Annotated in this window: 55 protein-coding genes and 1 tRNA gene (2 of these 56 cut by a window edge); 29 read left to right on the forward strand and 27 right to left on the reverse strand. The window is 55.1% G+C overall.

Translation table 11 applies throughout. The features are described from left to right. The 6 genes from ACOSDR_RS16055 to ACOSDR_RS16080 all read right to left on the reverse strand — a co-directional run. On the reverse strand, window positions 1–831 hold the 5' portion of the coding sequence (locus ACOSDR_RS16055) for a hypothetical protein (protein ID WP_420731894.1). Its footprint begins 117 nt before the window's first position; 831 of the gene's 948 nt are visible here — the first part of the coding sequence; its start codon is at window positions 829–831; its stop codon lies off the left edge, out of view. A gap of 66 nt (window positions 832–897) precedes the next feature. Next, the gene (gene fabF / locus ACOSDR_RS16060; RefSeq protein WP_420731895.1) at window positions 898–2,160 is read right to left on the reverse strand and encodes a beta-ketoacyl-ACP synthase II; all 1,263 of its coding nucleotides are present in this window, start codon (window positions 2,158–2,160) and stop codon (window positions 898–900) included. 251 nt (window positions 2,161–2,411) lie between these two features. Further along, a complete protein-coding gene (locus ACOSDR_RS16065; RefSeq protein WP_420723661.1) occupies window positions 2,412–2,645 on the reverse strand; it encodes an acyl carrier protein in 234 nt (77 codons plus the stop codon). A gap of 212 nt (window positions 2,646–2,857) precedes the next feature. After that, a complete protein-coding gene (gene fabG / locus ACOSDR_RS16070) occupies window positions 2,858–3,595 on the reverse strand; it encodes a 3-oxoacyl-[acyl-carrier-protein] reductase (protein ID WP_420731896.1) in 738 nt (245 codons plus the stop codon). Window positions 3,596–3,648: 53 nt separating this feature from the next. Next, entirely contained in the window at window positions 3,649–4,590 is a 942-nt protein-coding gene (fabD, locus tag ACOSDR_RS16075) for an ACP S-malonyltransferase (protein ID WP_420723659.1), read from the reverse strand. Between the two features lie 238 nt (window positions 4,591–4,828). Further along, window positions 4,829–5,263, reverse strand: a complete 435-nt coding sequence (locus ACOSDR_RS16080; RefSeq protein ID WP_420731897.1) for a hypothetical protein — start codon at window positions 5,261–5,263, stop codon at window positions 4,829–4,831. Window positions 5,264–5,556: 293 nt separating this feature from the next. Here ACOSDR_RS16080 and ACOSDR_RS16085 point away from each other — a divergent pair, with 293 nt between their 5' ends. Both ACOSDR_RS16085 and ACOSDR_RS16090 read left to right on the forward strand, forming a co-directional pair. Continuing rightward, window positions 5,557–6,528: a tyrosine-type recombinase/integrase gene (locus ACOSDR_RS16085; protein ID WP_420723657.1), complete on the forward strand. Its 972-nt coding sequence runs from the start codon at window positions 5,557–5,559 to the stop codon at window positions 6,526–6,528. Between the two features lie 12 nt (window positions 6,529–6,540). Further along, window positions 6,541–7,629 (forward strand): hypothetical protein, encoded by a 1,089-nt coding sequence (locus tag ACOSDR_RS16090; protein WP_420731898.1) that lies wholly within the window; start codon window positions 6,541–6,543, stop codon window positions 7,627–7,629. Here ACOSDR_RS16090 and ACOSDR_RS16095 read toward each other — a convergent pair. After that, window positions 7,622–10,108 carry an AAA family ATPase gene (locus tag ACOSDR_RS16095; protein WP_420731899.1) on the reverse strand — a complete coding sequence of 829 codons (2,487 nt, stop codon included), beginning with the start codon at window positions 10,106–10,108 and terminating at the stop codon, window positions 7,622–7,624. The two genes, ACOSDR_RS16090 and ACOSDR_RS16095, sit on opposite strands and share 8 nt — an antisense overlap. A 358-nt stretch (window positions 10,109–10,466) precedes the next feature. Between ACOSDR_RS16095 and rpsF the strand changes: the two genes are divergently transcribed. From rpsF to rplI, 3 genes are read left to right on the forward strand one after another with little or no spacing between them, the layout of a single operon-like run. Beyond that, entirely contained in the window at window positions 10,467–10,973 is a 507-nt protein-coding gene (gene rpsF / locus ACOSDR_RS16100; RefSeq protein WP_420731900.1) for a 30S ribosomal protein S6, read from the forward strand. Next, entirely contained in the window at window positions 10,973–11,218 is a 246-nt protein-coding gene (rpsR, locus tag ACOSDR_RS16105) for a 30S ribosomal protein S18 (protein WP_420723653.1), read from the forward strand. Before rpsF ends, rpsR begins: the two co-directional genes overlap by 1 nt. A 12-nt stretch (window positions 11,219–11,230) precedes the next feature. Beyond that, window positions 11,231–11,887 (forward strand): 50S ribosomal protein L9, encoded by a 657-nt coding sequence (rplI, locus tag ACOSDR_RS16110; protein ID WP_420723652.1) that lies wholly within the window; start codon window positions 11,231–11,233, stop codon window positions 11,885–11,887. A 97-nt stretch (window positions 11,888–11,984) separates the two neighbouring features. Here the strand turns inward: rplI and ACOSDR_RS16115 are convergent, their stop codons facing one another. After that, a complete protein-coding gene (locus ACOSDR_RS16115) occupies window positions 11,985–12,830 on the reverse strand; it encodes a DUF3108 domain-containing protein (RefSeq protein WP_420731901.1) in 846 nt (281 codons plus the stop codon). Between the two features lie 178 nt (window positions 12,831–13,008). Between ACOSDR_RS16115 and ACOSDR_RS16120 the strand changes: the two genes are divergently transcribed. Beyond that, window positions 13,009–13,083 (forward strand) — tRNA-Val (locus ACOSDR_RS16120). A gap of 92 nt (window positions 13,084–13,175) precedes the next feature. Here the strand turns inward: ACOSDR_RS16120 and ACOSDR_RS16125 are convergent. Further along, complete coding sequence (locus tag ACOSDR_RS16125) at window positions 13,176–14,873, reverse strand: ATP-binding protein (RefSeq protein WP_420731902.1); 1,698 nt, start codon at window positions 14,871–14,873, stop codon at window positions 13,176–13,178. A 331-nt stretch (window positions 14,874–15,204) separates the two neighbouring features. Beyond that, window positions 15,205–15,966: an IclR family transcriptional regulator domain-containing protein gene (locus ACOSDR_RS16130; protein ID WP_420731903.1), complete on the reverse strand. Its 762-nt coding sequence runs from the start codon at window positions 15,964–15,966 to the stop codon at window positions 15,205–15,207. Between the two features lie 144 nt (window positions 15,967–16,110). Here ACOSDR_RS16130 and ACOSDR_RS16135 point away from each other — a divergent pair, with 144 nt between their 5' ends. From ACOSDR_RS16135 to pcaF, 3 genes are read left to right on the forward strand one after another with little or no spacing between them, the layout of a single operon-like run. Continuing rightward, window positions 16,111–16,971, forward strand: coding sequence for a CoA transferase subunit A (locus ACOSDR_RS16135; protein ID WP_420731904.1), 861 nt, complete (start codon window positions 16,111–16,113; stop codon window positions 16,969–16,971). After that, on the forward strand, window positions 16,968–17,750 hold the full coding sequence (locus ACOSDR_RS16140) for a CoA-transferase subunit beta (protein ID WP_420731905.1): 783 nt from the start codon (window positions 16,968–16,970) through the stop codon (window positions 17,748–17,750). The genes ACOSDR_RS16135 and ACOSDR_RS16140 overlap by 4 nt, the downstream gene beginning before the upstream one ends. A gap of 1 nt (window position 17,751) precedes the next feature. Further along, window positions 17,752–18,954, forward strand: a complete 1,203-nt coding sequence (gene pcaF / locus ACOSDR_RS16145) for a 3-oxoadipyl-CoA thiolase (protein ID WP_420723646.1) — start codon at window positions 17,752–17,754, stop codon at window positions 18,952–18,954. Between the two features lie 569 nt (window positions 18,955–19,523). Here the strand turns inward: pcaF and ACOSDR_RS16150 are convergent. From ACOSDR_RS16150 to ACOSDR_RS16170, 5 genes are read right to left on the reverse strand one after another with little or no spacing between them, the layout of a single operon-like run. Further along, window positions 19,524–20,420: a hypothetical protein gene (locus tag ACOSDR_RS16150; protein WP_420731906.1), complete on the reverse strand. Its 897-nt coding sequence runs from the start codon at window positions 20,418–20,420 to the stop codon at window positions 19,524–19,526. 10 nt (window positions 20,421–20,430) lie between these two features. Beyond that, on the reverse strand, window positions 20,431–21,237 hold the full coding sequence (locus ACOSDR_RS16155; RefSeq protein WP_420731907.1) for an SDR family NAD(P)-dependent oxidoreductase: 807 nt from the start codon (window positions 21,235–21,237) through the stop codon (window positions 20,431–20,433). A 51-nt stretch (window positions 21,238–21,288) separates the two neighbouring features. Then, window positions 21,289–21,936: an MBL fold metallo-hydrolase gene (locus ACOSDR_RS16160; protein ID WP_420726200.1), complete on the reverse strand. Its 648-nt coding sequence runs from the start codon at window positions 21,934–21,936 to the stop codon at window positions 21,289–21,291. Between the two features lie 5 nt (window positions 21,937–21,941). Continuing rightward, window positions 21,942–22,964 carry a polyphosphate kinase 2 gene (gene ppk2 / locus ACOSDR_RS16165; protein WP_420726201.1) on the reverse strand — a complete coding sequence of 341 codons (1,023 nt, stop codon included), beginning with the start codon at window positions 22,962–22,964 and terminating at the stop codon, window positions 21,942–21,944. 10 nt (window positions 22,965–22,974) lie between these two features. Then, window positions 22,975–24,477, reverse strand: a complete 1,503-nt coding sequence (locus tag ACOSDR_RS16170) for an AMP-binding protein (RefSeq protein WP_420726202.1) — start codon at window positions 24,475–24,477, stop codon at window positions 22,975–22,977. A 114-nt stretch (window positions 24,478–24,591) separates the two neighbouring features. On the opposite strand from ACOSDR_RS16170, the gene ACOSDR_RS16175 reads away from it, so the two are divergent. From ACOSDR_RS16175 to ACOSDR_RS16190, 4 genes are all read left to right on the forward strand, one after another. Further along, window positions 24,592–25,074 (forward strand): GNAT family N-acetyltransferase, encoded by a 483-nt coding sequence (locus ACOSDR_RS16175; protein ID WP_420731908.1) that lies wholly within the window; start codon window positions 24,592–24,594, stop codon window positions 25,072–25,074. Between the two features lie 4 nt (window positions 25,075–25,078). Continuing rightward, complete coding sequence (locus ACOSDR_RS16180; RefSeq protein WP_420726204.1) at window positions 25,079–25,768, forward strand: rhomboid family intramembrane serine protease; 690 nt, start codon at window positions 25,079–25,081, stop codon at window positions 25,766–25,768. Continuing rightward, window positions 25,761–26,582: a nitroreductase family protein gene (locus ACOSDR_RS16185; RefSeq protein ID WP_420726205.1), complete on the forward strand. Its 822-nt coding sequence runs from the start codon at window positions 25,761–25,763 to the stop codon at window positions 26,580–26,582. Before ACOSDR_RS16180 ends, ACOSDR_RS16185 begins: the two co-directional genes overlap by 8 nt. Window positions 26,583–26,648: 66 nt before the next feature. After that, the gene (locus ACOSDR_RS16190; protein ID WP_420726206.1) at window positions 26,649–27,236 is read left to right on the forward strand and encodes a nitroreductase family protein; all 588 of its coding nucleotides are present in this window, start codon (window positions 26,649–26,651) and stop codon (window positions 27,234–27,236) included. A 12-nt stretch (window positions 27,237–27,248) separates the two neighbouring features. On the opposite strand, the gene ACOSDR_RS16195 is transcribed toward ACOSDR_RS16190, so the two are convergent. The 3 genes from ACOSDR_RS16195 to ACOSDR_RS16205 all read right to left on the reverse strand — a co-directional run bounded on the left by ACOSDR_RS16195 (window position 27,249) and on the right by ACOSDR_RS16205 (window position 29,235). Beyond that, on the reverse strand, window positions 27,249–28,070 hold the full coding sequence (locus tag ACOSDR_RS16195) for a CheR family methyltransferase (protein ID WP_420726207.1): 822 nt from the start codon (window positions 28,068–28,070) through the stop codon (window positions 27,249–27,251). Between the two features lie 45 nt (window positions 28,071–28,115). Further along, window positions 28,116–28,481: a response regulator gene (locus tag ACOSDR_RS16200; RefSeq protein WP_420726208.1), complete on the reverse strand. Its 366-nt coding sequence runs from the start codon at window positions 28,479–28,481 to the stop codon at window positions 28,116–28,118. Window positions 28,482–28,581: 100 nt separating this feature from the next. Further along, window positions 28,582–29,235 (reverse strand): histidine phosphotransferase family protein, encoded by a 654-nt coding sequence (locus ACOSDR_RS16205; RefSeq protein WP_420726209.1) that lies wholly within the window; start codon window positions 29,233–29,235, stop codon window positions 28,582–28,584. Window positions 29,236–29,316: 81 nt separating this feature from the next. Here ACOSDR_RS16205 and ACOSDR_RS16210 point away from each other — a divergent pair, with 81 nt between their 5' ends. From ACOSDR_RS16210 to ACOSDR_RS16220, 3 genes are all read left to right on the forward strand, one after another. Continuing rightward, the gene (locus tag ACOSDR_RS16210) at window positions 29,317–29,535 is read left to right on the forward strand and encodes a DUF3553 domain-containing protein (protein ID WP_420726210.1); all 219 of its coding nucleotides are present in this window, start codon (window positions 29,317–29,319) and stop codon (window positions 29,533–29,535) included. A 107-nt stretch (window positions 29,536–29,642) separates the two neighbouring features. Then, window positions 29,643–31,349 (forward strand): NADH-ubiquinone oxidoreductase-F iron-sulfur binding region domain-containing protein, encoded by a 1,707-nt coding sequence (locus ACOSDR_RS16215; RefSeq protein WP_420726211.1) that lies wholly within the window; start codon window positions 29,643–29,645, stop codon window positions 31,347–31,349. Between the two features lie 208 nt (window positions 31,350–31,557). Further along, window positions 31,558–32,637: an AbrB family transcriptional regulator gene (locus ACOSDR_RS16220; RefSeq protein WP_420726212.1), complete on the forward strand. Its 1,080-nt coding sequence runs from the start codon at window positions 31,558–31,560 to the stop codon at window positions 32,635–32,637. Here the strand turns inward: ACOSDR_RS16220 and ACOSDR_RS16225 are convergent. Then, entirely contained in the window at window positions 32,623–33,528 is a 906-nt protein-coding gene (locus ACOSDR_RS16225; protein WP_420731909.1) for a helix-turn-helix transcriptional regulator, read from the reverse strand. The genes ACOSDR_RS16220 and ACOSDR_RS16225 overlap by 15 nt on opposite strands. Window positions 33,529–33,681: 153 nt before the next feature. On the opposite strand from ACOSDR_RS16225, the gene ACOSDR_RS16230 reads away from it, so the two are divergent. Genes ACOSDR_RS16230 through ACOSDR_RS16260 form a run of 7 tightly spaced genes read left to right on the forward strand, consistent with a single transcriptional unit; the run spans window position 33,682 to window position 40,544 of the window. Then, complete coding sequence (locus tag ACOSDR_RS16230) at window positions 33,682–34,146, forward strand: flavodoxin domain-containing protein (RefSeq protein ID WP_420726214.1); 465 nt, start codon at window positions 33,682–33,684, stop codon at window positions 34,144–34,146. 31 nt (window positions 34,147–34,177) lie between these two features. Continuing rightward, on the forward strand, window positions 34,178–34,654 hold the full coding sequence (locus ACOSDR_RS16235; RefSeq protein ID WP_420731910.1) for a DUF4863 family protein: 477 nt from the start codon (window positions 34,178–34,180) through the stop codon (window positions 34,652–34,654). A 41-nt stretch (window positions 34,655–34,695) separates the two neighbouring features. Next, window positions 34,696–36,252 carry a benzoate-CoA ligase family protein gene (locus tag ACOSDR_RS16240; protein WP_420731911.1) on the forward strand — a complete coding sequence of 519 codons (1,557 nt, stop codon included), beginning with the start codon at window positions 34,696–34,698 and terminating at the stop codon, window positions 36,250–36,252. After that, on the forward strand, window positions 36,252–37,034 hold the full coding sequence (locus ACOSDR_RS16245; protein ID WP_420731912.1) for an alpha/beta fold hydrolase: 783 nt from the start codon (window positions 36,252–36,254) through the stop codon (window positions 37,032–37,034). Before ACOSDR_RS16240 ends, ACOSDR_RS16245 begins: the two co-directional genes overlap by 1 nt. Window positions 37,035–37,043: 9 nt before the next feature. After that, complete coding sequence (locus tag ACOSDR_RS16250) at window positions 37,044–38,099, forward strand: MBL fold metallo-hydrolase (protein ID WP_420731913.1); 1,056 nt, start codon at window positions 37,044–37,046, stop codon at window positions 38,097–38,099. 5 nt (window positions 38,100–38,104) lie between these two features. Next, window positions 38,105–38,557 carry a MaoC family dehydratase gene (locus ACOSDR_RS16255; protein ID WP_420731914.1) on the forward strand — a complete coding sequence of 151 codons (453 nt, stop codon included), beginning with the start codon at window positions 38,105–38,107 and terminating at the stop codon, window positions 38,555–38,557. Then, a complete protein-coding gene (locus ACOSDR_RS16260; RefSeq protein WP_420731915.1) occupies window positions 38,550–40,544 on the forward strand; it encodes an FAD-dependent oxidoreductase in 1,995 nt (664 codons plus the stop codon). The genes ACOSDR_RS16255 and ACOSDR_RS16260 overlap by 8 nt, the downstream gene beginning before the upstream one ends. A gap of 702 nt (window positions 40,545–41,246) precedes the next feature. Here the strand turns inward: ACOSDR_RS16260 and boxB are convergent. From boxB to ACOSDR_RS16290, 6 genes are all read right to left on the reverse strand, one after another. Beyond that, a complete protein-coding gene (gene boxB, locus ACOSDR_RS16265) occupies window positions 41,247–42,674 on the reverse strand; it encodes a benzoyl-CoA 2,3-epoxidase subunit BoxB (protein ID WP_420726221.1) in 1,428 nt (475 codons plus the stop codon). A gap of 74 nt (window positions 42,675–42,748) precedes the next feature. Continuing rightward, complete coding sequence (boxC, locus tag ACOSDR_RS16270) at window positions 42,749–44,407, reverse strand: 2,3-epoxybenzoyl-CoA dihydrolase (protein ID WP_420731916.1); 1,659 nt, start codon at window positions 44,405–44,407, stop codon at window positions 42,749–42,751. Window positions 44,408–44,581: 174 nt separating this feature from the next. Further along, complete coding sequence (locus ACOSDR_RS16275) at window positions 44,582–45,670, reverse strand: sn-glycerol-3-phosphate import ATP-binding protein UgpC (protein ID WP_420726223.1); 1,089 nt, start codon at window positions 45,668–45,670, stop codon at window positions 44,582–44,584. A 1-nt stretch (window position 45,671) separates the two neighbouring features. Beyond that, on the reverse strand, window positions 45,672–46,511 hold the full coding sequence (ugpE, locus tag ACOSDR_RS16280) for a sn-glycerol-3-phosphate ABC transporter permease UgpE (RefSeq protein ID WP_420726224.1): 840 nt from the start codon (window positions 46,509–46,511) through the stop codon (window positions 45,672–45,674). Further along, window positions 46,511–47,389 (reverse strand): ABC transporter permease subunit, encoded by an 879-nt coding sequence (locus ACOSDR_RS16285; protein WP_420726225.1) that lies wholly within the window; start codon window positions 47,387–47,389, stop codon window positions 46,511–46,513. The genes ugpE and ACOSDR_RS16285 overlap by 1 nt, the downstream gene beginning before the upstream one ends. 96 nt (window positions 47,390–47,485) lie before the next feature. Then, on the reverse strand, window positions 47,486–48,790 hold the full coding sequence (locus tag ACOSDR_RS16290; protein ID WP_420731917.1) for an extracellular solute-binding protein: 1,305 nt from the start codon (window positions 48,788–48,790) through the stop codon (window positions 47,486–47,488). A gap of 347 nt (window positions 48,791–49,137) precedes the next feature. On the opposite strand from ACOSDR_RS16290, the gene ACOSDR_RS16295 reads away from it, so the two are divergent. From ACOSDR_RS16295 to ACOSDR_RS16305, 3 genes are all read left to right on the forward strand, one after another. Then, window positions 49,138–50,031 carry a phytanoyl-CoA dioxygenase family protein gene (locus ACOSDR_RS16295; protein ID WP_420731918.1) on the forward strand — a complete coding sequence of 298 codons (894 nt, stop codon included), beginning with the start codon at window positions 49,138–49,140 and terminating at the stop codon, window positions 50,029–50,031. A gap of 26 nt (window positions 50,032–50,057) precedes the next feature. Then, on the forward strand, window positions 50,058–50,735 hold the full coding sequence (locus ACOSDR_RS16300; protein WP_420731919.1) for a ribonuclease T2 family protein: 678 nt from the start codon (window positions 50,058–50,060) through the stop codon (window positions 50,733–50,735). Window positions 50,736–50,881: 146 nt separating this feature from the next. After that, window positions 50,882–51,988 carry a TauD/TfdA family dioxygenase gene (locus tag ACOSDR_RS16305; RefSeq protein WP_420731920.1) on the forward strand — a complete coding sequence of 369 codons (1,107 nt, stop codon included), beginning with the start codon at window positions 50,882–50,884 and terminating at the stop codon, window positions 51,986–51,988. Window positions 51,989–51,997: 9 nt separating this feature from the next. Here ACOSDR_RS16305 and ACOSDR_RS16310 read toward each other — a convergent pair whose 3' ends face one another. Then, window positions 51,998–53,623, reverse strand: a complete 1,626-nt coding sequence (locus ACOSDR_RS16310) for a N,N-dimethylformamidase beta subunit family domain-containing protein (RefSeq protein ID WP_420731921.1) — start codon at window positions 53,621–53,623, stop codon at window positions 51,998–52,000. An 11-nt stretch (window positions 53,624–53,634) separates the two neighbouring features. After that, window positions 53,635–54,321 carry an ArsR/SmtB family transcription factor gene (locus ACOSDR_RS16315; RefSeq protein WP_420731922.1) on the reverse strand — a complete coding sequence of 229 codons (687 nt, stop codon included), beginning with the start codon at window positions 54,319–54,321 and terminating at the stop codon, window positions 53,635–53,637. 72 nt (window positions 54,322–54,393) lie between these two features. On the opposite strand from ACOSDR_RS16315, the gene ACOSDR_RS16320 reads away from it, so the two are divergent. The 3 genes from ACOSDR_RS16320 to ACOSDR_RS16330 form a co-directional block, all read left to right on the forward strand. Continuing rightward, complete coding sequence (locus ACOSDR_RS16320) at window positions 54,394–54,732, forward strand: NIPSNAP family protein (protein ID WP_420731923.1); 339 nt, start codon at window positions 54,394–54,396, stop codon at window positions 54,730–54,732. Between the two features lie 120 nt (window positions 54,733–54,852). After that, a protein-coding gene (prfB, locus tag ACOSDR_RS16325) for a peptide chain release factor 2 (protein ID WP_420726233.1) occupies window positions 54,853–55,981 on the forward strand; the annotation gives its coding sequence in 2 pieces (ribosomal slippage) (window positions 54,853–54,921 and window positions 54,923–55,981; 1,128 coding nt in all). A 2-nt stretch (window positions 55,982–55,983) separates the two neighbouring features. Beyond that, window positions 55,984–56,793: the beginning of a glutamine--tRNA ligase/YqeY domain fusion protein gene (locus ACOSDR_RS16330; RefSeq protein ID WP_420731924.1), read on the forward strand. 885 nt of this gene lie beyond the right edge of the window; only the first 810 of its 1,695 coding nucleotides appear in the window; it begins with the start codon at window positions 55,984–55,986; its stop codon lies off the right edge, out of view.

Consider the following 56,793-nt stretch of genomic DNA (forward strand, 5'->3'; position numbering starts at 1 on the left):
TTCCAGAACCTGCAAGCCAAAGACAATCAGGGGCGCAATCGCCGCGACGGAGCTGATCGTCAGGGATGTTGTCAGGGAAACTGCCTTCTGGACCGCATAGATGGGGAAAGCCAGCACCACCATGCCGATGGCAACCGCATATAGAAGGTCTGTGAACGGAACAGCTGCCTTGGCATCAATACCGGAGGCATAGCCTATAGCAGTCAGAACCAGATAAATTGGAAACCGGAACCCGAATTGCGGCACCGGTTCCAATCCGCGAAGATCCAAACGCTTGCTGTATAACAGCATCATGGCGATCAGGATGCCTGCAATCGCGGAAAAAACCAGTCCCAGAAGGCCCGTTCCAATGCCGCCCCGCACAAATCCAGACCAGCCCAACAGAGTGAATGCCGCCAGTAAGAGCATCCCCAGGGTCAAGACACCGTTGCCAAGAGCCTCTACGCCATTGCGCGATGATTGCGCCTCTGCAAAGCCCATCCGCTTCGCAACAATCGTTGTCAGGGGAATTACGCCAGAAAAGATCGTGAAGGCGACGGCTGGTTCAATGACCTGAATGGCGATGAAATACGCCATCCAGCCGCCCGCCGCAGAAAGATTAACCCCTAGAACAGACGGCCTGTTGTCAAAGACGACCTGAAGCTGCTGCGGGCGCCTGAACACTGTCCACAGAATGCATCCGATTGACGACAATCCAAACACCAGACCGCCCATCAGAAATCCATCCAGGCGCTGCAGAATTCCGCCAAAATACACAGCCTGGGCGGCGTCCAACACAACAAATATCAGACACCAGATCAGCCCTTGCTGCCCCAGCGATAGCCGTCCCATCGCCCCCCCTATACCCTGTATCCCACAGAACGGTTGCTGCGACAGGGATCTGACTGAATTTTTCCGTTAAGGGGCCGGACCAAAGATGATGCTGGCATTGGTGCCCCCGAAGCCGAAACTGTTGGAAAGTGCATAGTCGACCTTCCGTTCCTGCGCTGTATGGGCGACCAGATTGATGTCACAGCTGTCCGACGGATTGTCCAGATTAAGTGTTGGCGGAACGATTCCGGTCTGAATCGACTTGACCGAGAAAATTGCTTCCACCGCCCCGGCGGCGCCCAACAAATGCCCGATTGCGGATTTTGTAGAAGACATGGCGATCTGATACGCGTGATCGCCAAAAAGCCGCTTCACAGCGCCCAATTCAATCTCATCCCCCAACGGGGTAGAGGTTCCATGGGCATTCACATAATCGATCTTATCAACACCGATACCGGCATTGCGGAAGGCGCCTTGCATCGCACGGAAGCCGCCTGATCCATCTTCTGATGGCGCCGTGATATGGTAGGCATCGCCCGACAGACCATATCCCAGGACCTCGGCATAAATTTTCGCACCCCGTGCCTTGGCATGTTCCAGTTCTTCCAGAACGACAACGCCCGCCCCTTCGCCCATGACGAAGCCATCGCGATCCTTATCCCAGGGGCGAGATGCACGTTCCGGGGTATCATTGAAATTGGTCGATAAGGCCCGGGAAGCAGCGAAGCCCGCCATGCCAATGCGGCACACTGCGGCTTCCGTGCCGCCTGCCAACATAACATCGGCATCGCCAAACATGATCAGGCGCGCGGCGTCCCCAATCGCATGGGTTCCCGTCGCGCATGCCGTCACAACCGCATGGTTAGGTCCACGGAATCCATAGACAATGGACACATAGCCACTGGCCAGATTGATCAGACTGGCTGGAATGAAAAACGGGCTCATCCGGCGCGGACCGCGGGTTTCCAGAATGACAGAGCCTTCGGAAATCCCGGCAAGACCGCCAATACCAGACCCGATCATCACACCGGTGCGATCCAGATCTTCTTCTGCGTCAGGACGCCAACCGGAATCCTCAACCGCCTGCGCAGCCGCTGCCAGCGCGAAGGCGATAAAGGTGTCCATTTTCTTGAGTTCTTTTTTCTCGACCCATTCTTCCGGGTCGAAGGCACCATCGTCTTTTGTACCGCGAGGAACCATGCCAGCGATCTTGGCAGGCAAATCTGATACATCGAATGTGGAAACCGGCGTAATGCCCGATTTTCCATCAATCAAACGATCCCAAACATTCTGAACACCCACCCCAAGCGGGGTTACGGCACCGAGGCCTGTGACGACAACACGCTTCATTATTGCCCCATCCTAACCTTGTCCGACCAATGCATCGTAAAATAAGACACTCCGCGAGACATGAAGGATACCAAAAAGTATCAGTCTATCGCCCCGAGGAGAGGATTCAAACGCACTGTTTTCCAGGAGAGGCCATACTGCCTCAACCGGCCAAAGACGCATTGTTATCGAAGTGAACAGTCAATCGGTATAAACCAGTCAAAGTCAGTGTCGGGCGGCCGAAGAATCGACCACCCGATCCCGCAAATGACTTACTTGTGTGCTTCGATAAACGTAATCGCATCCTGGACGGTGGCGATTTTTTCGGCCTCGTCGTCAGGGATTTCGCAATTAAATTCTTCTTCGAAGGCCATCACGAGTTCAACAGTGTCCAAGCTGTCAGCGCCCAGATCATCAATGAAACTGGCCGACTCTACAACCTTGTCGGCATCCACGCCCAGATGCTCAACAACAATGCTTTTTACACGTTCCGCAACGTCGCTCATATCATTCTTTCCCTTGTTTGTCGCGGCCCAGGAGAACCGGCCGACCTTAGTGCCTAACTTACTGATTAACCCTTTGCCAGCGCCGCTTTCTCAGCGCGACGGCGCCTGCCTATCACACTTAAACTGGAAGGACCAGCCCATCGTGTCAACTGAATGACAGAATGCAAGATACCCCGAGTCGCGCCCGGAAACCCCTTCTGTCACGAACACCCTCAGATCATTGCCATACCGCCATTTACATGCAGGGTCTGACCGGTCACATAGGAAGCCTCGACTGAAGCAAGATACAATGTCGCTGCCGCAATTTCCTGCGCAGATCCCATACGCCCTGCGGGAATCGCGCCCATCAGCTTTTCCTTCTGTGCATCGGATAATTCATCTGTCATAGCCGTTTCAATGAAACCCGGCGCCACACAATTGACCGTGATCCCCCGGCTGGCGACTTCCTGTGCCAGGGATTTTGACATGCCGATCAGCCCGGCCTTGGACGCCGCATAATTCGCCTGACCAGGATTGCCTGTAACGCCAACGATGGATGTTATGCCAATGATTCGGCCAAAGCGGCGCTTCATCATGCCCCGCAAACAGGCCCGTGACAGGCGAAAGGCCGCCGTCAGATTGACCGCGATCACCTGATCCCATTCTTCGTCCTTCATGCGCATCGCCAGATTATCGCGGGTCAGCCCTGCATTATTGACTACGATATCGATACTGCCCATGGCAGCCTCTGCCGCCTTTGCCAGGTCTTCCGGCCCTTGCGGGTCGGACAGATTGGCGGGCAGGACAAAACAGCGATCGCCCAGCGTATCGGCCAGGGTCTGCAAACGCTCTGCCCGCGTGCCACTTAGCCCGACCGTCGCACCAGCCGCGTGCAGAGCGACCGCAATTTCGCCACCAATGCCGCCTGTCGCGCCTGTCACCAAGGCTGTTTTGCCTGTTAAATCAAACATTCCAACTCCCTTTCCAAATGGATTCCTTAAAGACGTTACCGATCAGTCCAGGATTACAGGCTCTTTAAGAAAGCCTCAACATCCGCAGGACCATTAACCGCAACGCCGGTCAAATCCTTATCGATGCGCCGCGCCAGTCCCGATAGTACTTTACCCGCACCCACTTCGACCAGCGTATCGACGCCCAGATCCTTCATCGTCAAAACACATTCGCGCCAGCGCACGCGCCCGCAAACCTGTTCCACCAATTGGGTACGCAGGGCTTCCGGATCAATACAACGTGCTGCCGTGACATTGGCGATAATCGGCACCGCTGGTGGCTGAATAACAGTTTCCGCCAGCGCACGCGCCATCGCATCCGCTGCCGGGGCCATCAGGTCGCAGTGGAAGGGGGCGGAAACCGGCAACAGCATGGCGCGTTTTGCGCCCTTTTCCTTGGCAATTTCAATCGCCCGCTCTACGGCAGCCCTGGTCCCGGAAATCACAACCTGTCCCGGCGCATTATCATTGGCAGCCGCACAAATATCGCCCTGGGCCGCCTGTGCGGCAACCGCTTCCGCCTGCTCCAGATCCAACCCCAGAATGGCAGCCATCGCCCCCTCGCCTACGGGAACAGCAGCCTGCATCGCCTTGCCGCGCAGCTTCAGCAGCCGCGCCGTATCGGCCAGTTCCAAGGCACGTGCCGCCGCCAAGGCCGAATATTCCCCCAAACTGTGCCCGGCGACGCATTCAACCATATCAGAAAGGGATCGCCCGCCCTCTGATTCCAGCACCCGGACAACCGCCAGACTGACCGCCATCAAGGCCGGTTGCGCATTTTCTGTCAGCGTAAGATCGCTGTCCGGGCCATCCTGCATCAGCTTGAACAGCTTCTGGTTCAGCGCGTCATCGACCTCTTCGAATACACTGCGCGCGACAGGAAAAGCATCGGCAAGATCCTTACCCATTCCAATGGCTTGACTGCCCTGACCTGGAAATACAAATGCCCGCGTCATTCTTGCCCCCTCCTGCCCGCTCTATCGGGCATTGTTCGTGCCAAACGCGCCAAAACCGCGCGGTAAACCGGGCTCAGTCATAGACGGAGACGGTTTTCTGTCAAGCCATCAACACACAACCCCACAAAGCCGCACATAAAAGCAAAGCGCCCCGGACGCAATCATCCGGGACGCTTTACCCCTGCCAGGGTGAAACTCTCATGTAAATCAGAGGTCAAACTCCAGATTTACTTAATTCTTACTCAGCGGCGGCGGCGAATTGGTCGGAAAACTCCGAATCATCATTCACACCGCCCTGCAGAACGGCCGAACGGACCCAGCGGTCTTCCGAGACATATTGCGGGAATTCATCCCAAAACCCGTCAAAGTCACCAACCTGACCATGTACGAATCGGCCATCGCGAATCTGGATCAGTATTTTCTTGGCGCTGAAAGCATCGCCCTCCCGCCGGCACAAATACCAAAGCGCCACCCCCTCAAAGGCAAAGTCGATATCCAACTGGATGGACTCCCCCAACTCCTCACGATCCAACAATGAGAAATCCAAGGGTTCATCGGGCATTTCAGGGTCATACAATGTGTAAACCACGATATCTGACAGTGTCGCCAGGCGCTTTAACTCACGCGCGATCAAATCTGCCATCACGGTTTTCATCTCTTGCGGATCTTGCATCTTGTCTCTCCTTGTTAACAAAGAGAATCGGCCGATTCGGATAAGCATTCAAATAAAAAATGACCTGAATACCTATTTTTATGAAGTTTACATATCAAGATTATATTTAATACATAAAAATATTGGAAATATCGCTCCGTTACCTAATCCACAAAGTAAAAATAACCAAAGTAGAATCATCAATATCGCGTGCGTTTCCGAATCATATTCATCGCTTGATGCGTAGCCACAGAAGGTCTTTTCAGTCAAATTCCACACCTGAAGGAATGTTCTGAAATGCCAAAGGAATCCCAATGAAATTAGAAACAAACCCCTTGCGCCTGGCACAAGGCTGCGAGGTATTTTTAAACCATTGCCGCGTGGGAAAGAGCCTGTCCCCCCACAGCCTGCGAGCCTATGCCATTGATTTAGCGGAGTTTCAGAGATATTTGGGCGTGGATATGGAAGCGCAAAATGTCGATAGAGAGACACTGCGTGGATATCTCTCCTATCTTATGGGGCCGCGAAGATTGAGCCCGGCATCGGTAAAACGCCGTATCGCCTGTCTGAAAGCGTTCTTTCGATGGCTGGAGTTAGAGGACAGAGTCCCCGTCACCCCTTTTCACCGCATGGATCTGCGCATACGACTGCCACAGCGCCTTCCAAGAGGCTTAAGCCGGGAAGAAATTGCAGCCTTGTTAAGTGCCGCTCGCCGTCCCTTTTTGCATCACAGCGGTTCCCTATCTTTTGACGGGTGCCAACACAGGCCAGATCGCTTCAATGCCCTTACCAGTCTTCTGGCGCTTGAATTACTCTATGCCTCGGCAGTGCGCGTTTCAGAACTTTGTGCACTCACAGCAGGCGATGTCCTGGCCAATGATGCCAATGGCTTGCGTGTTCACGGCAAGGGCAATCGTGAACGCTGGGTACCGATAACCGATGATCTTTTGAAGGATCAGTTACGCCACTATCTGACAGTCCGGGACGCGTGGCAGCCAACAGGCTATCCCCCTATCAAACGGTTGCTTATAAACAGCAAGGGCATGCCGCTCACCCCCACCATCATCCGCAAACGCCTCGCCGCCCTAACCCGCAGCGCGCCACTTAGCCGCCACGTCACCCCGCATATGATCCGCCATACAACCGCCACCCACCTGTTGCAAAACGGCCTAGACCTCCGCCACACCCAACGCCTTCTCGGCCACAGCTCAATCTCCACCACCGAAATCTACACCGCCGTCAGCGACCGCAGCCTAGAGGAGGCCATGAAACGCATCCAGGGATGATAACTAGGAATTATGGTGCATCCTATTCCACGCATTGTTGCCCAGTTGATTGAACTGGCTAAAGACAAAGGTGCAGAGACCCGTTTCTCTCTGGTGGCGCATGTATCCGGCTCTGAACGTGCCGAATACTGGCAGGAGCATCCCATTGTTACGGAGTTCTTTTCAGACGGTGAGGTCAGCGATTTACTGTGGGCTTTGCGAAGTGTCGTTGCTTATTGCGAACTGTTTCAAAGCGAGGCTGATTTCTTCAATTTTATCAGCGAAACAGTTAATATTGATTTGAAACAGACAAATCATATCGCCTATAGCACCGTATCGCCCATTCAGGCGCGGGCCGCTTCCGCTATTGTTCCACTTTTTTGTGCAGCGCATGACATAGCAACCTGCACAATGGATCCTTATGGACTGGCTTTGACGGAAAACAAATTTCATGTTGTCACTCTATTGCGCCAGTTTGGGCTTCCGGTTCCCGAAAGTTGGCTCTTTTCCCCCAATCTTGGTTGGACCAGTAATCTCAAACCACCTATCGGCCAAAAAGTTATTGCAAAACCGGTTTATGAATCCGCGTCGATTGGTATCGACGAGCATTCAGTGTTTTGTTGGAGCGAAGAGAAAGAATCTTTCCTGAAAAATCGCTCAAATGAATTGGATCAGCCTTTAATGGTTCAAGTCTTTATTCCTGGGCAAGAAGTGGAAGTGCCTGTCATCGGCGGCTTGGATGCGGTCAGCCTGCCCCCTTGCAGTGTAATCCTGGATGGGAACTTCAACCTTGGAGATCAGTACCTTACTTTTGAAACGGTTTTCAACGATGCTTATGAATACTGGGATTTCAGCCAATTCGAACCAGTGCTCGCAAAGAAGGTATGCAGTGCCGCCTCAACCGCCCATAGTTTGCTTACTTTAGATGGGATCAGCCGGGTTGATTTCAGGATCGCTGATACTGGTCTCTATTATATCACGGATCTTAATGCCATTCCCCATTTAACACGCAATGGCGCCGTTGCTCATTCCTTCCAGTTCATGGATTTAACTTATGAAGCCATGGCAGCTTGCCTGATAGGTATCGGCCTTACGCGTGTAAACAAATTTGTACCTACATAAGCGACCAGATTTCGATGGACGTAAATAAAGGCAAGCGGCCAAAAAACGACCAGCTAGGGCCGACCTTTCCTTGTTGCTCAGCCATATCCGTCAGAAGGCTGTTTTGTTCCAACAATGTTAATTTGGGGTTAGATTCCCAGATTGCACGTACGTAGAGGTGCCGCTGAATCAGATAACTTGTACAATCTGGAAGAAGATCACCTTCCCTCTCACGTGCTTCATCAAGTAAAGCCATCGCACGCTCCGTTGCCCCTGCTAAATACTCCGACAAGGCAAGGTTTTGCGTTGTGAAATAGAAGAAGTAACCATCGCAATGCGGTGTATTCTTCATGGATAGATAATCCTCTGTCAACAACGCGTTGGCTTGCTCCAGTCGTCCGGCTGCAATCAGGATTCCAGCCTGATTGTTCCGAAACAGTATGCTATCCTCATCTTCAGGCCTTAACTCAAATGTGTGTTCGTATATCGACACGAGGTTCTCTACTTGAGATGGATGTGCAAGGGCATGAGCAACTAGGAGATTGCTCAACGCGGGCGCAAAGGACTGGAACCTTCTAGAGGGGGCGTTGCCTCGCAGGGTTAATGCGCGTTCTGCATAGTCGACCGATTTTTGATAGTTACCAGCGGCTAGTTCAAGTCCTGATGCATTAGACAGAGCAACGAAGTGAGTGTTGCTTTCCAGATAACCCTCACCAGGCGGCAGCTTTTCTAGCTCTTCGATGAGGCGCTCCGTTCTGCGTATGGCAATTTCGCTTGCATGCAGCATACAACTGGCCGCTTGAAACCTGTTGAGCAGATGCCGAACGCCTTCGTCACGACGGCGAAACCTCTCAAGGCGCCTCAAAACCTCACGTTCTAACTGCCTGGCTTCTGTGAACAGCCCTAACTGAACCTGGGCAAACATTAGCGACATCATCAGCCGCACCCAAGTATCACTTGCGTCCTGTAACTGGTCCCGCCAAGGTTCTAGTAGGGCCGCAGCCGCAGTTCGATCCTCTTGTACTAAACTTTGCAGCAAACACATAGCCATCAGACCGTCGCGCTCTGCCAATATCTCGTCTGGCACAGCCTCAACGATTGCTGAAAGGTGTTTGTATGCGATTTCATATTGCCCTTCCCGATAAATATCGATCGCTTTCAAGACATCGTTCAGGGCACTGCCAAGGTACTCTACCTCGTGCCAGGGAGGTGATGACCAATCCAATGTTGGAAGGTCCATTGTGGCGTGCATTACCGCAGCACGGATTGCCCAAAGGCAATAGGCGGTGCCAGCTTCATGGATTAGACCGGCTTTTTTCAGGTGTGTAAAATGCAGACCGAACTCTGCAGGCCTCATCTTTTGAAGGCATTTGGCATAGGTTCCGTGCAAGCCCGACCGTTCCGAGCGCCGACTGTTTTCAAAATAGTGACGTGTGATTTCGTGACGGAAACGAGGCACTCCCATCTCTTCTTCCAACAACTTCCACCGCATCGCTGCTGCAATACTGCGCTTAACCTCAGATAGTTCTGCACCGGTAATGCAGACCACCTCCTCCTCTACGATGTTTTGTCCGCAAATCGCGGCAGCGGCTAAGATTACTTCGGCCCCACTACCGTAAAATCCAGTCTCGGTGAGATAGCGGTGCAATAGCGTTACCAAGGCCTCTGTTTGCCCGGCAAATAATGCCTTTGAAGAGATTCCCTGAAGATTGGCATCCTCAACAAAGGTGCGAACTATTTCCAAATGTGCTCCTGAACAATCGAAGAGCATCTTTAAGTCTTGCGACGCAATAGGTCCCTGCAGGCCAAAAGCATTCAGTAATGCCCCAAACTGGCTCTGGCGACACTTGTGTACGTGAGTTACCGGCGACAAAAACCCGATCAGTTTAGCTTGTTGTTCAGAAAGAGGGTTGCGCTCTATCGCCGTGTTATTCAGCGTCGCGAGAATTTTGATTGGGTGAGGCCAATCACGCCCTTTTTTCATTAGCTTAAGTAACAATCTTGATGATGGCGCATCAAGATATTGGATATCGTCTATAAAAAGTAATAGCGGTCGCGACTTTGTCATGGCTGAAAAAAGGTCGATAACCCCTTCTGAAACATGATCAGATTCTGTCGCGATTACCCTCAGTGTTTCCTGATTATGCAAAGAGCTGATAAGATTGACAAGTGACTGAAACGGCTTAGCAAATGGGATTTCTTCATATACAAATTCACGGCCAATCTCGAGTGCCTGATTCAAGCGCTGAGCATTTTGATCGTTGCGTCTCAACTGATGGAAGACATAGTAAGACTGTGATTGGCGTTCTTCGTCAGCGCAAAGTGTCAGAACGTGATGAGTATGGGCTAGGCGCGAAACAATGCTGGCGGCGATGCTGGTTTTCCCGCAGCCACTTTCCCCAGCCAACAATAGTTTAGTCGCTTTGGCTAACAGGGTTTCTGATCCCGCCGCCACGATCTTATCATGCCCCAGTATTTGAGCGACTTGCTCAATCACCATAATTCCTAGTTATCATTCAGAAATTGCATGAAAATCAACCAAACCAAGTCGTGTTACAACGCGTTCAACACTTATTACTAGTACACTGAAACAGTATCACAAAACGTGCAAGTTATATTCTTCTTCAACCCGACGGAACATAGACCGATATCCCCCTTGCATCCCCCCCTCTCTTCCCCTATAAGCCGCTCGTTCTGGGATCAGGGTTGATCCTGGGCGACACTCCTTGCTGGTCTTTGAGGCGTTTTCGTCTTGCTGATAGGAGGCCGGCTAGGGCCGGGCGGCAGAGGTGGTTTGAGGTTTTGCTTCATTCGACCCACTGCGCCGGACCGTGAAACAGCCATAGGGAGTCACATTGATGGCGCATTATGAAACCGTGCTGATCGCACGGCAGGACGTTTCGGCTGCACAGGTCGAAACCATTGCAGACATGGCTCAGGAAATCCTGACCGAAGCCGGTGGGTCCATTGCCCGCCGTGAATATTGGGGCCTTCGCAGCCTCGCCTTCCGCATGAACAAGAATCGCAAGGGACATTACGTCCTGATGAATTACGATGTCGGCTCGGATGCCGTTGTCGAAATGGAACGTCGCCTGCGTTTGCATGATGACGTATTGCGGTTCATGACCGTTCGCACCGAAGACCTGCCGACCGAACCTTCCGTGGTTCTGGCCCGTCGTGACGAGCGTGATCGCCCGGAACGCAGCGATCGTGGAGATCGCCCGGATCGGGGTGACCGTGGAGATCGCGGCGACCGGGGTGGTGATCGCCCACGGGGTCCGCGTCGCGAATTTGGCGACGATACCGGGATGGAGCGCAGCGAGCGCCGTCCGCGTCGTGAATATAATGATCGGGAGGAAAATTGATGGGTATGCGACCAGCAGCAACACGGCGGCCTTTCTTCCGCCGCAAGAAAACCTGCCCTTTCTCCGGCCCAAACGCGCCGGCGATTGATTACAAGGATGTGAAAACCCTGCAGCGCTTCATTTCTGAACGCGGCAAGATCGTTCCGTCCCGCATCACCGCGGTGAGCGCCAAGAAACAACGGGCCTTGTCCACAGCGATCAAGCGCTCCCGTTTCCTGGGTCTCATCCCCTATGTGATCCGATAGGAGGATACAGCCATGCAGATTATCCTTCTCGAACGTGTCGAGAAACTGGGCCAAATGGGTGACGAAGTCGCCGTTAAGCCCGGCTATGCTCGTAACTTCCTGCTGCCGCAAGGCAAGGCCGTGCGCGCAACCAAGTCGAACCGGGAGCGTTTCGAATCCCAACGGATCGAACTGGAAGCCCGCAACCTGGAACGCAAGAGCGAAGCCGAACGTGTCGCCAATGATTTGAACGGCCTGTCGGTCATCCTGATCCGCGCTGCGTCCGATACCGGCCAGTTATACGGTTCCGTTACCGCCCGCGATATTGCGGACTCTATTGTCGAAGCGGGTATCCAGGTCGGTCGTGGTCAGGTGATGATGGAACGCCCGGTGAAAACCATCGGGATCTTCGACTTCCGCATCAAACTGCACCCGGAAGTGATTGTGACTGTCCAGGTCAACGTCGCCCAGTCGCAAGAAGAAGCGGAAGCCCAGGCCGAACGCAAGGCACGCGGCGAGGACGTCGTTGTGACCGAAGCCGAACGCGCCAATATCGACATGGCCGAAGAAGCCGAACGCCAGGCAGCACAGGTTGCAGCAGCGGCGGCGGAACTGGTCGATGAAGAAACCGCAGAACGCATCCTGGACGCCGCCCATCAGGACGACGACGAGGGTGAAGAAGACAAGTAAAAGCGACTTCTGCTTTTGCCGTTAAAGGAAAACGCGACGCTGGAAACGGTGTCGCGTTTTCTCTTTTGGGGCCATGTTATTGAAACGGGCGCCGGATCTAGTCGTCCGCCAGATTATCCCCGCCGGGTTCCAGGGCGACTTCCTGATCGCGATACCGTGCAGCGGTCAGGTGGACGATTAATGTTCCGAAATCCGTATCAACCTCGACCCGCACTGGGATGGGCAGCGTGTCTGGGAAAGGACTGGCGACCCAGACCATCCGATTATGGGCGGTCTTTGTGTATTTATTGGATGTCTGTTCCCGGAATCCACCAATGCGATCAAATTCCAGTCGACAGGCCATCGCTTCACCTGAAAACACGGTGTAATCATTCCGCTCAAACGTTCGCATCCCATCCGGCGTGACGGACATGTCATAGCGCCTGCGACCATCATAGACCGGGACGGTCCCCTGGCACTGCTCCCCCTGTTGGATCAGGCCAGACAGGGACAGAATGGCGGTAATCGGATCAATGCTGCCTGGAATACTGTCCTTTGGCACCGGGGTGATGATTTCATCCTCATCGGGGGCGTCCCGCGTGACATCCACGGTGCCATCGGGATTGAAGGTCAGGCTGTTGCGCCGTTCCTTACCGCGCCAGACCCCGTCATTGACATGGGTGCTGGGTTCAACCTTCAGCCCCTCTTCCACCTGCCCGCGAGAGGATACTTGCCCTTTCCAATCGCTGTACCAGTCCAGCAGTCCCCGGGCACGGGCCTTCCCTTCGATATGATACGTGGTTGCGTCACGATAAATCTGTGTTCGCGCGGAGGCGACATGCATCCCCCCGAAATAGGCTTCATATTCAAGCGTCAGGTCGATAGGAACATCGGCCCTGACGGGCGACGCACCGCTGATGCACAAACAGATGAAACCAAAAACCAGACCACCGGGTCGCCGCATATTTCTACCCCTGAGACTAATAATGAGAAAGATATGGAGTGAAACAAAACGGTTTCCACCCGGATCCCGTCAGAACAGCCGTTTGCAGTGCAAAAAACTCCAGTGGGCCACAAACAGCCCGACCGGTCCTGCTTGACAGACAATGACCCAGACTGTACCTCAGCCTCCCAATCAAGATGGGCGATTAGCTCAGCGGGAGAGCACTCGCTTCACACGCGAGGGGTCACTGGTTCAATCCCAGTATCGCCCACCATCTTTATATCCTTGATGTCGCGCACCGCCGCTCGCGAAGCCCGCGCTTGGGTCGGCACACTCTTGTCCTGTTTAAAATCCTGAATGAGCCGCCTACATCCCACCATCCGGTGTGCCAATTTCTGAGGCATTCTGGACTGGAACAATTCGATAATTCGGTAAATGGATTGAGACGGTCGTCCCTTTTTCATATTGGGAGGTGATGGTCAGTCCGCCGCCATGCAGTTCTGTTAATGCACGGCTGATATTCAGCCCCAGGCCGGTCCCCTGATTCTCGCGGATATGAGCATCTCGCACCTGGCCAAAGGGAAGCAATGCCCTTTCCATGTCCTCATCCGTCATGCCGATTCCCTGATCTTGAATGCTGATAACGAAATCTTCCTCCCCCTGATGAATATCGATTTTGATACGCGTATGTGGTTGGGAAAACTTAATGGCATTGGTAACCAGATTGATGAGGACTTGTTTCATCGCCCGCGTGTCGCACAAGATGGAAATGGACGTTTCCGTCCAACGCACCGCAATGCCTTTTTCTTCGGCGGCGCGACTGACAAGCTTTAAGCATTGCTGGATCAAGTCATCCAGGGGCACGACTTCTTCAAGCAGCTCAAATCGTTTGGATTCGATCTTGGACATGTCCAGGATGTCGTTAATGAGGGTCAGGAGATAGTGACCGCTGTTGAAGATATCATTTGCGTAATCCTTTGTTTTTTCAGGACCCAGAATTTGGTTTGGGGGCTCGCGTATAATATCGGAAAACCCGATAATTGCATTCAGGGGTGTCCTTAGTTCATGGCTCATCGTGGCCAGAAACTGGGACTTGCTGCGATTCGCAGCCTCGGCCAGGTTGCGGGCCTTTAGAAGCTCCTGCGCCTGAGATTCTAGCCATTTATAATAATTTTCGACCAGTCTGGCCGCACGAAATGTTCGCCAAACGATATAGCCCACCGTGCAGAGCATCAGAACAGAAATAACTGTCATTGGGACAATCAAATTCCGCAGCATGTTCGTGCCTGCTTCCTGAACGCGCCACTGTAACTTTCCTAAAATTGTTCCATCGACCGCTTTCAGGGGTAATTGGTTCAAGGTTGCAGGGCTTGCATCTGTTTTCAGTTCCAGCCCCTTTAGCAGAAACTGGGCTTCGATCTCCTTCAGCACCGGACCGTCTATCGCTTTAAAGAAAATCAGAACACCCGGCACCCCCTGATCCAAGGACGCGCCGCGTTCATCTTCCCACATGATGACCGCAGCAGAGGCCAGATACAGGCCGTGATCGTCCCTGAAGAACCCCGATATGGCAGGACTAACCTCTCCCAGTGTTTGCGGTTGTGCTCGGGCGGCGTCAATCAAGCTTGTCAGTCCTGCTGGGAAAAAGGCGGGGTCTGATAGTCTTTGTGTCCCGTTGCGGTGGGCCCGCGCAATCACCCTGTTTTTATGTCCCACAGCCAGGACGCCATCCATCTCCAGCCCATCAATGATCCAAGATTCTATGTTGTCCGATACCCATTCTTCGTTGAAATCCTCAATCGTATTCTGAGCCGTGTCATTCCAATAGGCATAGTCACTGACAAACTTCGTCAGATTGTTGCGTAACACCATAATGCTTGATCGCGCCAAATGCTGCGCGGCCTGCTCTGCAATCACGTTATGTTGTCTTACGGAAAGATGCAGCAACGCGCCGGACACAAGAACGAATCCCACTACCAGGACCATGACCGGCAGAAGCTCTCGTGTTACGATGTAGGGCTTAACTTGTCTTGGTTCTGGATTTTGGGATCGATTTTCATTCATTACGTGAAGATTTCCACTTAATACTGAAATTGCGCTTTATCGTTGAACAAGACAGAAGGCCCTGAAGGTTCATTGTCCGTCCGCATCATTCATATGACCAGTTAAATTCGAAAAACGGAATAATTAATATTCATAGTTTTTCTTACCTTTTCCTTACTGAAATATCGGATCAAGAACATTATTGAACCAAGGCACGGCGAGTCTGACGATGGGGCCTGCAGATTGCAGTTCACGACCGCATGCCACAACGCCACACCACACGCCTGGTCCATGGCCGACGGAAAGCCAGAAAAATACCAGCAATAGAAGGAAAATGGTTTCCGCGCCGACCCTAAACAGTCTTGCCTATTCTATGGGCGGCACGTTGTAAGGCCGGCAGGTATTGCGTTACCATATCGTCACGCCCAATCCGCCCTGCATGGGCGCTGATATTGATCGCAGCAATCGTACCCCCCGACAAATCCAGTAAAGGCAACGACAGTGAAATCAGACCGGTTTCCAGTTCCTGTTCAACAAGGGCATATCCCCGCCCCCGGATTTCCTGAAGGCGGCTTCGGATCTGGCCCGGTGTGGTCAATGTCCTGTCCGTGAACCGCACCAATTGTGCTGTTGCCAGATAGGCGTTCAAGGCCTGGTCCGACCCATAGGCCAGCAGAACCTGCCCCAGTGATGTCGCATGGGCTGGCAGGCGCACCCCGACATAAATGGCATCCGACAGAATGCGATGGGGTGCGCTGGAACGGGCGACATACACAACCTCTCCCTTATCCAGAATGGCGATGCTGCAGGATTGCTTTGTTTCGCGCGTCACTTCTTCCAGATAAATACGCGCCCCTTCCCAGAAGCTCAGGCCCGACAGATAGGCCTGCCCCAGGGTCAGAACCAAGGGGGTCAGTTCAAAATATTTGCCGTCGCTGGTCGCATATCCCAATTCCACCAGGGTCAACAGAAACCGCCGTGCCGTGGCGCGGGACGTGCCGGTGCGGTCGGCGACTTCCGTCAGGGTCATGCGCGGATTGTCCGGCCCAAAGGACCGAATGACCGCCAACCCCTTTGCAAAGGAGCCGACAAAGCTGGAAGTATCGGCGCGCACGGATCCTACCTTCTTAATTGTTCGTAATATGAACATTATTCTATAATGCGAACATATTCCTTGCGTCAAGGAACAACCCGGCCCTATCGTCCTGTCCCTACTTCATCGTATTGTATATTCCATGACCAATCGGCGAGGCACAGCATGGCGGCCATAACGACGCTTAAAGACGCGATCCAGGAAAATGTGAAATCCGGAGATACCGTTGCTTTTGAAGGATTTACCCACTTAATTCCCTTTGCCGCAGCCCATGAAGTCATCCGCCAGGGCATCACAGACCTGACCCTGATCCGCATGACGCCCGATGTTATCTATGACCAGTTGATCGGCATGGGGCGGGTGAAAAAGGTCGTCTTTTCCTATGCGGGTAATCCAGGTGTCGGCCTGTTGCGCCGGATGCGCGATGCGGTGGAAAACCAATGGCCGCGTGCGCTGGAGATGGAGGAACATTCCCATTCCGCCATGGCGCAAGCCTATGAAGCGGGCGCGTCAGGCCTGCCCTGTGCAGTCTTTCGTGGATATCTGGGCGCGGATTTGAAGCGGGTTAATCCCAATATCAAATCCGTGACCTGTCCCTTTACGGGTGAAATTCTGGCAGCCGTCCCTTCCCTGCGTCCGGACGTCACCGTGATCCATGCGCAGAAGGCCAATCGCAAAGGCGATGTGCTGATCGAAGGCATTATCGGCGTTCAAAAAGAAGCCGCCCTGGCCGCCCGGCGCGTTGTGGTGACGGTTGAGGAAATCGTCGATGATTTTGGCGGTCTGCACCCCAATCTGTGCATCCTGCCGAACTGGACCGTAACCGCGCTGGCCCAGGTTCCAGGCGGCGCGACGCCCTCCTATGCCCATGGCTATTATGATCGCGACAACAGCGCCTATCTGGAATGGGACAAGGTATCGGCGGACCGGGACCTGTTCACCACCTGGATGCAGGAAAATGTCCTGGATGCCACACCAGACGCCTTTGCCGACCGCATTGCCCGCCTGAAGGAGACCGCAGCATGAGCAGCTTCTCAGCCACAGAAATGATGACCATTGCCGCAGCCCGCGCGTTGAAAAATGACGATGTGGTCTTTGTCGGGATCGGCGCGCCCTCTGCCGCGTGCAATCTGGCACGCCTGACCCATGCGCCCGATATCACGCTGATTTATGAAAGCGGCACCATCGGCACCAAACCGGATGTTTTGCCCCTCTCCATCGGGGATGGGGAATTGTGCGAAACTGCGGTGACCACCGTCTCCGTGCCGGAAATGTTTCGCTATTGGCTGCAGGGGGGCCGGATTTCCGTTGGCTTCTTGGGCGGCGCACAGATTGATCGCTTCGGCAATATCAACACCACGGTGATTGGCGATTATCACACTCCGAAAATCCGACTGCCGGGTGGCGGCGGTGCCCCGGAAATCGCCTCTTCCTGCCAGAAGGTCTTCATCACCATGAAGCAATCCTTGCGGGGATTTGTGGACAAAATCGACTTTTACACCTCGTTCGGACATGGCGAAGGCGGGGATCATCGCAAGCGATTGGGCATCACGACACAGGGTCCGATGCTGCTGGTTACCGACCTTGCCGTCTGGGAACCAGATCCGATCCGCAAAGAATTCACAGTCACATCATTGCATCCGGGCGTGACACGAGACGCCGTGCAGGCAACAGTCGGCTGGACTGTTGCTTTCGCCGACAGCGTGACTGAAACTCCGCCCCCCACGACGGAAGAACTGGACGTCCTGCGCGCGCTTCATGCCCGCACCGATGCCGCCCATGGTAAAAAAGAGAAGGCTGCCTGACATGACTGATGCCTATATTTGTGACTATATCCGCACCCCCATTGGCCGTTTTGGCGGCAGCCTGTCTGCCGTGCGCGCCGATGATCTGGGCGCTGTTCCGATCAAAGCGCTGATGGCGCGCAACGACAAGGTGGATTGGGCCGCTGTAGAGGAAGTCTATTTCGGCTGTGCCAATCAGGCCGGCGAAGACAACCGCAATGTCGCCCGGATGAGCAGCCTTCTGGCAGGTCTGCCGGTATCTGTCCCCGGAACGACAATGAACCGTCTGTGCGGCTCTGGCATGGATGCGATCATCACGGCCGCCCGGGCGATCAAGGCAGGCGAAATTTCCCTGGCCATTGCAGGTGGCGTGGAAAGCATGTCCCGTGCGCCCTTCGTCATGCCAAAGGCTGATACGGCCTTTTCCCGGAATGCCGAAATCTATGACACGACCATTGGCTGGCGCTTTGTGAATCCGCTGATGAAACAGCAATATGGCATCGATTCCATGCCGGAGACCGGCGAGAATGTGGCTGAAGATTTCAAGGTCAGCCGTGAAGATCAGGACGCCTTTGCCCTCGCCAGCCAGGAAAAGGCCAGCACCGCCCAGGGCAATGGTCGTCTGACAAAAGAAATCACGCCCGTCACCATCCCCCAGCGCAAGGGCGATCCACTTGTCGTGGATACCGATGAACATCCCCGCCGCACCTCTCTGGAAAAACTGGCAGCACTTGGCACGCCGTTTCGCAAGGGTGGAACTGTGACCGCGGGCAATGCGTCTGGCGTCAATGACGGGGCCGCAGCCTTGATCATCGCATCCGAAGCGGCTGCCAAGGCCCATGGCTTAACCCCGATTGCCCGCATTCTGGGCGGTGCGACGGCCGGTGTTGAGCCCCGCATCATGGGAATGGGCCCAGCGCCCGCCACCAAAAAGCTGTGTACCTTGCTGGGTTTGGCGCCATCCGATTTCGACGTGATTGAACTGAACGAAGCTTTTGCCTCTCAGGGAATTGCGGTCTTGCGGGACCTTGGTCTGGACCCGGCTGCGCCCCATATCAACCCCAATGGCGGCGCTATCGCATTGGGCCACCCGCTGGGCATGTCCGGCGCCCGGATCACCGGCACCGCCGCGCTGGAACTCAGCCTGACCGGCGGCAAGCGCTCCCTCTCAACCATGTGTATCGGCGTCGGCCAAGGCATCGCAATCGGCCTGGAGCGGGTGTAAAACAGCCCCATCGCACCCGCCGCCCTGGACCCCGGATCACGTCCGGGGTGACGATGTATCAGACAAATGCACCCTCACCCTGAGGAGCGCAGCGTCTCGAAGGGGGAGCCCGCTGGAAGCACCGCATTTCCAGCCCCTCCTTCGAGACGGCGCTACCGCGCCTCCTCAGGATGAGAATGGCTCCCCACCCCCCGTCATACCCGCGCAGGCGGGTATCCAGGGCCACACGCACAAATCGCGCCTGCTGCCCTGGACCCCGGATCGGGTCCGGGGTGACGATGTATCAGACAAAAGCACCCTCTCCCTGAGGAGTGCAGCGTCTCGAAGGGTGACCTTCCTGAAAGCACCGCCCTTACAGCCCCTCCTTCGAGACGGCGCTATCGCGCCTCCTCAGGATGAGAATGGGGCCTCCCACCCCCCGTCATACTCGCGCAGGCGGGTATCCGGGGCCACACGCACCAATCGAGCCTGCCGCTCTGGACCCCGGATCACGTCCGGGGTGACGATGTATCAACAAATGTACCTTCACCCTGAGGAGTGCAGCGTTTCGAATGGTGAAATGCGCGGTCTTACTCCGCCGGCGATATCCTAAGGCCGTTGGGTCTGGGGTCTATCCTGGCGGCATAAGATAGGTCTGCGAAAACCTCCATCAGTCGGTCGACGAGCCACCAGCTGGGGGCCTGGGTTTCATAGGTCAGAACAAAACGTCCAGGCTCATCGCGGTCGATGGTTGATGCCAGATAGTAAGGGAATTCTATCTGCAGGGCGTCCACGGCATCCGCGCGAATGTCGTCTGGGACATCGCGGAAATCGACACGATAGCGTATCGCATCGACCAGCCAGGCAGGTGGCACATCGCCATAGCCACGGGGCGGCGCCGGGCCCAGAAGCTGAAGGATCTGGTCGGCAGAATTCGAAAAAAACGGCATCAGGGATTCAACCACGCCTGTAGCCCGACAGACCGGATTTTCACTGCATCCATCCTGGAACGCAATATTGACTGGGTCTGAGGCATAGCGCGCCCGAACGTCGCCACGCGTTACGTCAACAAGATCCAGCCACGCAGCCGCCGTTGCGGTCCCATCGGGCTGGTCCCGTACCATCAGGCGTAAAAACAGTATAGTGGCAGGCACCGGGCGCGAGGCATCGCTGGACCGGGCCTGTTTATACAATGCCCGCTGACTGTCGCGATCCATGCCAATGGTCAAACGTTCCCCCTGATTCCAGGCCAGGGTGCGACCATATTCCACTGGGATGCGATAGGCGTCACTTTCCAGCAGATTGGCCAACCCGTTCAATGCGGCCCGTGCGACAGGGTCATCCTGTGGCACGCTGCGACGGGACACATCGTCAATGGCGATAATGAATCCTTCCTGCACCGAATACCGATACGGAATTTCCGCGCGGGCGGGTATCGCCGAAAGACCGACCAAAATGGATATCAACAGCAAAGCCAAGCGGTGCATCAAATCATCCTTAATTGCATTTCAGCGTTATCCCGCCATCGACCAGCATTTCCAGCCCCGTGACATATTTTGATTCATCAGACGCCAGAAACAAGGCAGCATAGGCTACATCCCAGGCATCGCCCATATGGCCCATAGGACATTGCGCATTGCGCACCGCCCACATTTTATCGACATCGCCGCCTGCATATTCCTTCGCCAATCCTGCGGATTTCTCAACCATCGGGGTCTTCATCAGCCCCGGCAGGATCGCATTCACCCGAATGCCTTTTGGCGCGTATTGCACCGCCAGCGCCTTGGTCATCTGATTCATTGCAGCCTTGGTCGTGTAATAGGTCGTGTAGGCAAAACCCAGATAGCGAATGGAGGCGATAGAGGAGATATTAATGATAGACCCGCTGCCCTGTGCCTCCATCAACGGAATGACGTGCTTTAATGTCAAAAAGCAGCCCTTCAGATTGATATCATGCATGCGGTCCCAGTCTTCTTCTGACAGTTCCACAACGCCACCAACATGGGCCAGCCCGACATTGTAATCCAGCACATCGATCCGCCCGAAACGCGCAACGGTGGCTTCAACCATCGCCTGGATATCGGCATGGCTGGAAACATCCGCCGCCACCGCTTCGGCCACGCCGCCTTCGTCGCGGATCAATTGCGCGGTTTCTTCTGCTGCGGTCAGATTGACATCCGCACACATGACAGACGCCCCTTCCCGCGCGAACAAGGTTGCCGTCGCCTTACCATTGCCCCAGCCCGGTCCGATAGACCCGGCCCCGACGATCAACGCGATTTTGCCCTCCAGACGACCCGCCATAAAATACCCTCTCCCTGATTTTGTTTGATTAAACTTATATTCGATTAACCGCTAGGAACCCAGAACCCGATCCGCGACATAGGGATTGGATTGGCGTTCCTCGCCAAATGTTGAATACGGACCGTGACCGGGCACAAAGACCGTGTCATTGCCCAACGGCCATAGCTTGTCCACGATGGATTGGATCAATTGCGGGCCGTCGCCGCGCGGAAAGTCGCTGCGCCCGACAGAGCCGTTAAACAGAACATCCCCCACCCAGGCAATACCGCCTTCCTTGTCATGGAACACGATATGTCCCGGCGTGTGACCTGGACAGTGATAGACATCCAGCACGCAGTCGCCAACGGTCACTGTTTCCCCTTCTTCCAGCCAGCGGTCGGGAACAAACGGCGTGGTTGGTGGGAAATTATACTTGGCACAATCTTCCGCCAGCCGATCAATCCAGAACGCGTCTTCCTTATGGGGACCTTCCAGCGGCACATCCAAACGGTCGGCCAGAACGCGCGCAGCGCTGCAATGATCCAGATGTCCATGGGTCAGCAGAATCTTCTCAATCTCCACACCCTGACTTTGGGCAGCAGCCAGGATGCGATCAACCTCTCCACCAGGATCGACGACCGCGCCTTTCATGGTCTTTTCACACCAGATGACGGAACAATTCTGTTGAAACGGGGTGACGGGAACAATGACGGCTTTCATGGAACTCACTTTCTACTGCGCCCTGGGGCAAGCGGATAGCTGTCAAAAGCGCCCAGACGCTCTGCCAGACTTTCCCCGAACATATGATGATTTTCACCGATCAAATGACTGGCGGGGCCCAGGATGCGCGGATCAGGGGTCTGCACAATCTCCATCGATTTATCTGTATAGGGCAACTGGTGCAAAAAATGCTGCATGGTCGCCAGCCGCGCCCGCCTTTTGTCATCGGATTTAACCACCGTCCAGGGGGCATCGGCGGTGTCTGTGTAAAAGAACATCGCCTCTTTCGCCTCGGTATACTGATCCCATTTCGTCACCGCGACCTTATCAATGGGGGACAGTTTCCAGCGCTTCAGCGGATCCTTTTCGCGCGCCTTAAACCGGGCCAATTGTTCTTCCTGGGTGACAGCGAACCAATATTTGAACAGGTGGATACCGCTATTGGCCAGCATCCGCTCCAATTGCGGGACCTGGCGCATGAATTCCAGATACTCCATTGGGGTGCAAAAGCCCATGACATGCTCAACACCAGCCCTGTTATACCAGGACCGATCAAACATCACGATTTCGCCCGCTGTGGGTAAATGTTTAATATAGCGCTGGAAATACCATTGTCCGCGTTCTTCCTCGGTAGGCTTTTCCAACGCGACCGCACGCGCGCCACGGGGATTGAGATGCTGCATGAACCGTTTGATCGTGCCCCCTTTGCCCGCCGCATCGCGTCCTTCGAACAGGATCAGAATACGCTGTCCCGTATCCCTGGCCCAACGCTGTACTTTCAATAATTCAATCTGCAGGTCTTCCTTGCGCTGTTGATAGTCCTTCTTGGGCAGGGTCTTGGCATAGGGAAATTCTTCGCTGCGAAAACTTTCAATTTCCGGTCCCAAATCCTCCACAGCAGCACCATGAAACGAACGCTCATGCAGCATTGCCGCCCCATCCGCCGTGTGTTCAGGCGGGTGATACTGGGCGTCTGGAATATCCGACATGACCGTTGATTTGGCTTTTGGGCTTTTCTTGCGGGCCATCTGTTATCCTTCAGCGCTGTGCATCCGCCTGGCGCAGTTCCGTTTTCAGCACCTTGCCGTAATTGTTCTTCGGCAGACTTTCCAGATAGATATAGTCTTTCGGTCGCTTAAAGCGCGCGATTTTTTCCAGACACAGCGCATCCAGATCCTTTGGTGGCGCTGTACCCACCACATAAGCGACAACGATTTCACCCCATTCATCATCCCGACGGCCAATCACGGAGACCTCCTGAACATCCGGATGGTTCAACAGAACCTCCTCAATCTCTCTGGGATAGATATTGGTGCCGCCGGAAATCACCACATCCTTGGACCGGTCCATCAGGCTGAGATACCCATCGGCATCAAACCGCCCGATATCTCCCGTATGTAACCAGCCGCCCCGCAGCGTTTCCGCCGTTGCTTCGGGATTGTCCCAATAGCCAACCATGACGCTGTCGCTGCGCGTTATGATCTCGCCAGTCTCTCCTTGCGGGACGGGCACATCGTTTTCATCCACGACCAGAACCTCAACATTCGGATAGGGCTGTCCAGCAGATCCCAGACGCTCCAGATACCGCGGCTGGGTGGTATCGGCTATGGTCTCCCGCTCCAGACAGGTGATGTTCATCGGGCTTTCACCCTGACCATAAATCTGCACCAGCTTTGGTCCCAACCGCTCAAGGGCGGCCTGAGCATCTTCAACATACATAGGCGCCCCGCCATAGATCAGCGCCCGCAGATTATCCGTTGGGCACGGGCCGGTATGGCGGGTCAAGCGATTGACCATCGTGGGCGCGGCAAACATGGATGTACCGGGCCAGGCCGCAATGGTGTCAAAAATCTCCGCCGGGTCAAAGCCGCCACTTTCCGGTGTCACCTGACAGCATCCCCGGGCCAGATGGGGCAGGATATACAGACCCGATCCATGGCTCATTGGGGCAGCATGCAGCACCGCGCCGCCTGGTTGCAGGCGATCAATACAGCTAAGATACCCCCATGTCATCGCCATCAGATTGCGATGTGTCAGCATCGCCCCTTTCGGCCGCCCGGTCGTGCCGGATGTATAGAACAGCCAGGCCAGATCATCAGGCGCAGCTTCCTGCAACGGTCGCCCTTCCGCGTGCAGAAGAGCCTGATGCTGGGCGCTGCCAAAGGAAATCAATGGCACCGCGTCAGGCAATCCCTGCGCCGTCGTTTCCGCAACATCGTCAGAGGTGAAAACCAGCCTAGCCCCGGAATGTTCCAGGATATACTGAACCTCACTGCGATGCAGTTTCGCATTGACCGGCACGGCGGTCAGACCGGCCCACCAGATTGCGTATAATGTCTCTGCATAGTCCGGGCCGTTTTTTGCAAAGACGGCCACACGATCCCCCGGTTTTAGATTCAATCCATCCCGCATGGCTCCGGCCAGGGTCATCACCCGCACGGCGCTGTCACGAAAGGTACGAATGGTGCGATTGCCGACACCGATCGAAGGCAGATGCCCCTGCGCGGCTGCCGCACGCTCTAGCCAGAGTGCGAGATTCACGATATTGCCTCCCTGCAATTGTAATCTGTGGTTCGTTATGATCTTTGACGGGGAGTCTATCGCCCCAAACGAGAAAGCCAATAGATTTCACCGATCCGAATGCAGGGAAGAGTTATGCTGAAAATTCGCAAAGCCACGCTGCAGGACGTGGATACCCTGGCAGAAATGGCAACCGCCCTGAATGCGCATTTCGGCATCGATGATCCACCCTATTCCGGTAAGGCCATCCTGCCGTCGATGCAGGGGGGTGACCCGCTGGTCTTTGGATATCTGGCCGAAGACGCGGAGGGTAAGCCTGTTGGATACGCCCTGTGTCAGCGGTTTTTTGATACCGATACCGGCACCCAGGCGACCTGGTTGCTGGACATCTTCATTGTCGAAGACCATCGTGGCGGCGGTTTGGGACGGCGAATGCTGGCCCGTATCGCAGCGGATGCAAAGCAAAAGGGACAACGCTGCATCGGCCTTGCGGTCTATCAAAACAACCCCGCCCGCCATTTATATGACCGCATCGGCGCAGCCCTGCCTGAAAATGCCCTGGTCTATGAATTGCGCGACGAGAAACTGGACAGATTGGCCCAAGAGGCCCAAATATGACCCTATGAACACGCCCTTTACGCCCATCCCGCCCGAGCACCGCACCCCTGCCTTCAATGCACCAAAAGTCGTGTTGTGGCTGATCGGGATTACAGCCGCTGCCTTTCTGTTTCAGTTGTTTGGCCCGCGAAGTTGGGTCAATACACTGATGTTCTTTTCCGTCTTCAATCCTGCGGATCTGAAATACTTTGATCAGGACCCATTGGTTCTGACCACAAGATGGATTGGCTATGGCCTGGTCCATGGCGGGTGGATGCACCTGTTGGTCAATATGGCCTTCCTTTTGGCCTTTGGCACGCCACTGGCCCGCCAGATTCCAACACTCAGTTTCATCGCGCTATACCTTTTGGGAACAGCCGGTGGGGCGCTGGCGGTTACACTGATCTATGGCGATACACAGCTATATCTGATCGGGGCATCGGGTGGCGTTTCCGCGCTGGTCGGGGCCCTATCGCGCATGGTGTTCCTGCGCCGGGGACAGGAAATTGTCCCCCACCCTTTCAGCAACCGCAAAGCCGGGTTGATCTTTGTTGGCATCTTCTTTGCCATGAACTTGTTGTATTATGTCCTGCCCGGCCCGGGGGGAGAGACCGTCTCAGGAGAGGCCCATATCGGCGGGTTTATCTCCGGATTCGTCTTATCCCTGATCCTGCCCTGGCGGGCGCGGGGCAAGGGGAGACCTGCCAATGACTGATACACGCAACCCGCTGACCACCCGGTATGGCGTTGGCACGCTGGACCTGGACTCTGAATTGGATACGCTGGCAGATATGCAGGCACGGGGATCCTGCCGGGTCTATAAGGCGGAGCCTGTGTCAGATGCCGTGCTGAACAGTCTGGCGGCGACCGCCCTGGCCAGTCCCACGAAAAGCGACCTGCAACAGCGCGATATCCTGTTTATCGAAGACCCTGCCCTGCGGTCGTGGATCAACAGCCTGTTCCCGGACATGCCCTGGATCGTGAACGCACCGCATTTTGTGATCTTTCTGGGCAATAACCGCCGTCTGCGCCAGATCCATCAGATGCGGGGGCATGATTTTGCAAATGACCACCTGGATGCATTTTTCAATTGTGCGGTGGATGCTGCCATTGCGATGTCGGCCTTCATCACGGCAGCAGAGCGATTGGGCCTGGGCACCTGCCCGATTAGCGCCTTGCGCAACCACGCACAGGCCGTTTCTCAGCGGATCAATCTGCCCGATTATGTCTTCCCGATTTGTGGCATGACACTGGGCCACCCAGTCTATCCCCCACGCATCAGCCCGCGCCTGGGCCTGTCGCATACTGTTCATCGCGACCGGTTTCAGGATGATACGATTCTGGATGGAATTTCCGAGTATGACCTGCGGCGCAACAAGACGCGCCCCTTTACCAGCCAGCGTAATACTGAGCGGTTTGGGAAGCAGGAACCCTATACTTGGTCCGAAGACAAGGCCCGGCAATATGCCGAGCCGGAGCGTTCGGATTTTGGAGACTTCATCCGGAAAATTGGGTTTAATCTGAGTTGATGCCTTGACCTTTATGATTTCAATGCCATCTAGTTTGTTGCGAACGATTCTTAACTGGAGTGTATCTTGACCGACCCGACCGCTCTTCTGGACTTTCTTTCCAACCGCCGTTCCGTCAAAGCACAGATGCTGGTTGACCCCGCACCGGATGATGCGGCCCTGACCGCACTGTTGCAAACGGGGATGAGCGCACCCGATCATGGGGCAATCCGACCCTGGCGTTTTAAGGTTATTCGGGGCGATGATCGTGCGAAATTATCAGATCTGTTTGAAGCCGCGATGCGAAAGCGGGACCCGGCTGTTGATGATGAGATGATCGAAACGATCCGGTCCAAGCCCCTGCGGTCCCCGCTGATCGTCGCCATCGGGGTCAGTGTCGTGGAAGGTCACCCGAAAGTTCCAGTCATCGAACAAGTGGTCGCCACCGCCTGCGCGACGGAACATTTCCTGCTGGCAGCCCATGCGGCCGGATATGGGGCGGTTTTGTTGACCGGCTGGCCCGCCTTCGATGAAACCGTGCGCTTGGGTCTGGGATTTGAAAAGAAGGACAAGATGATCGGCTTTGTCTATCTGGGAACACCCGCCGAAGACCCTCGCAGCATCGCCAGACCTGATGTGCGGCAATTCATGAAAAGCTGGAACGGTCCCGCATAAAATTGAGATATTCTATAGGTCGGCATCCGCATGCTGATACAGTCCACGCATATCGGGGATTGCCTTGAATTCCTCAGAAACACCCATAACAGTCTCAGACAGGCCCAGATACAGCACGCCATCTTTTGCCAGCACGTCAGCGATATGCGACAAGGTCTTCGCCTTGGTAGGCTGATCAAAATATGTCAGCACATTCCGACACAAGATCACATCGAACCGACCCAAGGCTCGTGGATGCTCCAGCAGATTGAACGGCTTGAAGTCGACCATGGACCGTACACCGGAATCCATGTGCCATTTATCACCATTCTGTCGAAAGTATTTGATCAGCATCCGGATGGGCAATCCGCGCTGAACTTCAAACTGGGAATAAATCCCGGCCTTCGCCTTTGCCAGAATTCCTTCAGACAAATCTGTCGCCAAGATCTCAAACTGCCATCCCTGCAACTGCTCTTGCTGTTCTTTGAGAAGCATCGCCAGAGAATACGCTTCCTGGCCGCTGGAACAGCCCGCGCACCAAAAACGGATTTTCCTGGACTCATCACGTGCTGCCATTAGCTGCGGCAGAACCACCGTGCTGAACAGATCAAAAGGCTTCTTGTCCCGAAAAAACTGTGTGCCACACGACATCATGGATTCGGTGATATCTGCTATCATTGCAGACTCCTGACGGGTGCGCACCGCATCGCAAACCTGATCCAGGTTCGCTAAATTATGTTTACGGGCAACCGGCATCAGGCGAGTCTCTAAAAGATACGCCTTCTCTTTCGTCAGAACCAAGCCAGACTGTTGCTTTAACAGAGTAGAGAGCAATTCAAAATTCTCAATTCTCATAATTGCTCCTTCTCATCAACACAGGCTTGAACCCAAATCTCTCCCTCAAAGCAAACCAACTTGTATGAACTTAGAGCGCACAATCTCGCTGTCGAAGGGTTTCATGATATATTCATCCGCGCCGTTTGCGATGGCTTCACGGATACGCCCAACATCGGATTCCGTCGAACAGAAGACGACCTTTGTCTCGGATCCCCCTGGCAGCGCGCGCATCCGCTTCATAAACTCCAACCCGTCCATCACCGGCATGACCCAATCCAACAAAACACCGTCGGGCAAGGATTTCTGGCAAATGTCCAATGCGATCTGGCCATTTTCTGCCTCTGTGACGTCAAAGCCCAAATCTTCCAGAATCTTTCGTGCGACCATGCGAATGACGCGGGAGTCATCAACGACGAGACAGGTTTTCATGGCAATACTCCGCAAGACGGCGACAATGCTGTGTGACACTACCCTCGGCGCCAACCCACTGCAACAAAACACTTAATGCAGATCCCCGTCGCCACAACCCCTAATCAATGGATAACCCAACAGAAAGCTGTACAGACCCATCATTAGCCTGCAACGCAATTTGACCGCCAATGGCATGAATGAACGACCATGCCAGGGCGCCATGCACCGTTTGCGGGGTAAGGCTTTCCAGAGATGCTGTGCCTGTCACAGCCAGCCCCAATGCGTCTGGCATCTGGGCCACGTCCCCCTGACTGTTAGCCTGGGCGATGACAGTCGCCGTGCCACCATCGACAGAAACGCGCACCAGGCCGCCGCGAGGCAGACAATCCTTTGCAATCTCGATCAGGATCAACATAACCCGCCCCATCCCCTCTGACAGGCTGGGAAGGGCCGGGGGTAAAGGCCAGGATAAATCATGGCGCGGCTGATCTGCCATAAAAGCCACGGCCACGGCACGCAATTCTGCGATGCTGGTGATCTCGACCCCTGAGCGGCCATAGGCTATTCGGTAGAATTTCAACCGATTGGTGGCATTCATCGCACTGCTGGAAACCAGGGTCATCGCGTCGTCTCCCGCGTCTGCCCCCAATTCCTCCATCAGTTCCAACCCATTGGATATCACCCCGATGGGACCAACAATTTCATGGATCAGTCGGGATGCCGTCAGATCAGCCAATTGGACAGAATGATGAAACGGGTCGGAATGTGACATTTTTAATGCCCCTACTTGCGAATCACGATATAAAATGCTGCACTGCACAATCCGTAGGCGGATTAAAGATAGGACCATACAATGCTATCAAGTTACGCAGACAACAATACGCTGGTGCCAGGCGACCTGGTTCCCGGTGTGTATGTACGCCACCCGGACGCCCCCGATTGGGGCATTGGTCAGGTTCAATCCTGCGTTGGAACACGGGTCACAGTCAATTTTGAAGAACGCGGCAAGGTTCTGATCGACACATCCGTCATCGGACTGGTCGCGGCGGATGCAGATATTGACGCCCAGTGACCAGAATGGTGTGGTGACTATCCGGTAAACAGTCATCGTCCCTTGTGGCGTTGTTCCTTATGCCACAAGTTTCGAAGATGTTTTCAGCGACCGGTTAGGAGAGTCCAATGTCGGATGGCGACACCAGCGTCCATCAATTTCGCAGCCCTGGATTTGGCCGCAGAAAGACGACCCCGCATTCCAAGGGGCGACAACTGGATCCAACCGCGTTGGAGGAAATACAGGCCCTGCTGTCGGGGCGGACGCTTCAACGTGATGAGCTGATTGAATATCTGCATTTAATTCAAGATACTTACGGCCATCTGCACGCACGCCACCTTAATGCGTTAGCATCGGAAATGAAGCTGAGCATGGCAGAGGTTTTTGAGGTTGCCAGCTTCTATGCCCATTTCGATCTGGTGATGGAAGGGGAAGTTCCCCCACCGGCCCTGACGATCCGGGTCTGCGATTCCTTAAGCTGCGAGTTGATGGGTGCCCAGAAGATTCTGGCGGATCTGCCGGGTCAGGTGAACAAGGATGTTCGGGTCTTGCGCGCGCCCTGCATGGGGCGTTGTCACGAAGCGCCAGTCGCCGAAGTAGGCCACAAGCATCATACCCAGACCAGCGTTGCGGCCCTTGCCGCGGCGGCTGACGCCCATGACAGCCATCCAGAAATTCCAGATTATCAGGATCTGGCCGCCTATCGCACGGCGGGGGGATACCGACATCTGAACAGTTGCCTGAATGGCAGCATTTCTGTTGAACAGGTCATCGAAGTGCTGGAAGGGGCAAATCTGCGCGGATTGGGCGGGGCAGGTTTTCCCACGGGTCGCAAATGGAAGTTTGTGCGCATGGCCCCCAAGCCCCGTTTGATGGCAGTCAATGGGGATGAAGGCGAACCCGGCACGATCAAAGATCATCACTATCTGACACGCACACCCCATCAATTCCTGGAAGGCATGCTGATCGGTGCCTGGGCGGTGGAGGCAGAAGCGGTCTACATCTATATGCGCGACGAGTATCCAGAGGTCATCGCCCTGCTAAAGACAGAGATTGCGAAACTGGAAGCGGCCGGCCTGAGCAACCACACGAAGATTGTCCTGCGCCGGGGTGCCGGGGCTTATATCTGTGGCGAAGAAAGCGCGATGATCGAATCAATCGAGGGCAAACGCGGCCTGCCCCGTCATCGCCCCCCCTATGTTGCCCAGGAAGGGCTGTTTGGTCGCCCCACTCTGGTCAATAATGTGGAAAGCCTGCATTGGGTACCGGAAATTCTGGAAAATGGTGCAGACTGGTTCTCCAGCCAAGGTGCCAATGAACGCAAGGGATTGCGCAGCTTTTCCGTATCCGGTCGCGTCAAGAATCCTGGAGTCAAACTGGCCCCCGCCGGCATCACGATCCGTCAATTGATCGATGACTATTGCGATGGCATGCAAGACGGTCACGCGTTCAAGGGATACCTGCCCGGCGGCGCGTCCGGTGGTATCCTGCCAGCCAGCCTGGGCGATATCCCGCTGGATTTTGATACGCTGCAACCTTATGGCAGTTTCATCGGGTCCGCCGCCGTGGTTGTCCTGTCCGATCAGGACAATATTGCAGATGTCGCCCTGAACCTGATGAAGTTCTTTGAGGATGAAAGCTGTGGCCAATGTACGCCCTGTCGCGTTGGCACGGAAAAGGCCGTGAAACTGATGCAGAAGGATGCCTGGAATGTGCCGCTGCTTGAGCAATTGTCCAAGACGATGATGGATGCGTCCATCTGTGGTCTGGGTCAGGCGGCCCCCAATCCGATCCTGACCTTGTTCAAATACTTTCCAGAAGACGTGCCACGTTAAAGAGTGGGCGGAAAAGCTGTTAGGCTTTCTGATCACGGCACAGGGGCTGGTTTTCTGTCCGGTCCTTGGCTAAACATGGCATAGTCAAGACTCACAGTTCTGCATAATCGCACTTCTGCACCATGCCTATTGGTCGGATCAATCATGCGCTGTGATGATATCCGGCATGGCGTTTCGCCGCTCGATTTGCCCAAGTGAAAGAATTTGTATGATCGCGATAAACCCGAGAAATCTCGGCAGGATCGCCCTGGCGATGGGACTGGGCGCCTGTGGTGGCTTTGTTGCAAACTGGCTGACATTACCGCTGCCCTGGATGCTGGGATCGATGATCACGTGCACGGCAGCATCAATCATCGGACTACCGATCCAGGGGCCGATGCCACTGCGCCAGCCCATGGTTATGGTTCTGGGCGTGATGCTGGGCGCGGGGTTTTCGCCTGATATGGCGGATCGTGCGGGGGAATGGTTTATCAGTCTGTCCTTTCTGGCGGGCTTTGTCGGACTGGCGAGCCTGTGCGCCTATCCGTTCTTTCGAAAAGTTGGCGGATATGATCGCCCTACGGCCTATTTCGCAGCCATGCCGGGCGGTTTGAATGAAATGATGATTGTTGGCGGCGCAATGGGCGGGGACGAACGACGAATAGTTCTGACCCATGCCAGCCGCATTCTGTTGACCGTCCTGATTGTCCCGATCGCCTTCCGGTTTGTCAGTGATATCGACATGACGGATCGATCGCGCTTTGGCGTCGCCTTAAGCGCGGTCGCCTGGCAGGACTATTTGATCCTGGGGGCCTGTGGCCTGGTTGGCTATCCAATCGCGAAGGTATTGCGCATCCCGGCCCCGATGCTGGTCGGCCCCATGTTGGCCAGCGCCAGCTTGCACCTGGCAGGTATGACCGCCGCAACGCCTCCGCTGTTGATCGTGAATTGCGCCCAGTGGATCATGGGGACGATCATTGGCTGTCGCTTTATCGGCGTCGCCCGGTCAGAGGTATTCCGCACCATCGCCCTGGGTATGGGATCGACCGTTATCATTCTGACGACAACAGTCGCATTCGCCTTGTTGGTCTATGAGATCGGGAGCGTTCCCTTCCAAAGCGCGATTCTGGCATATTCACCAGGCGGTCTGGCGGAGATGAGCCTGGTCGCGCTGGCCTTGGGCATCGATGTCGCCTTCGTCGCAACCCATCACATTGTCCGCATCGTTTATGTCGTGGTGGCCGCGCCCATATTCTATAAATTGTTCCTGCACAAGGAACCGCAGGAAACAGACCTACCCGCGCAGTAGGGATCGGGCTGCCTCTTCCAAAAGGATCAGGCTGTCTTCGACGGAACTGCCGCTGGTATCCACGCTGGCATCTGCCTGACAATAGGCGGATTCCCGCGCCGCCAGAATGGCCTTCAAATCCTCCATCGCCTCATCATTGCGTGCCATGGGCCTGAAATCCCCTTGGGCGATGACGCGGTTCATATGCTCTTCGGGTTGCGCCTGAATCCAGATTGTATGACAGCGATCCAGCAACAACTGAAATGTTGCCGGTTCTGAAACAATCCCCCCCCCCGTCGCGATGATAGCCGTGTCACTGTCAGCGATTGTCGATTCCAATGCCCGGCGTTCCAATCGCCGAAAGGCTGGCTGACCACTCAGCGCAAGGATTTCACCAATACTGCCGCCATAGTCCCGCTCAACCAACCGATTGAGCTCGACAAAGGGGGCCTTCAGTCGCATCGCCAGATGACGGCCCAATGTGGACTTGCCAGCCCCCCGCAGCCCGATCAGGGCGATCCGCTTGGCCTTCGCCGCTTCGACATCCCCAACAGCACCCTTACCATTGCCAATTCGATCCAGCGCCAGCTTGGCCTGTGTCAGTTGTTCGGGTCCAAACCCCCGCAGCCGTGCGATCAGGGGTACAAGTTCTGACGCCGTTTCCGGTACGCCATCGCCTGTCACCAGTTCTGTTAGAGGATAGTCCACAGCCTCTGCAATTTGTCGCAGGACCGCAACAGTCGGATTGCCGGATCCGCCCTCCAATTGCGCCAAATATCGCTCTGACACACCAGAGTCCCGGGCCAGAATACGCCGTGCCATACCCCGTTTGGCCCGCGCCTGGCGCACACGCTCACCCAGACCGGATAAATATTCCCGAAGCGCTGGATCTTCGGTCTGCTTTTCACTCATCGCGTCCCCCCAAAAAGAACACTGCACCCTGAAAGAAGATCACAAAATGCACTATGGTTCTTTTCACTTTCTATAACATGCACTATAGTTCCTAAAAGCAGCGCCAAGCAAGGGCCTGAATGGTTGGGATAAACAGAAGCGATAGGGCAGCGAATGAGCAACGAGGTCAAGATACTCGTCGGTACAATGACCGGCACGGCAGAATTGGTGGCGGATGAAATCGTCGATGTCTTAACAGATAAAGGCGCAGACCCGGAAATCCTGCTAATGGACGACCTGGACCCCACAGCCTTAGCTGCAGGGCCGCTGTACATCATTTGCACGTCGACCTATGGTCAGGGCGAAGTGCCCGACAATGCGCGCAAGTTCTTTGACGCGCTGGAATCACAGTCACCGGACCTGACAGGCGTGCAATACGGCGTCTTCGCGCTGGGCGACATGACCTATATGCAGACATTCTGTTTCGGTGGGCGTAAATTTGATGACCTGCTGACCAAGCTAGGGGCAACCCGATTGGGCGACCGTGTTGAACATGACGCTTCTTCCGGCGATCTGCCGGAAGACATGGCCGCCGAATGGGCTGAAGGCTGGTTCGAACAGGCCCTGGAAGCGGCCTGACCTGACAAAACCTCATTTGACCGGAGGATCCATGACGCAAGACGACTTCAATTCATTGATGCACGACGTCGCGACCACGATTGGCACCCGCCCGTTGAACGCGAAATTGGGCGCCTTTCTGAATGAGACATTTCCCCATGATGGGTCTGTTGTAAAAGAGATCCAGACCGCCTGTAAGACCGGAATTGCCGAAGGCTGGCTGTGTGAGAATGAAAACCGGGGCATTCATTACAGTCGCCCGATCAAGCCCAGCCTGGGGAACCATGATTTTTCTGTCGATGTCGTCGTCATGGATGACTGTCGCGGGCCCCACCACGCCCATCCGGGTGGCGAAATCGACCTGATTCTGCCGGAAGATCCGAATGCTGAATTCGATGAGCACGGCAAGGGATGGCTGGTTTACGAACCCGGATCCGCCCATTACCCAACCGTAACGGGCGGCAAGGCCGTGGTGCTTTATCTGCTACCAAATGGCGCAATTGAGTTCACAAGAGCCAAAAAAGAATAATAACTAGGCTCACCAATCAAATACCTATGGGAGGGAACGACATGGCCGTGCACTCTGCGACGGACGATTTATACAATGCTGCCGATGATCTGATCGGGCGAAACCTGAAAGCGGGGCGCGGCGACAAGGCGGCCTTTATTGATATATCCGGGCCCACGACTTATGCACAGTTGGATGCGCGGGTGAATCAATTCGCGAATGTCCTGGCCGCCCATAACGTGCGGATAGAAGAACGTGTCCTGATGTGCCTGCTGGACACGATTGATTGGCCGACCTGTTTTTTGGGTGCCATTCGCGCTGGCGCTGTCCCGATCCCCGTCAACACGCGCCTGACCGCAGAAGATTACAAATTCATGCTGGATGACAGCCGCGCGCGAGTGTTGGTTGTGTCTGAAGTCCTGTTGGATGCCTTCCTGCCGCATCTGTCGGATCACCCGTTTCTGGACACAATCATTGTGTCGGGTGCCGATGGCAAGGGCTATGCCCTGCTGAAAGACGAACTGAACGGCAAATCCACAGATTATGAAACCGCCCCGACCCGGGCGTCCGATATGTGTTTCTGGCTTTATACCTCCGGCACAACAGGAAAGCCCAAAGGCGCGGTTCACCTGCAGACACACTTAATCGATACTGCCAATCTGTATGCCATCCCCGTCCTGGGTATTCATGAAAAAGATACCTGCTTTTCAGCAGCAAAACTGTTTTTTGCCTATGGTCTGGGCAATGGGCTGACCTTCCCCATGTCCGTTGGGGCGACATCTGTCCTGTTGGCCGGACCGCCGGATGCCAAATCTGTCGCCAGAATTCTGCGCGAAGAAAAGCCGACCATTTTCTATGGCGTTCCAACCCTGTATGGCATGCTGTTGGCCAGCGGTGAATTGCCGAAGAAGGGCGAACATGCGGTGCGCCTTGCCACATCCGCTGGCGAAGCCCTGCCCGCAGACCTGTTGCGTCGTTTCAAGGAGGCGACCGGCGTCGATATTCTGGACGGGCTCGGTTCAACGGAAATGCTGCATATTTTTCTCAGCAACACCCTGGACAATATCATTCCGGGATCGTCCGGGAAGCCTGTCCCGGGTTACGACCTGCGCCTTGTGGATGATGATGGAACGATCCTGGCGGGTGCCGGGGAAATGGGCATGCTTGAAGTATCCGGCCCAACCTCTGCAATTCTGTACTGGAACCAGCGTGACAAGAGCCGCGAAACCTTCCAGGGAATGTGGACACGCACAGGTGACAAATATGTGCGCGATGAAAACGGCGTCTATACCCATGCCGGTCGATCTGATGACATGCTGAAAGTCGGCGGTATCTATGTGTCGCCTGTGGAAGTCGAAAGCGCGATTGTCCGACATGAAAAGGTGCTGGAAGTCGCTGTTGTCGGTCATGCCGACAAGGACGGCCTGATCAAGCCAAAGGCCTTCATCGTCCTGCGCGAAGGCATCCGGCCCGATGACGCCCTGTCTGATGAAATCAAGGCCTTCGTGAAAGCGGAACTGGCAAGCTACAAATATCCGCGCTGGATTGAATTTCTGGATGAACTGCCCAAAACCGCGACCGGCAAGATTCAGCGATTCAAGCTTCGGGATGCAACCTGATGGCAGGGCCAGATGCGTTCTTTGTGGACGTGACGGGCCATCAACTGGAATGCGTCTTATATCCAGGCAAGACCCCGACCATCATTGTCCTGCATGAGGGATTGGGTTCCGTTGCCATGTGGCGGGATTTTCCAGAGAAGCTGGCCCAGGAAACCGGTCACGCGGTACTGGTCTATTCCCGCTATGGCTATGGTCGGTCGACGCCCTGCACCACGCATCCTGTCGGGGATCGCTATATGCACCGGGAGGCTTTGGAAGCCCTGCCCGCCCTGCTGGACAGCCTGAAGATCGACAAGCCCTTCCTGTTGGGGCATTCCGATGGCGGGTCCATCGCGCTAATTCATGCCGGTGGCTCAGGTCGACCGGTTTCGGGCGTGATCACCCTGGCGGCCCATGTCTTTAACGAGGATATATGCGTCGCTGCCATCGAACAGGCGAAAATCGCCTTCGACTCTACGGATATGAAGGACCGACTGGGGCGATATCATGATGACCCGGAAGGGGCCTTCTGGATGTGGAACCAGGCCTGGCTTGCCCCCAGCTTCCGGGATTGGACTATCGAAGAATATCTACCACACATTTTCTGTCCCGTGCTTGCCATTCAGGGACAACAGGATGAATACGGGACAGATGCTCAGGTTCATGCCATTGGAAATGGCGTTGCCGGACCCGCAAAAGTCCGTATTCTGCCCAATTGTCGCCATTCGGCCCATAAGGATCAATCACAGGAAGTTCTGGCATTGGTCCGGGGATTTGTCGCGGCCGCGACCGCAACACAGTAAGGTATTCTAATGCCCGCATTTCCTGCTCTGAAGCCCGATCCGATTCATCACCCCTGGACAGAGGCCCCACCCGCCGGGGAGATGACAGAGGTCGCGCCGGGGGTGCATTGGTTGCGCATGGCGCTGCCAATTTCCCTGGACCACATCAATCTGTGGCTGATTGAAGATGGCGACGAATGGGTCATTGTCGATACGGGATTTGGCACATCAGAAACATGCGATGTCTGGCAGTCGGTCTTTGACGGCCCAGCCAAGGGCAGGAAGCCCGGTCGCCTGATCTGCACCCATCATCACCCCGATCATTTTGGTCTGGCAGGATGGCTGACGCGCACCTATTCAATCCCCTGCCTGATGTCTGAAAAGGAATGGCTGGTCGGCACCCTGCTGGAAAAAATGGGTGATGAAGCCTTTGTCACGGGCCAGACTGATTTCTATCAGCGCAATGGGGTCCCGGCGGATATGTGCGGTCCCCTGAATGCCATTGGCAATGCGTATCGAACCTGCATCTTTGATCCACCCCAGGCCTTCACGCGCCTGCGCGATAAGGACACCTTGATGATCGGGGCCCATGCCTGGCAAGTCATGATGCTGGAAGGACACAGCGATGAGCTGGCCGGCCTGTATTGCCCGGATTTGCGTGTTTTTATCCCTGGTGATCAGGTTCTGCCCAAAATCACCCCAAATATCTCTGTTCATTGGTTCAAGGACGGCAGCGAACCCTTAAGTGATTTCCTGGGTAGCCTGGAGCGTATCGCAGAAACACTACCCACCGATACGCTGGTCCTGCCCTCCCATAAACTGCCCTTCTATGGCCTACACACGCGCGTTGCAGATCTTCAGGATCATCATCGTGACCGGCTGCAGGATATCAAGAACGCGCTTAAGGATGGCGGGGCTCAGGATGCCTGGACCCTGGTTCCAGCAATTTTTCCGCGCGCGATCGGGGACGAACATGTCATGTTCGCATTGGGGGAAAGCATTGCCCATCTGGCTTATCTGGTCGCCCAAGGCCAGGTTGATACGACCGTCAGCGATGGGCGCGTTCTTTATAAACTGAAGGTATAGATCACATGACCGGGCGTTACGTTGAAGACTATACGGTCGGGGAAGTCATTGTTGCCCCCGCCGTCGAATTTACGGAAGATTTCATTATTGATTTTGCCAAGGTCTATGACCCTCAGGCGATTCATATCGACAAAGACTATGCCGTAAATGAAGGGTCCTTTGGCGGCTTGATCGCCAGCGGCTTCCAGACGCTGGCCGCCAGTTTCTCGTCCTTTATCCAGATGGGTTACTTCAAGGATGTCTCCCTGGGCGGCCCCGGCATGGATGAAATCCGCTGGGTCAAACCTGTGCGCCCCGGCGACACTTTGACCCCCAGCTTCACCGTCGCAGAAGCGCGGAAATCAAAGACAAAGCCCGACCGTGGCATTGTGCATTTCAATGTCGAAGTCCGTAATCAGGACGGCGACACAGTGCTGACCTTCACCTCAATGACGATGATCAAGACCCGCAATGGCTGAAGCCTATCCTCATATTTTTACCCCCATTCAAATTGGCACGCAAACGCTACCCAACCGGTTGATCATGGGGTCCATGCATACCGGGCTGGAAGAGCGCGACGGCGGCATTGACCGTATGTCGGCGTTTTACGGGGAACGCGCCAAACATGGCTGTGCCCTGATCATAACCGGTGGTTTTTCTGTAAATGCTGCGGGTCAGTTGGACCGGAAATCTGCCAGTTTCAACACACCAGAAATCGCCCAGGCCCATAAACCGATCCCCCAGGCCGTGCACGATCACGGCGGGCGCATCCTGTTGCAGATTCTGCATGCGGGACGCTATGGCTATCATGGCGATATCGTTGCCCCCTCCCCCATACGCGCGCCGATCAACAAAACCGTACCCCGGGAAATGACGGAGGCGGAGATTGAGCAAACCATAGTGGATTTCGCGCAGGCCGCCGTCTATGCCAAAGAGGCGGGCTATGATGGCGTCGAAGTGATGGGCAGTGAAGGATACCTGATCAACGAATTCACCGCGCCCTGCACCAATCATCGCACCGATCAATGGGGCGGCAGTTTTGAAAACCGCATCCGCTTCCCCTTGCGCATTATTCAGGCCGTGCGCGCCGCAACCGGACCTGATTTTATCCTGATGTACCGTCTATCGGTGCTGGATATTGTCGAAGGCGGCAGTCCCCTATCAGAAGTGCGCGACATGGCACAGCGGGTTGAAGCCGCAGGGGCCGATGTCATCAATTCCGGCATCGGCTGGCATGAAGCACGCACCCCGACCATCGCCCAGGCGGTTCCCCGCGCCGGGTTTGCCTGGGCTACCGCGCGGGTCAAAGATGCCTTGTCACATATCCCCATCGCGGCAGTCAATCGCATCAACATGCCCGAAACGGCCGAAGAAATCCTCAGCAGCGGCCAGGCGGATATGGTCAGCATGGCCCGCCCCTTCCTGGCGGACGCCGCCTTTGTTGAAAAGGCACAGGCCGGAAAGCCACAGCAAATCAACACCTGCATTGCCTGCAACCAGGCCTGCCTGGATCATTACTTTGTAGGGGAGATTTCAAGCTGTCTGGTCAATCCCCGCGCCTGCCATGAAACGCTGTTGACCTGGACTCCTGCGACTGCAGCTAAAACGGTCGCAGTCGTCGGCGCCGGTCCGGCGGGACTATCCTGTGCAGAAGTGCTGGCAGAGCGGGGCCATCATGTGACCGTGTTTGAAGCAGCAGATCAGATCGGCGGGCAATTCCGACTGGCCAGTGCAATTCCAGGAAAGCAGGAGTTTGAAGAGACCCTGCGTTACTATACAACGCGCATCGCGGAACTGGGGATCACCCTAAAACTGTCCACCCCCGCAACGCTTGAAGACTTAACTGCGTTTGACGAGGTCATTCTTGCCAGTGGCGTTGCGCCGCGCATCCCAGATATTGACGGCATCACGCATCCAAGCGTCATAACCTATGCCGACCTGTTATCGGGAAAACGTCAGGCAGGTGACCGTGTTGCCGTGATTGGCGCTGGGGGAATCGGCATTGATGTCAGTGTTTATCTGACCGAAGGCGACAGCGACTCGCACCTGAATCCCGATGCCTTCCGGCGGCACTGGGGCGTCGATCAACCCGCAGACAATCCCCCGCCCGCCCGAGAGGTGACGCTGTTACAGCGCCGATCCGGAAAAATGGGGATCGGCCCCGGCAAGACAACCGGCTGGGTCCATCGCCTGAGCCTGCTGAAGGCCAAGGTCGAGATGATCCCCGATGTCGTCTATCAGCGCATCGACGATCACGGGTTGACCATTCTGGCAGGCCCGGAACAGAGGACCCTTCCCTGCGATACCATTGTCCTCTGCGCCGGGCAGACCTCCCAAACCGCCCTGCTGGAGCCATTGCAAGCGGCTGGAATTCCCACCCATCTGATCGGCGGCGCAAAACTGGCCACCGAAGTCGACGCCAAACGCGCCATCGCCGAAGGCATCGCGGTCGCGGCCAGCCTGTGACGCTGATCAGACTTGCGTGAACCGTCATCCCAAGCGTAATCCAACTCCGAGGGCGGCACGTCCCATTTGTGCCTATGGCCCTCTATATCAGCATGGAACCAACAATCCCACAAACCGAACCATTCTCATCCTGAGGAGCGGCATCGCCGCGTCTCGAAGGAGGGGCTGTAAGGGCGGTGCTTACAGAATAATCACCCTTCGAGACGCTGCGCTCCTCAGGGTGAGCCGTTAATTTATCGATCCGGAATCCAGGGCGGCAGGCGCAATTGGAGCCTGTGGCCCTGGACTCCCGCCTGCGCGGGAGAGACGAATCTATGATTTCCTTTGCGACCTCTCCGTTTCTCCGCGTCCTCTGCGTTCCCCACAGCCGTCATCCCGGACCTGATCCGGGATCCAGGGCAGCGCGTGCGAATGGTGCTTGATAGCGGCATGGAACCAACAATCCCACAAACCGAACCATTCTCATCCTGAGGAGCGGCATCGCCGCGTCTCGAAGGAGGGGCTGTAAGTACGGTGCTTACAGAATAATCACCCTTCGAGACGCTGCGCTCCTCAGGGTGAGCCGTTAATTTATCGATCCGGGATCCAGGGCAGCCGGTGCAATTGGTACGCTAATGCCTCTGCCCGGGGTATCCATCGCCAATACAAGAAAGGCGCGGAGACCGAAATCTCCGCGCCCTTATCTTTCAATGAGTCCGGTTCTTAGTGAACGTGGACGTATTCGTAATCCACCGGCTGGCTGTTGATGCCACGATCTGGCGGGGCGATCCAGCCGGCGACTTTACCGGGTTCCATGACGGCCTTCATCTGGCTTTTCACGAAAGCACGATCCGCTTCAGTTGGCAGGAATTCACCTTTGCGGCGTTCATATTCTTCAGCCGAGATCAACTTACCGGTTGGTTCCATGGTCATGTTTGCCCAAGGACCGATGGACCGACGGAAGCGTTCGCTGGGCAGTGTGATTTCAAAGTCGAACCCTGCCTTCTTGATCAAACGATTCCAGCGGGTCAGGCCGACCATGCAATCCTTGATATAGGCCTGACGGACAACTTCGTTCATTGCATTGCGCATTGGCACGTCTTCGATGGTTGGCTTGCCATTCGCATCCGGAATTTCAAGCTCGAAGATGGAGTCAGCAACAATATGATCTTCATAGCGTGCTTCATCCGGGCGGCCCTTCACACCCGACGCGAAATAGCTGGCCGCGTTGGAAGATTTTTCAGACCCGAACAGATCCAGGCAAGACGAGAACCAGAAATTCACATAGCGCTGGATCAGGTGCAGATCAAAGGCACCTGCCTTGCGGATGGTTTCTGGATCATCAGTGCCGGTTTCCTGCATCACTTCCAAGGCCCGCTTGATGATGCGACCGATCCCGGTTTCCCCCACGAACATATGGTGGGCTTCTTCCGTCAGCATGAACTGACAGGTCCGTGACAGCGGATCAAAGGCGCTTTCGGCCAGGCATTTCAGCTGAAACTTACCATCGCGATCGGTGAAATAGGTGAACATAAAGAAGCTCAACCAGTCATCGATGGGCTCGTTGAAGGTGCTGAGAATGCGGGGATTGTCGATGTCACCGGAATGGCGCATCAGCAATTCTTCCGCCTGCTCGCGACCGTCACGACCAAAATGGGCATGCAGCAGATAGACCATCGCCCAAAGGTGGCGGCCTTCCTCCACATTGACCTGAAACAGGTTGCGCAGGTCATACAGCGACGGGCAGGTCTGGCCCAACAGGCGTTGCTGCTCAACAGATGCCGGCTCCGTATCGCCCTGGGTTACAATCAGGTTGCGCAGCACAGCGCGATGTTCCCCAGGGACATCCTGCCAGACGGGCTTACCGAATTCATCGCCAAAGCCGATGGTGCGGTTTTCTTCACGGTCCGCCAGGAAGATACCCCAGCGATATTCCGGCATCTTCACATGGCCGAAATGGGCCCAGCCTTTGGCATCCACCGATGTGGCGGTGCGCAGATAGACATCGGACGCCATGAATCCTTCCGGGCCCATCTCCGTCCACCAGTTCAGGAAACGGGGCTGCCAATGTTCCAGCGCACGCTGCAAACGGCGATCCGTGCTCAATTCCACGTTATTGGGGATACGTTCTTGATAGTCGATCGAAGCCATTTTTCTTTCCTCTCAGATTAGAATTTAGGTACTTCGGCCTTCCCCAACCGAGCCCCTGTGGTCGTTAGTTCAGATCAGACACGTTTCCAGTCGAAATCCGCCTTTGTGCCACTGCCGAACTGTTTCAATGCACCCTTTTCCCCCACTGCATTGGGTCGAATGAAGATCCAGTTCTGCCAGGCAGACAGACGCCCGAAGACCTTGGTCGCCATATTTTCCTGACCACCAAAGCGCAGATTGGCTTCCATCCCGGTCAAGGCATCGGGCGACAGCGCAGCGCGTTCCTCAATGGCAATGCGCAACTCGTCATCCCAATCCAGATCATCCGGGGCAAAGGTCACCAGACCCGCCTCATCCGCTGCGGCCGCATCGAACGGTTTCCCGATTTCTTTCTTCAAGCGGTCGTGAATATCAGGCTCCGCCATGAAGCGGGTCTGCAGACGGCTGAGGCCATTGACCTCTTCCAGGATACCAAAATTCATCTCCCCCAGGATCAGCTTGGGTTCGTCATCGGGCTGATCCGGCAAGGCCAGCATGTAAGACCGGTCGGCACACAGGGCCAGTTCCAAAAGGGAGCCTGCAAAGCAGCTTCCTTCTTCGATTACTGCGAACATGCTGCGGGATGTGACATCCAACCGGCCGAAAGTCCGGCGCATCATGCCCAGCACTTCGGTCACGAACCAGTTATCCGCATTGTCCAACACAGCCTTATCCGCCGCCAGAACCTTGTCAGCGTCGCCCTGAGTCTTCAGCAGCCACAGGCCAACTTCTTCGTGATTGGTACGCAGCATCAGGATGGCATCATCCAATTCACGCGCCATCGCCAAGGGCCACCAGTCCATACCCTGCTTCAGGATTGTATCGATATCCGACGGTACGTCTTCAGCCGGCGCCTTGACCGTCAAGGATACGGTGCGCCCTTCTGCGTCCAGCGTCACATCGACATTGGGATAGCTGTAGCCGTCATCCCGAATTTCACGGGCGACCGGGGTCATCTTAATGCCTTCGGCCTTGCTGGGTCGTTTGCTGTCCTTCGCCAGTTCAGCGGCGCGGGCATTCACCTTTTCCATAAAGCTTTGCTTGGGCGCGATATGATCGACCAGGTTCCATTCCTTGGCGCGTTGACCGCGAACGCCTTCAGTAGACGTGCAGAAAACATCTGCCAGATCGCGGCGCATTTTACGCTTTTCGGTCAGACGGGTCAGGCCACCTGTACCAGGCAATACGCCCAACAGGGGCACCTCTGGCAGGCTGACTGCGCTGGAACGATCATCAATCAGGAAAATTTCATCACAGGCCAGCGCCATTTCATAGCCGCCCCCTGCCGTCACGCCATTACAGGCCGCAACGAATTTCAGGCCAGAATGTTTCGAGCTGTCTTCAATGGAGTTACGGGTCTCATTGGTGAACTTACAGAAATTCACTTTCCAGCCATGGGTGGACTGGCCCAGCATGTAGATATTCGCGCCCGCACAGAACATGCGATCCAGGCCGGACGTCACAACAACCGTTTTAACGGTTGGATGTTCAAACCGCACGCGCTGTAAAGCGTCATGCAATTCCATGTCCACACCCAGATCATAGGAGTTCAGCTTCAGCGTATAGCCGGGGCGAATGCCGCCATCCTCATCCACTGTCAGGGTCAGGGTCGCGATATCACCATCGACATCCAGCGACCAGTGTTTATAGCTTTCCGGATCGCGGTCATAGATAACCAGATTTTCGTAAGGCATTTGAATCCCTTCCTACCGAACCCTCAGTGGCCCGGCTCTTTTTGATTGGCTAAACTGCACTATAATGCATTTTCAGAAGATAACAAGGAACTATAGTGCTTGTTTTTGAAAAAGACAGACCCTCCCCAACCATGACCAGTCGAGTTTCAAGGGTGTTTAAACATAGGAATGAGGCTAAAGACGGGCACCGGATACTGTGTCAAACAGACGCAATTTGTCAGCATCAGCCGTCAGCGTCAGGCAATCTCCGTCCGGTAACTGTGACTCACCCGGATAACGAAGGGTAAAGGTTGGTCCCCCCTCTTCCGGTCGGGTATGGATCAACGTATCCGCCCCCAGATGTTCGATCAGATCGATCTTCACTGACAGGCTCAACGCATCAGGAGCACCGCCCTCCCCGTGCGCCAAACGCAAATGTTCCGGTCGCAAACCCAATGTGACCTCAGGCATATCTGCCTTGTCGAGCAACCCTTGAGGCAAGGCCAAATGCCCCCCGTCCTTGAAGGAAATACCATTATTCTCCAGACGGCCCGGCAGCAGGTTCATCGCCGGTGTTCCGATGAATCCAGCAACGAATAACGTAGCCGGATCGGAATAGAGTTCCATCGGCGTGCCAATCTGTTCGGCTTGTCCCTTATTGAGAACGATCAACCGGTCAGCCAGGGTCATGGCCTCCACCTGATCATGGGTAACATACAGGCTGGTCACGCCCAGTCGACGCTGCAGGCGTTTGATTTCAACACGCATATGAACCCGCAGCTTGGCATCCAGATTGGACAGGGGCTCATCGAAAAGGAACGCCTTGGGTTCGCGCACAATCGCCCGGCCCATCGCAACACGCTGGCGCTGTCCACCCGACAATTGGTTCGGGCGACGATCCAGATAGTCACCGATCTCAAGTATCTTTGCGGCTGCCTGAACCCGGCGCTCAATATCCGCCTTCGGTACACCCCTGTTCCGCAATCCATAGGCCAGATTGTTATAAACACTCATATGCGGATACAGCGCGTAGTTCTGAAAAACCATCGCGATATCTCGCTCAGAAGGGGAGATATCATTAATCCGCGTGCCGTCGATCTGGACTGCACCCTCGGTTATGGTCTCAAGCCCGGCGACCATGCGCAACAGGGTGGACTTACCACAGCCCGACGGACCCAACAGAACCAAAAGTTCCCCATCCTGAACATCAATGGACACGCCCCGCACGGCGTGGGCCCCATTATCATACCGTTTTTCAACATTTCGGATGGATACAGTTGCCATGCTATTTCTCACTTTCCAGAAGGCCACGGATGAACCAGCGTTGGAAGATCAGGACAACCAAGACGGGCGGAATAACAGCCAGAATGGCCAGGGCGAAGGCTTCCTGCACCTGGGGTATCTCTCCCCCCTCATAGAGCATCTGAAACGCCTGTTTGATGCCAATGACGATGGTGTAGAGTTGATCATCCGTGGTCATCAGTAAGGGCCAGAGATATTGATTCCATCCCACAACGAACATGATGATAAAGATGGCCGCGATCATCGTTTTGGACAGCGGCAGCAGAATATCGATGAAGAACCGAATTGGTCCCGCCCCATCCAAACGTGCTGCCTCCAGCAATTCATCCGGCACTGATTTGTAAAACTGGCGAAAGAAGAATGTCCCCGTCGCCGATGCGATCAGAGGCAGGATCAACCCGGTATAGGTATTCAACAGACCAAGATGCGCCACCACCGCATAGGACGGCACGATACGCACCTCCAGCGGCAGCAACAGGGTCAGGAAAATCAGCCAGAACATCGGCTGCGCCAGACGGAACCGGAAATAGACGATGGCATAGGCCGCCAGCATGGAGATCACGATCTTACCCACCGCAAAACCAAGCCCCAGCACCAGACTGTTCATCAACATGCGCGCCGCATTCGACGTCTTTGTCACGCCGCCTGTTTCAAACAGAACTGTCTTATAGGTGGCCCAGAACTGATCCCCGAACCAGACCTGTAGCCCATGACGCAACAATGTTTCTGGCGTATGGGTCGAACTGGCAAAGGCGACCCACAGCGGCAGGATCAGAAACAAACAGCCCAGAATGAGAATGACGTGGTTGAGGATCGTGCGCATCAGTAATGCACCCGTCTTTCAATATAGCGGAATTGGAATAGCGTCAGCACCAGCACCATCAACAGCAAGATGACCGATTGTGCGGAACTGCCCCCCAGATCCGCCCCCAGGAACCCATCCGTATACACTTTATAGACCAGCGTGTTCGTGGCCCCGCCAGGACCACCCTTTGTGGTGACATCAATGATTCCAAAGGTTTCAAAAAAGGCGTAGGTGATGTTGATCACCAGCAGGAAGAAAGTGGTTGGCGCCAACAGCGGAAAAGTGATCGTCCAGAAGCGCTTCTCCGCGCTGCGGCAATCCAACATTGCCGCCTCTTGGACGCCTTTCGGGATGCTCTGCAAACCAGCCAGGAAGAAGATGAAATCAACAGACACCTGCTTCCAGATGGCGATCAGTATGACCATGAAACCAGCGTCAAAACCGTCAGTCGCCTTATCGAAATCCCATCCCGTGGCATTCAGAAACTTGTACAAGTCTCCGACCAGTGGATTGAACAACAGATTGCCAATCAAACCGGCAACCGGCGCAGCAACAGCATAGACCCAGATCAGGAGTGTCTTATAGGTGCTTGCACCCCGAATAACCTCATTCGCGCGGGTCGCCAGTAACAGCGCTATGGCCAGGGAACCCAACGATACAATAATGGAAAACAGCATGGTAAACCCAGCGGAATGAACCCAATCCGCATCGAAAACCATATCTTCATAATTCCGAAACCAAACAAACCGGCTGGATAATCCGAACGCATCTTCTAACAAAAAGGATTGATAAACAGCCTGTGCTGCAGGCCACAGAAAAAAGACGCAAATGATGCCGATCTGCGGCAGCAGCAACAGATAAGGCAACGAGGATTTCTCAAATTGGACGCGCTTCATGTCGCGACTCTCTAATTGTATCGACCGGGGAGGAATGACCCATAACGGGCGACACGCAAAACTGCGCATCGCCCGCCACGGACCAAATCATACCGATTAGTTATAGGTATCTTTGAAACGGACCAGCAGCTCGTTGCTGTCCTTTTCAATGGCATCGAAACCTTGATCGACCGTTTCCTGGCCGTTCAGGATTTGCTCAAAATTCTTGTACAGCACTTCGCGAATTTGGACGTAGTAGCCAAGGCGATAGCCCTTGGTCCATTCGCCACCGGGCTGGCTCAACTGCAGAATGCCGATTTCAGCATCCGGTGCTTCCTTGTAATAGCCAGAGGTTTTCGCCAATTCATAAGCATCATTGGTGATCGGCACATAGCCGGTTTCCTTGTGCCAGAAGAATTGGGTTTCCGGCTTGGTCAGATACTCAAAGAACTTCGCGGTCGCTTCGTATTCCTTGTCGCTGTGACCGGACATGACGAACAAAGCAGCCCCACCGATAAAGGTGCTCTTGGGCTCTTCAATCAGGCCCTTCCAATAAGGCAGATAGTTCGTGCTGAAATCAAAAGTCGCAGACTTGCGCAGGCCACCAAAGGAGCCTGACGACCCCAGCCACATCGCAACCTTGCCCTGGACGAAGGCATCCTGGTTTTCACCCCAGCCACGACCGTAGTAACCATACCAGCCCTTATCCAGCCATTCTTTCATCTTCGCCCAATGCATTTTCAGATCCTTGTTGTTGTAAAGGATCTTCACATCGGTTGAATCGAAACCGTTATTGGCGGTTGCCATTTGGATGTTGTGACGGGAATGAAAATTCTCTGCAAAAATCCAGGGGCTATGGCTCTGAGCCATCGGGACATATCCCGCTTCCACCAGTTTCGGGGCGATGGCTTCAAACTCTTCCCAGGTTGTCGGTGCCGACACGCCCGCTTTCGCCAGCGCTTCCTTGTTGGCATACAGCAACGGCGTGGAGGAGTTGAACGGCATCCCGATCATCTTGCCATCGCTATCAGCATAGAAGTAACGAACACCGGAGATATACTTGTTCACATCAAAGCCGACGCCATGTTCTTTCAACAGATCGGCCACAGGATAAACAGCGCCCGGCGCATTGATGATGGTCGCCGCCCCAGCGTCAAACACCTGAATAATGTCTGGCTGTTGACCCGCGCGGAACGCAGCAATGCCTGCTGTCATCGTGTCTTCGTAGCCGCCCTTATAGATGGAGGTCAGCTTCACGTCGCTCTGGCTGGCGTTGAATTCTGCTGTGATTTGATCAACCACTTCACCAAGGCGCCCGCCCATGGCGTGCCAGAAAGTGATTTCCGTTGGCTCTGCCTGGGCGCTGCCCGACAGGCCCATAACCGCTGCCACTGCTGCGGCAAACAAACTACTGCGTCGCATCCGCTGTCTCTCCTCAAAAAGGTCGCTGGTAGGAACTTCATTTTCAGAGCGGACGGATTTCGAACGCCCCCCAATTCATTCCGTATGGAACAGAGACCCTTTAAAGGGGTTAGAAGACACTTCCATGTAGCGATCGTGACGGCCACGTTAATCCTGTATTGCAGAAATATGGTACGGCACGTTCAAGCGCACCGGACTTCGGGGTTAGTAAATCCGTGCGCCACATGGGAACCATGTCGCAAGAATTTCTGAAATTGGTGATTTTGCGATACCTTACCCAGGATAATTATGGGACAATCATCCAAGTTTTAAGCCACACCGATCCAACACTTGGGTGAACAGATAAAATGTCGACATTGCCCGCAGAAGAAATGCAATCCGCCGCCAAATTTTATCGTGAACACGGTTATGCCATCATTAAAGGGTTTGTCAGCGGCGATGACCTTATGGATATGCAACGAGAAGCGGCTTCAGTTTATGCCGAGGGTCTGACGCATCATATGACCTATTATAATAGCAACCTCGCTTTTGACATTCTGCCGGAAAAGCATTTCGGAAAACGCTATGTCCAGCATGCTTATTGGTTTTCCTGGGTGAATGACTGGTTTGCACAGCACCGCCGCAGTGAGCGCATGCGCGCCCTGCTGGAACCCATTATCGGCTGTGATGTGAAACAACTGGTGGAACAACTGCACTGGAAACCACCAGGCGCCAGCAAAACAGGCTATCGCTTTCACCAGGACTATCGGTTCCGCCCAAATCCGGAACAATATCAGGATATCGTCGGCAACAGCGTCAATGTCGGCATCGCAATCGACCCTTGCCGGAAAGAAAACGGCTGTTTGCGCGTATTTCCAGACAGCCACAAGCTTGGGTATCTGGGCCTAGCCGATGATGGCGACGGCACCATAATGAATGGCCTGTCGACCGATGAAGAATTAATCCGCAAGGGTTTGGATCCCAACGACATGCTGTATGTCGAATTGGAACCCGGCGACGCCGTAATCTGGAGCCTGCTGACCGTCCATGGATCGATGCCAAACATGTCAGACCGTGATCGAGCCTTCGCGATTTCCAGTTATGTCCGCGCCAGCGCGTCCCCAAATCGCGGGGAATGGACGTTTCGGGATGGCCAGTCGATTCCCCTTGGCGCCGTGCCCCAACCTTGCAAGGATGGGCTCAATCGACCTCTCGGCGGCGTTTATGAAGACAGCGAATGGTATTTAAACGACAAAGCCTAGCAGCCCTTCTTGCGCTTGGGGGTTTCATGACCCCTGCCGTCCCTTCGGCGGCGCAAGCCATTGACTATGTCCTGGCCATCAGTTGGCAACCCGGCTTTTGCGAAATGCGGCCCGCCGTGCCTGAATGCCAAAGTCAAACCGCCGATAGATTTGATGCGACCTATTTCACCCTGCATGGCCTGTGGCCGGAACCACGAGGGAACGTCTATTGCGGGGTCCCTCCCCATGATCAGGAACTGGATCGGCGCGCGCAATGGCAGGCCCTTCCCGTTCTTCCGTTAAGTGCAGAAATAAGGCAGCAGTTGGATCAATCAATGCCGGGTACGCAATCCGGGCTGCACAGGCATGAATGGATCAAACATGGCACCTGCTCAGAGATGCCGACGCCGGAAGCCTACTTTCAGGAATCCTTAAGGCTGTTAGCTGCCCTCAATAACTCTCCGCTGCAGGCCTTGTTTCAAGACGCGATCGGTTCGACTTTATCTGGCGACGCAATCCGCGCGGCCATTGATAACGCCTTTGGCGAGGGTGTGGGGGAGAAAGTACAAATCATCTGCAAGTCAGTCGGCCCCCGAGACTTGATCGTAGAATTGCGGTTCAATCTAAAAGGTCCGCTGAAGGATCGTGATTTCAAAGCAGCCCTTCAAAGCGCCACCTCACGCGATCCCGGTTGTCCCGGTGGTGAGGTGGACGCCGTCGACTAAATACCCACACGTTCCTGCCTTCAATGACATCTAGAACATCCGGTGCATACAAGTTACGGATGGGTGAAAATTCCCCGGATTGCGGGCATTCACAATTCGTCTTAAGAACGACAGATCAACATTCCTTGCTTGGAAAGTGGCGCGCTATGGGCCTTATCAGTGTATCGCATGATGATTGCTATCTGACACTGGATTGGGACGAAAATCGGCAAACCAAACATGCCTTGATCTGGATGCGGGATAATGATCCCAGTGGCTTTCACCCCACAACGGGAGAGCGCGTGTTAGATCTGCTTTCAGTGCCGGAGAACCCCCAATTGGTTGCCGGCGCGGTGGAGGCCAATGAATTGAACCTGACATGGTCAGATGGGCATACAAGCCGCTTCACCGAAGCCGATCTCGTCACCCGGATCAGCGCCCCGGCAGGTAGCCGCACAGACACCCCGGTGCGCGCCGAAAGTTGGGATGGGTCCTTTGCAAATCAGATCCCCAGACATTCTGCGGACTCCATCTTAAAGGACGATAAAGGCCTATTGTCCTGGCTGGAGGATTTGACGAAATGGGGCCTGACCATCGTCGAGGAAGTGGCCTGTGAAACAGGCGCGATGGAATCGGTTTGTCGCCGCGTGGCGCATTTAAGGGAGACGAATTTCGGCTTGACCTTTGATGTGCGCTCCATCCCTAAACCCAATAACCAAGCCTATACCGCCGACGCCCTGCCGCTGCATACCGATTTGACGAACCAGGAAACACCCCCTGGCTTCCAATTCCTGCATACCCTGCAAAACGATGCGCAGGGCGGCGAGTCCCTCTTTGCCGACGGCATTCGTATGGCGGAGGATTTGCGTAAGGCAGACCCAGAGGCTTACCGGATGCTCACAGAAATTTCGATACCCTGCCGTTTTCATGATGACAGTTTCGATATCCGCTATCGCCGCCCCATCATTCGGGAAGATCGCAATGGGCAGCCGGTTGAGGTCAATTACAATGCCCATTTAGCCGACTATCTGGATTTGGAGCCAGAAGAAACCATCGCCTTCTACCATGCCTATCGCGCCTTCATGCGGCTAACCCGCGATGCGCACTATCGCATAGAAATGAAAAGCAGGTCCGGTGACATGGTGGCCTTTAACAACCGGCGCACCTTGCATGGGCGCAACGCCTTTGACCCCAATACAGGCGCGCGCCATCTGCGCGGATGCTATCTGGACTGGACCGATGTCATGAGCCGCATTCGGGTGCTTCAGCGTTAGCGCTGGATGTTAGCCGTTTGCCAGATACTGGCGCAGAACCGTTCTGGTCACTTGCTCAATGGCGGGATCAATCCCCGTTAGACCGGCCACCCAATTGCAGCTGCCAGCATGGAAGACTTTCCCCGTTCCCTTCGAAAACTCCACGATCATGCCATTGCCCCGCAGGGTATCCGCACAGGCCTGCGCGCTGTCGGTGCCATAGCGCAGTTGGGCAATAAATTTCGTTTCCATATCCCCGATGAAGGCAGGATAGTCCAGCTCTTCCGGTCCAGGCACCTCCCCCGTCGTAGCCAGGCCCAGCGCCAAAATGGTCAAATCTTCTGGGACCGATATGCCCTCTGCCGGTTCTGGCAGGCCGTGCCGAATGATGTAATCCAGCCCATCGGTTTCATAACCAAAGGCACCGCTGGGCTCCCCCAACAGATCGCCATAGCCAAGGCCTGTGCCTTCAAACGCCCAATGGTCCGGCCGATAGAGGGGAAAGCCCCGGACACCCCGCACACCGCATTTGCCCCAACCCGCATAGATGCCCCAACTGCCTTCCAGCCCGAAGGTCAGGGCACCGGGTCGCCCAACAATCGGGGCCTCCCAGGCCGTTGTGGTCAAATGGGGTGTGTCGGATCGGACCATAAGGTCTGTCTGCGCCGCCTCATATTTATGGCAGGTCTGTTGGCGGGCTGCGCTGTCTAATCGGCATTGCCACAGGAAATTCCCGGCAAAGCGAGCGATCCGGCCACCCCTTTCAACATAATCGTCGACCGCGTCCCGCATGTCCCAGGTCCAGTATTCATCATGACCGACAAAGGCACAGCATCCATACTGAGGCAGAATTTCTGGATGATCGACCAAATCACTCTGGGCAATCAGATCAACGGCCAGACCATCCCGTTCTGCCCAGCGCCAGAAATGACTTTCATAGCTGGCCCAGCCCGCGGAGGCATATTTTCGACTGTGGCCCGTCTGATAGGCCCATTCCATATGAGGATAACGCAGCGGCGCACCATAGGCGGGCGGTTCCGGCAATCGCACACGCGGTGCATCCGCTGGCAGCGACACGAACCCCTTATCAAAGGGACGGTTCAGGCTGACCACCGGGGCATAGTGGTCGCCGTTTGGCCCGCAAATACCATCATAATGATTGGAACCACCCCAGGAGTTATAGGCCCACCATGTGCAGGTAGAGGCCACCAATAACAGCCGCCCCTGCCCCCTTGCCTGCTGCTGAACTTCAGCGCTTGGGCGCACCAGCAACAGCCCCTCGCTTTCAACAGCAACCGATCCATCTCCAGAAAGTCCCCGTGCCACCAGTCGATAGGCACCCGACGGCCAATCCTCCGCCACGAATAATACCCCTGTATCAGTCCAATCACAGCCCTGAACAGAACAGTCGACGGGTGCTGCCTGCCACAGACCGTCTTGTTTGCCGGATTTCCAGACGACCGTCGGTGTCACGCCGTCGCGCAGGGCAATCACGTCATAATGGGGCTGATTGGTGGACACGAACAGGCGCACGTGATCGCCGGGGGCGGCACTAGTCTGATCGCAATAGATCCAGACTTGTGGCGATGCATCCGCCGAATCCGCTGTCTGATAGCGTGATTGCAACACGGCGACGCGCCGCGATGCCGCATCCATGTCCAGATCCATCATCCCCCCGGACAGAATGTGTTTATGAAGGCAGCCTCACCCGATTTGGTAAAGGCCACGATGCGGCTTCCAGCAGGTCGGGAGGCCCATCCCGTTTCAAACACATGGTCCAGGACCGCTTTGCCCAAACCGCCCGCCAAATGCGTGCGCCGCATGCTCCAATCCAGACAGGATTTGCACAGGGGACGCTTTGACTTCTGCAAGGGCTGAAAATCTATTCCAACGGATTGATAGAAATCAGTGCCTGCCTGGGTGATATCCAGCGCGTCCTCCGTCTCAATCAGGAAACCCTGTGCTGTCGCATAATCCAACATCTGCACACCCAATGCGCCTGCCAAATGGTCATAGCATACGCGGGCTTGACGCAATTCCGGGTCTTTCGGGCCGGTCCGGGTGCGCAAGAAACCATTCTTAGCCGCAAGGCCCATCAGCCCTTCCAGCACCAGGCCGACATCATGGTCTGCTAACGAAAAATAGCGATGACGCCCCTGTTTGCGTTGCCGCAACAGGCCCCCCGCCTCCAGTTTCGATAGATGACCACTGGCGGTCTGGGCGGTGATCCCGGCCTCTTGCGCCAATTCGGTTGCAGTCAGGGCCATACCACTCATCAACGCGGTCAGCATATTTGCCCGCGCCGGGTCGCCAATCAGGGCGGCAATTTGGGTGAAGTCAGGTCCATCTTTCATACTTCGATCCTAACCGAAGCATTCTCGTCTGTCAGTATGCAAAAACAGGGCTCACAGAAAGGGAGCCCAACCATGATTACCTGTTTCATCCGCTATCACATCGACCCGACGAAGAAAGCACAATTTGTCCAATATGCCCAAAATTGGGGACAAGCCATTCCAAGGTGCGGCGCTGATCTGATTGGCTATTTCGCGCCGCATGAAGGGTCCAGCACGCTGGCTTACGGGGTATACACAATTGAAAACCTGGCCGCCTATGAAGCCTATCGCGCACGCCTGAATGCTGATCCATTGGGCAAAGAAAATTACGCGTTCGCTCAGAAAGAAAAGTTTCTGCTTCGGGAAGACCGCACCTTCCTGACACTGGCTTCAAGCCCGCACGGATCAAAGGTGGTTCATGACAAAGGATAGGGCAATACGGCACTGATAGAATACACCACTCCCTTTCATGACTTCGCTACAAGTCTTGCCACTGCCGCCCGTTTCGCCTAAGTCCTGTGGCTCGCTTTAAGCTTTAGAGGATATAGGGTTATGCGCGCGGAAACGCAGGCTGTGGTGGATGAACTCAAGCAGTCATTGGAACTGCTGAGGAGGCATCTTTGACTGGGATGTTTCAACAAAACGCCTGGAAGAATTAAACGCGCGCGTCGAAGACCCGACCTTGTGGGATGACCCCACCGCCGCGCAAAAGGTGATGCGCGAGCGTTCCTCTCTGGAAACCCGGATTTCCGGCTTTCTGGATCTGGAATCCGGCCTGAATGACAATGTAGAGATGATCGAGCTGGCCGAGGCTGAAGGCGATGAAGGCCTGATCACCGAAGCGGAAAATGCGCTGAGCGGCCTGCGCGATGTCGCCGCCAAACAGCAGTTGCAAAGCATGCTGTCTGGCGAAGCAGACGGTAATGACTGCTTCCTGGAAGTCCATGCCGGTGCGGGCGGGACCGAATCCCAGGATTGGGCGGAAATGCTGCAACGGATGTATCTGCGCTGGGCCGACAAGCGCGGCTTCAAGACCGAGATGCTGGAAGAAAGCCCCGGTGAAGAGGCAGGTATCAAATCCACCACGATCCGCATTCAGGGCGAAAACGCCTATGGATGGCTGAAGACCGAAACGGGCGTGCATCGGCTGGTGCGAATCTCCCCCTATGATTCCAATGCCAGGCGGCATACCAGCTTTTCATCCGTGAAGGTCTATCCCGAGATTGACGATTCAATTGATGTGGAAATCAATGATGGTGACCTGCGCATCGATACCTATCGCGCGTCCGGCGCGGGGGGTCAGCACGTCAACCGAACTGATTCCGCCGTGCGTATCACCCACATCCCCAGCGGCATCGTGGTTCAGTGTCAGAATGACCGATCACAGCATAAGAACCGCGCCCAGGCCATGAAAATGCTGACATCGCGCCTGTACGAGGCGGAACTTAAACGCCGCGAAGCCGCCGCCCAGGACGATTTCCAGGCGGAAACCGAAATCGGCTGGGGACGGCAGATCCGCTCCTATGTGCTGCAACCCTATCAGATGGTCAAAGACCTGCGCACCGGCGTGGAGACCAGCAATACCGGCGGCGTTCTGGATGGCGATATCGATGCCTTCCTGGAAGCGTCCCTGGCCTCGAAACTTGAAGGCGGCACCACATCCGTCGAAGACCTGGATTGATAATGATGACCGATATGGTTGAGACAGTGACAAGCGAAGAAGACGACCGCCATGACTTTATTCGCGACAAGGTCCGCAGCGATCTTGCCAATGGCATTGTCAAACAGGTCGTCACCCGCTTTCCCCCGGAACCCAATGGCTATCTGCATATCGGTCACGCCAAATCGATCTGCCTGAATTTTGGCATTGCCCAGGAATTTGGTGGTCGCTGTAACCTGCGCTTTGATGACACCAATCCGATCAAGGAAGAACAGGAATATATCGACGCGATTGAAGAGGATGTGCGCTGGCTAGGATTCAAATGGGATGGACAGCCCTGCTTTGCCTCCGACTATTTTGAAACCTTCTATGGCTATGCCGTCCACCTGATCAACAACGGCAAGGCCTATGTCGATGACCTGAGTCCCGATGAAATCCGCGAATATCGGGGCACACTGACGGCACCGGGCAAGCCCAGCCCCCATCGGGACCGCAGCGTCGCAGAAAATCTCGATCTGTTTGCAAAAATGCGCGACGGCGCCTTCAAGAATGGCGAGAAATCCCTGCGCGCGAAAATTGATATGGCGTCCGGCAATATCAATCTGCGCGACCCGGTCCTGTATCGCATTCTAAACGCCAAGCATCCGCGCACGGGTGACACCTGGTGTATCTATCCCATGTATGATTTTGCCCATGGTCAAGGCGATGCGATCGAAGGCGTGACCCATTCCCTGTGTACCCTGGAATTCCAGGATCACCGCCCGCTGTATGATTGGTTCATCGAAAACCTGCCGGTGCCATCGCGCCCGCGCCAGACCGAATTTGCCCGCCTG

This window comes from Hwanghaeella sp. 1Z406 (genome assembly GCF_048892425.1).
GTDB lineage: Bacteria > Pseudomonadota > Alphaproteobacteria > UBA8366 > Aestuariispiraceae > Pacificispira.

What these genes read in the sequence shown, in the direction of transcription:
- fabF (WP_420731895.1), bottom strand. Translation starts at nt 2,160, where the DNA reads ATGAAGCGTGTTGTCGTCACAGGCCTCGGTGCCGTAACCCCGCTTGGG.
- ACOSDR_RS16065 (WP_420723661.1), bottom strand. Translation starts at nt 2,645, where the DNA reads ATGAGCGACGTTGCGGAACGTGTAAAAAGCATTGTTGTTGAGCATCTG.
- fabG (WP_420731896.1), bottom strand. Translation starts at nt 3,595, where the DNA reads ATGTTTGATTTAACAGGCAAAACAGCCTTGGTGACAGGCGCGACAGGC.
- fabD (WP_420723659.1), bottom strand. Translation starts at nt 4,590, where the DNA reads ATGACGCGGGCATTTGTATTTCCAGGTCAGGGCAGTCAAGCCATTGGA.
- ACOSDR_RS16080 (WP_420731897.1), bottom strand. Translation starts at nt 5,263, where the DNA reads ATGCAAGATCCGCAAGAGATGAAAACCGTGATGGCAGATTTGATCGCG.
- ACOSDR_RS16085 (WP_420723657.1), top strand. Translation starts at nt 5,557, where the DNA reads ATGAAATTAGAAACAAACCCCTTGCGCCTGGCACAAGGCTGCGAGGTA.
- ACOSDR_RS16090 (WP_420731898.1), top strand. Translation starts at nt 6,541, where the DNA reads ATGGTGCATCCTATTCCACGCATTGTTGCCCAGTTGATTGAACTGGCT.
- ACOSDR_RS16095 (WP_420731899.1), bottom strand. Translation starts at nt 10,108, where the DNA reads ATGGTGATTGAGCAAGTCGCTCAAATACTGGGGCATGATAAGATCGTG.
- rpsF (WP_420731900.1), top strand. Translation starts at nt 10,467, where the DNA reads ATGGCGCATTATGAAACCGTGCTGATCGCACGGCAGGACGTTTCGGCT.
- rpsR (WP_420723653.1), top strand. Translation starts at nt 10,973, where the DNA reads ATGGGTATGCGACCAGCAGCAACACGGCGGCCTTTCTTCCGCCGCAAG.
- rplI (WP_420723652.1), top strand. Translation starts at nt 11,231, where the DNA reads ATGCAGATTATCCTTCTCGAACGTGTCGAGAAACTGGGCCAAATGGGT.
- ACOSDR_RS16115 (WP_420731901.1), bottom strand. Translation starts at nt 12,830, where the DNA reads ATGCGGCGACCCGGTGGTCTGGTTTTTGGTTTCATCTGTTTGTGCATC.
- ACOSDR_RS16125 (WP_420731902.1), bottom strand. Translation starts at nt 14,873, where the DNA reads ATGAATGAAAATCGATCCCAAAATCCAGAACCAAGACAAGTTAAGCCC.
- ACOSDR_RS16135 (WP_420731904.1), top strand. Translation starts at nt 16,111, where the DNA reads ATGGCGGCCATAACGACGCTTAAAGACGCGATCCAGGAAAATGTGAAA.
- ACOSDR_RS16140 (WP_420731905.1), top strand. Translation starts at nt 16,968, where the DNA reads ATGAGCAGCTTCTCAGCCACAGAAATGATGACCATTGCCGCAGCCCGC.
- pcaF (WP_420723646.1), top strand. Translation starts at nt 17,752, where the DNA reads ATGACTGATGCCTATATTTGTGACTATATCCGCACCCCCATTGGCCGT.
- ACOSDR_RS16150 (WP_420731906.1), bottom strand. Translation starts at nt 20,420, where the DNA reads ATGCACCGCTTGGCTTTGCTGTTGATATCCATTTTGGTCGGTCTTTCG.
- ACOSDR_RS16155 (WP_420731907.1), bottom strand. Translation starts at nt 21,237, where the DNA reads ATGGCGGGTCGTCTGGAGGGCAAAATCGCGTTGATCGTCGGGGCCGGG.
- ACOSDR_RS16160 (WP_420726200.1), bottom strand. Translation starts at nt 21,936, where the DNA reads ATGAAAGCCGTCATTGTTCCCGTCACCCCGTTTCAACAGAATTGTTCC.
- ppk2 (WP_420726201.1), bottom strand. Translation starts at nt 22,964, where the DNA reads ATGGCCCGCAAGAAAAGCCCAAAAGCCAAATCAACGGTCATGTCGGAT.
- ACOSDR_RS16175 (WP_420731908.1), top strand. Translation starts at nt 24,592, where the DNA reads ATGCTGAAAATTCGCAAAGCCACGCTGCAGGACGTGGATACCCTGGCA.
- ACOSDR_RS16180 (WP_420726204.1), top strand. Translation starts at nt 25,079, where the DNA reads ATGAACACGCCCTTTACGCCCATCCCGCCCGAGCACCGCACCCCTGCC.
- ACOSDR_RS16185 (WP_420726205.1), top strand. Translation starts at nt 25,761, where the DNA reads ATGACTGATACACGCAACCCGCTGACCACCCGGTATGGCGTTGGCACG.
- ACOSDR_RS16195 (WP_420726207.1), bottom strand. Translation starts at nt 28,070, where the DNA reads ATGAGAATTGAGAATTTTGAATTGCTCTCTACTCTGTTAAAGCAACAG.
- ACOSDR_RS16200 (WP_420726208.1), bottom strand. Translation starts at nt 28,481, where the DNA reads ATGAAAACCTGTCTCGTCGTTGATGACTCCCGCGTCATTCGCATGGTC.
- ACOSDR_RS16205 (WP_420726209.1), bottom strand. Translation starts at nt 29,235, where the DNA reads ATGTCACATTCCGACCCGTTTCATCATTCTGTCCAATTGGCTGATCTG.
- ACOSDR_RS16210 (WP_420726210.1), top strand. Translation starts at nt 29,317, where the DNA reads ATGCTATCAAGTTACGCAGACAACAATACGCTGGTGCCAGGCGACCTG.
- ACOSDR_RS16215 (WP_420726211.1), top strand. Translation starts at nt 29,643, where the DNA reads ATGTCGGATGGCGACACCAGCGTCCATCAATTTCGCAGCCCTGGATTT.
- ACOSDR_RS16220 (WP_420726212.1), top strand. Translation starts at nt 31,558, where the DNA reads ATGATCGCGATAAACCCGAGAAATCTCGGCAGGATCGCCCTGGCGATG.
- ACOSDR_RS16225 (WP_420731909.1), bottom strand. Translation starts at nt 33,528, where the DNA reads ATGAGTGAAAAGCAGACCGAAGATCCAGCGCTTCGGGAATATTTATCC.
- ACOSDR_RS16230 (WP_420726214.1), top strand. Translation starts at nt 33,682, where the DNA reads ATGAGCAACGAGGTCAAGATACTCGTCGGTACAATGACCGGCACGGCA.
- ACOSDR_RS16235 (WP_420731910.1), top strand. Translation starts at nt 34,178, where the DNA reads ATGACGCAAGACGACTTCAATTCATTGATGCACGACGTCGCGACCACG.
- ACOSDR_RS16240 (WP_420731911.1), top strand. Translation starts at nt 34,696, where the DNA reads ATGGCCGTGCACTCTGCGACGGACGATTTATACAATGCTGCCGATGAT.
- ACOSDR_RS16245 (WP_420731912.1), top strand. Translation starts at nt 36,252, where the DNA reads ATGGCAGGGCCAGATGCGTTCTTTGTGGACGTGACGGGCCATCAACTG.
- ACOSDR_RS16250 (WP_420731913.1), top strand. Translation starts at nt 37,044, where the DNA reads ATGCCCGCATTTCCTGCTCTGAAGCCCGATCCGATTCATCACCCCTGG.
- ACOSDR_RS16255 (WP_420731914.1), top strand. Translation starts at nt 38,105, where the DNA reads ATGACCGGGCGTTACGTTGAAGACTATACGGTCGGGGAAGTCATTGTT.
- ACOSDR_RS16260 (WP_420731915.1), top strand. Translation starts at nt 38,550, where the DNA reads ATGGCTGAAGCCTATCCTCATATTTTTACCCCCATTCAAATTGGCACG.
- boxB (WP_420726221.1), bottom strand. Translation starts at nt 42,674, where the DNA reads ATGGCTTCGATCGACTATCAAGAACGTATCCCCAATAACGTGGAATTG.
- boxC (WP_420731916.1), bottom strand. Translation starts at nt 44,407, where the DNA reads ATGCCTTACGAAAATCTGGTTATCTATGACCGCGATCCGGAAAGCTAT.
- ACOSDR_RS16275 (WP_420726223.1), bottom strand. Translation starts at nt 45,670, where the DNA reads ATGGCAACTGTATCCATCCGAAATGTTGAAAAACGGTATGATAATGGG.
- ugpE (WP_420726224.1), bottom strand. Translation starts at nt 46,511, where the DNA reads ATGCGCACGATCCTCAACCACGTCATTCTCATTCTGGGCTGTTTGTTT.
- ACOSDR_RS16285 (WP_420726225.1), bottom strand. Translation starts at nt 47,389, where the DNA reads ATGAAGCGCGTCCAATTTGAGAAATCCTCGTTGCCTTATCTGTTGCTG.
- ACOSDR_RS16290 (WP_420731917.1), bottom strand. Translation starts at nt 48,790, where the DNA reads ATGCGACGCAGTAGTTTGTTTGCCGCAGCAGTGGCAGCGGTTATGGGC.
- ACOSDR_RS16295 (WP_420731918.1), top strand. Translation starts at nt 49,138, where the DNA reads ATGTCGACATTGCCCGCAGAAGAAATGCAATCCGCCGCCAAATTTTAT.
- ACOSDR_RS16300 (WP_420731919.1), top strand. Translation starts at nt 50,058, where the DNA reads ATGACCCCTGCCGTCCCTTCGGCGGCGCAAGCCATTGACTATGTCCTG.
- ACOSDR_RS16305 (WP_420731920.1), top strand. Translation starts at nt 50,882, where the DNA reads ATGGGCCTTATCAGTGTATCGCATGATGATTGCTATCTGACACTGGAT.
- ACOSDR_RS16310 (WP_420731921.1), bottom strand. Translation starts at nt 53,623, where the DNA reads ATGGATGCGGCATCGCGGCGCGTCGCCGTGTTGCAATCACGCTATCAG.
- ACOSDR_RS16315 (WP_420731922.1), bottom strand. Translation starts at nt 54,321, where the DNA reads ATGAAAGATGGACCTGACTTCACCCAAATTGCCGCCCTGATTGGCGAC.
- ACOSDR_RS16320 (WP_420731923.1), top strand. Translation starts at nt 54,394, where the DNA reads ATGATTACCTGTTTCATCCGCTATCACATCGACCCGACGAAGAAAGCA.